Below are 57,671 nucleotides of genomic sequence, written 5' to 3' on the forward strand. Positions count from 1 at the left end.
ACCCTCCTTTGATCCGTCTGCTTGCCAGTATTTCAGTGAACGTTTTTCGTTGTTGCGGGTGCAAAAGTAGAACCTTTTTCCGCTTCTACAAGCTTTTTTAAAGACTTTTTTCAATCTTTTTTAAAACTATTTCTTAACTAACTGGTAACGGATTGTTTACGTTTTTATATTTTTTTACTTTGCGTGAGGTTTTTCTTCGCTTGATTCAATTTTCCCTGTTTTACGCGTCTTTTGGATTGCTGCTTTTGCGGAGTTTTTAATTTTTAAGCCTGTTTTCTAAACGGAATTCAAGTCCAGAAAGCATTCTTTCTGCCGTTTTTAATCCCGCAGAGGCGCAAAGATGCAAAGTTTACCCCTTTCACCTCTTCTGAAACCCCATCCACTAGCCCCGATAGAAGCGGAAATCCTTTTGTTTTGGGGTTCAAAACAAAAGATTGCAGCGGATAGCGGGAAATTGCTCCTTATTTTTATTCAAATTCCGATTTTAGAAATTCCAAATTCCAAACATCAAGGCTCCGCTGCACTCAGCATCATTCGCCTCACTTATTATATATTATATGTATACAAAAAAAACAAACCCGACAGGTTTTCAAGACCTATCGGGTTGGAAATAAAAATCACTCCTATATATAATAGAATAGAAAAGCCCTTGTTCGAAAGAAGAAGGCATTGATTAGGAATTTTATATCCCAAATAAAAAAGATAAAACTATATATAAGGGTATATCACCACCAAAAGCAAACTGTTAACAAAATAGACATCTCTAAAAATTTGATTTAATTGACATTTAGACAAATTCAAAACATTTATATCAAAAACTGAAAGGGCATTTTCGATACTCATTTTAATTTCGCTTTAAAGATATTCAGCCAAATCCGAATATCAATAAACCGATTAAACTATGAAAAAAACCTTCAATCTAATTCTCGCACTTTCATTTACTGCAACAAGCTCTTTTGCTAAAATAAAGGACGAACCCTCTCCTTTTTGGTTTAAAAAAGCAACTGAAATAATTCATTTTCAACTCAACAAAGCGGCTCAAACTTATAAACCTGGAAAAAATCCACGATCTGTTAATCCAGATGGAACAGTAAGACTTGCAGGAATAACAGACTGGACAACTGGTTTTTTTCCAGGAAGTTTATGGTACGGTTATGAACTTACAGGCGACAAAAAAATGGCAGAAGAAGCAAAGAATTTCACACTTGCATTAGATTCCATCAGAAATATAAAAAATACACACGACGTTGGTTTTATGTTGTATTGCTCTTATGGAAATGCCTATAGAATTACGGGAGACAAAATTTATCTTCCTGCTTTGGCTGATGGCGCTGCGAATCTTTATGCGCGTTTTAGTCCAACTGTTGGAACTATTCGTTCTTGGGATTTTCCTTGGCTACATTACCCAGTAATCATTGATAATATGATGAATTTGGAATATTTATATTGGGGCGCCAACCAATTTGATAGACCTGAATATGCTAAAGCTGCAAATACGCATGCTTTAACTACGATCAAAAATCATTTTAGAAAAGATTATAGTTCATATCATTTGGTTGATTATGATCCAAAAACGGGTAAAGTTTTACGTAAAAGAACCCATCAAGGCGTGACAGACGAATCTGCTTGGGCGCGCGGACAAGCTTGGGGATTGTACGGTTACACGATGTGTTATACCAACAGTAAAAATCCTAAATTTCTAGATCAAGCAGAACATATCGCTTCATTCATTATGAACCATCCTACAATGCCAAAAGATAAAGTTCCTGTTTGGGATTTTGATGTTCATAATGCCTTAGATACTGCTGAAACTGCTCCAAGAGATGCTTCTGCCGCAGCTGTAATTGCTTCTGCCCTTTTGGATTTAAGCACACAGGTTAAAGACGGAAAAAAATATTTGGATTATGCCGAAGAAATTCTAAAATCATTATCTTCTGATGCGTATTTAGCAAAAGCTGGTGAAAATCATTTCTTTTTGCTAAAACATAGCGTAGGCGCTTTTTTGTATAATTCAGAAATTGATACACCGCTTGATTACGCAGATTATTATTATCTGGAAGCATTAAAAAGATATGCTGCAATTAAAAAAATTGAAATCTAAATTAGATACAAATGCGTCTTGTTATAAAAACTTTCGTCTTTCTGTTTGTTTTACTTTTAATGCAAAAAACTATTGCACAAGAAGTTAAAATAACTAAATCTAGTTTTAATGCCATTAATCTTGATCGCAAAGGACTTGAAAAGGTAAAGAAATTAGTCGCTTCAGCGAAATATAAAGAAGCTGCAAACCAGCTCTTACATTATTATCGAAACCGAACTGATGTAAAACATTTGGATTTTAATCCTGTTGATTTAGAAAAGTTAAAAGGAAAAAAAGTTAATGAAAATACCTTAGAACTTGCTAATAATATTCTAAAACACCAATTTAAACCACACAAAGGTTATCCAGCTTATGATTACGGACAGGATATTAATTGGCAATATCGTCCCGTACAAGATCAATTGCTGACTACATTTTTGCACAGAACTGCTTTTTGGGAACCATTAGGAATTGTATACAACAGTACAGGAGATGAAAAATACGCCAAAGAATGGATTTTCGAAGTAAGAGATTGGATCAAAAAAAATAAACAAGGTTCTTATACTGATGAAAAAGATTTTGCATGGAAAGCTTTTGTCGTTTCTTTCAGGCTTAATCATTGGTCTTCTTATTTCAATATGTTTTTGAATTCGCCAAATTTTACTCCCGCTTTTTTAATGGAATTTTTGAATTCTTATAACGAACAAGCGGAATATGTTTTGCACAATTACACTGATGTTGGAAATCATAGGTTGTACGAAGCGCTTCATATGATGTATGCAGGAAGTTTTTTTCCTGAAATGAAAGAAGCGTCTGCTTGGCGCAAAAGCGGTATTGTTATTCTAAATGAAGAAATTCAGAAACAATTATTACCTGATGGAGTTCAATTTGAACTTTCGCCTTCCTATCATATCGGAACCATTAAAATATTTTTAGATGCCTTACAAATAGCGCAATTAAACGGAATAGAAAAGGAATTTCCAGAAAGCTATAGTAATCTTGTCGAAAAAATGGTGCTTGCTGTTGGTAAATACTCTTTTCCAGATTATACTTTTCCGTTGTATGGAAACTCTTTTTTAACCACTAAAAGCATTATGCTAAAGAATTATCAGATTTGGAAAAACGTTTTTCCTAAAAATGAGACTATTAAATACTTTGCATCAGATTACAAATCAGGAACGAAACCAGCTTATTTATCAAGCAGTCTGCCAAATGCTGGTTTTTACGCTTTTAGAAATGGCTGGGATACAACTGCAACAGTAATGCAAATTAAGGCTGGACCTCCAGCTGAATTTCATTCGCATCCTGACAATGGTAATTTTGTTCTTTGGATAAAAGGCCGAAACTTCACGCCAGATTCTGGTAGTTTTGTTTATGCAAACGTTGGCGATCAGGAAAACTCCAAAAGAGATTGGTATCGTTCTACGAAAGCACATCAAACTTTAACTCTTGACAATCAAAACATAACAAACAAGGCTAAAGTACTAGAATGGCAACCTGATGGAAATACTCAAATTTTGTCTTACAGCAATCCGAGTTATACAAATTTAAATCATGAAAGGACTTTTCTTTTTATTGACAATACTTTCTTCCTCATTATTGATCGAGCAATTGGAAATGCAACAGGAAATGTAGCAATTCGTTATAATTTAAAAGAAGACAGTAAAGCTACCAGTAACTCTTTAGATAATAGTGTTTCAACACATTACGAAGATGGAAATAATCTGTTGATACAAGTGGTAAATAAAGACAAAATCACTTTAAAGGAAGAATCTAGTTTTGTTTCGTATCAATATCAAAAAGAAACAAAAAGACCTGCTTTTGCCTTTGAAAAAATTAAAAGCAACGAACAAACACAAGGTTTTATTTCCTTATTACTTCCATTCGATGGACAAAAAGCGCCAGTTGTAAAAATTATAGAAAATCCAAAACATAATCTTTCTCAAGGAAAAATTGATCTGAACGTTAGTATAAACGGAAAAGAAAGACATATAAAGAAAGACCTTGTTTACTAGATATCGTTTTATTTGAGCTTTTTCAAAAATTAAAACAATACAAAGCTATCTTTGGTGCCATAATATCACCAGATAGCTTTTTAATTATAACCACAAATTATCTAACTCACTTAATTAAAAACCTAAATGAAGAATTTACAAAAAACAACCGTTTTATTCTTTCTCCTATTGACTTCTTTTTACGGTAACGCACAAGAAAAGCCAATTACAAAAGAAAGTTTTAATAGTATTAATTTAAATTACAAAGGCTTAGAAAAAGTAAACAGTCTTTTTAATGCTTCAAAATATGATGAAGCGGCAAGAGAATTGCTGACTTATTATCGCAATAGAAAAACCGTTAAACATCCAGATTTTAATATTGGTGACGAAAGTCGTTTTCGCGGAAAAGAAATTGGCAAAGCGAATCAGGAAAAAGCGGATAATGCTTTAGAACATAAATTTCAACCGCAAAAAGGTTACGGATTTTACGATTACGGAAAAGACATCAACTGGGAATTTTGGCCAGTAAAAGACAACGAAGTCCGCTGGCAATTGCATCGTGTAACTTGGTGGCTTCCAATGGGAATGGCATATCGCAGTTCTGGAGATGAAAAATATGCCAAAGAATGGATTTTCCAGTTTCGCGATTGGGAAAAAAAGAATTATTTAGGAAGTTCTAAAGAAAATGATTCTTTTGCTTGGCGTCCGTTAGAAGTATCAGATCGTGTACAGAGTTTACCTCCAACGTTCAATTTATTTGTAAATTCTCCAAACTTTACTCCTGCTTTTTTGATGGAATTTTTAAATTCTTATAACAAACAAGCTGCTTATATTCCTGAAAATTACAGCAAAGAAGGAAATCATTTATTGTTTGAAGCGCAACGTATTTTGGGAGCTGGAGCATTTTTTCCCGAATTAAAACAGGCTGAAGCTTGGCGCAAAAGCGGTATCGAAATCTTGAATCGCGAAATTAAACTTCAAGTACTTCCTGACGGCGTGCAATGGGAACTTTCTCCAATTTATCATGTTGCCTGCATCGATATTTTCCTGAAAGCTTACAATTCGGCGAAAATGGCTGGTGTAGAAAAAGAATTTCCTGATACTTACGCGCAAACCATTGAAAAAATGATTTTAGCTTCCACAAGCATGATGTTTCCTAATTATAATAATCCAATGTTTGGCGATTCTTGGCTGGTTGAAAAAGAGGCTCGATTAAAACAATTTAAAATCTGGTCTAAAGTTTTCCCAGAAAATGCCGTAATCAAATATTTTGCTACTGATGGTACAGAAGGAAATAAACCAAATTATTTATCGAATGCTTTACCAAACGGCGGATTTTACACGTTTAGAAATGGCTGGAATGAACAATCTACCGTAATGATTCTAAAAGCTGGACCTCCAGCAGAGTTTCATTCGCAACCTGACAACGGAACTTTTGAACTTTGGATGAAAGGAAGAAATTTCACGCCAGATTCAGGCTGTTATATTTACAGTGGAGACGAAGAAGTAACGAAAAAAAGAAATTGGTTTCGTCAAACAAAAGTTCACAGTACTATGACCTTGAATGATCAAAATATGGTGATTACCAAAGCAAATCAAGACAAATGGCAAACGGGCAAAAACTTAGATCTTTTAACGTACACTAATCCAAGTTATACCGATTTGAATCATCAACGAAGTGTTTTGTTTATTGATAACAAATACTTTCTTATAATTGATAAAGCAATTGGAAAAGCAACAGGGAAATTAGGCGTTCATTTTCAATTAAAAGAAGACAGCAAACCCATTTTCGACAAAGCAAACAACAGGGTTTACACCACTTATGAAGACGGAAACAATCTTTTAATTCAATCTTTAAATGCTGATAAAATTGTCTTAAATGAAGAAACTGGAAAGGTTTCTTACGCTTACGCGAAAGAACTGGAAAGACCTGCATTTGTGTTTGAAAAAGAGAAAAAAGACAATAATACAGAATCTTTTATAAGTATTCTTTATCCATTTGGAAACAAAACACCTGAAATCAAAATCCAGCCCAACAAAGACAATGATTTCGAGAAAGGAATTATCAGTTTAAACATTTTAGTTGATGGTAAAAAAAGTGAAGTTAAAACTCGTTTGAATTAATTTCTCCGATACAATTCTTTAAAGCGTCTAAAAATTACTTTTAGACGCTTTTTTTATAGTTTTTAATTTCAAAAAAAACTTATCTCAGCTTACAATTTATTAATTCTATAAGTTTAATCTGAACCTTTAAAACACGATTTGATTTTCAATCTAGATTTATGCTTTAAAGAATGATTTAAGTTAACATTTGACTTCATTTCTCTTAACTTATAATTTTTACGCAAACGTTATCGAAATCACTTGTAATTACTAGCTTTGCCACATAAACAAATTTTATAAAATGCCTCTAAAACCGAATTTACCCTTGATTTTAAAGGACTTTTAATATCGTATTAATCAAATTCAATAGTATTTTGGACGCATTCAAAACAGTCATGGAAACCCGATTTCTATATTTGTTTCAATTAAAAATCAAAAAACATGACTACTCAAAAAAAAATGACCAGGCTTTTAGAAAACTTATTCTTGTTTCCAAAACTTAAAATTCCTTTACCCTTTTTTTCAAATTAATTTATTGTTATAATTTCTTTCGCAACAAAACAAAAAGCAGATTGTGATGAATTATTAAACACGACCAAAACCAAACTTATATAACATCAACTGGAGTAAATTTTATACTTATTCCTCACTAAAGAAAAATTATGAAAAGGATTATATTTTTATTCTTACTGCTAACCACATGTAAGATGATGTATGGGCAAGATAAAATAACCGTAAAAGGAATAGTAACCGATACTCAAAATCTGCCGATGCCTGGAGCAACAGTTTCTGAAAAAGGAACTAAAAATGCGACGGTAACTTCAATGGATGGTGATTATCAAATTAAAGTAAAACCAAATGCAGTTCTTGTATTTTCTTTTATTGGAACAAAATCAAAAGAAGAACAAGTTAATAACAGAACGCAAATCAATACCAAATTGATTGATGATACGAACAATCTTGACGAAGTTGTGGTTGTGGGTTACGGAACAAAAACAAGAAAAGATTTAACCGGTGCAATTTCTTCAGTAAAAGGTCAGGAACTTGCTAAAGTTCCCGTGCAGAATGTGGCACAGGCTCTTCAAGGACGTATTGCTGGTATGCAGGTTACCATGTCAGATGGAACTCCTGGATCTGAACCTTCTTTGAGAATTAGAGGAGGAACTTCTATTACGCAAAGCAACGAACCGTTGTATTTTGTAGATGGTGTTGCTCAAACAGGCGGATTGAATTTTCTTGATCCAATGGATATTGAATCGATTGATGTTTTAAAAGATGCCGCTTCGACTTCTATTTATGGTGCTCAAGGTGCAAATGGAGTAGTTTTGGTAACAACCAAAAAAGCTAAAGGAGGAAAACTAAGTATCAACTACGACACTTATGGTGGTATAAAAATGATTGCTAAAACGCTTCCAGTATTGAATCCGTATGATTATACAAAGTTAATCTATGAATCTGCAACAGACGATGCGAGAATGCAGAAGTTTGTAGGCGCTTACGGAACTTATGATGAATTGGAAGGGCTTTATAAAAACAGAAAAGGAATCAACTGGCAGGATGAAGTTTTCGGAAATGCTGTTGTAAGTCAGTATCATAAAATAAGCATCAGCGGAGGTGAAAATGACACAAAATATAATGCTTTTTATTCTGTCAATAATGACGAAGGAATTATGCTTGGAACAGGTTCTGTAAAAAATATTGTAAAACTGAATGTAATCAATAATATCAGTAAAAAATTCACTGTCAATGCAATTGTAAATTTTTCGAATCAGAAAATCACAGGACTTTCTACTTCTGATGGTGGAAATGCGAGATTGAGCATGCTTCAGAATTTATTACAATACAGGCCAACAATAGGAAAAATTGGTTCAGACGAAGATCTTAAAACTTTGGTTGTTGATCCTTTAGACAATCAAGATTCTCCAACATTTCAAAGTCCGCTTATTACCATTGATAGTCAGAAAAGAGAAGCGATCAACAAAGCACTTAATATGAGCTTGCAGTTTCAGTACAATATCACGCCAAAATTAATTTATCGTGGCTTAGTAAGTTATACCGATAACAGCAATAAAAGTAAATATTTTAATGATTCAAGAGGAATTCAAGCTATTAGAGCTGGAGGTGCAAACGGTGGTGTAACGCATAATATTGGAACTCGTTTCAATTACAATAATGTTTTAACGTACACTAATACCTTCAACAAAAAACATAAACTGGATGCCACAATTGGACAAGAATACATTTATAATTACAACGAAGGTGTAAGTGTTTCTGCTTCGGCTTTTCCAAATGTTAACCTAAGCTGGGATAAATTACAATTGGGAACTATTCCTGGTATTCCAACCTCTTTTGCAGAAGATGACAAATTATTGTCTTTCTTCGGAAAAGCTAATTATGCTTTTAAAAACAGGTATTTATTATCTGCAAGTTTAAGAGCGGATGGTTCTTCAAAATTTGGAACTGAAAATCAATGGGGTTATTTTCCTTCTGCATCAGTTGCATGGAGAATTATCGAAGAAGATTTCATGCAAAAACTTCCTGTTTTTTCTGATCTAAAACTTCGTTTAAGTTATGGTGAAGCAGGAAACAACAGAATTGCAAATTATGCGGCTTTAGGTATTTTCAATTCAGGTTCTTATCCGTTAAACAATCAGGTGAATATCACGGCTTTCCAAAACAATCTTCCAAATCCGTTCTTGAAATGGGAAGCAACAAAATCGACAAACATTGGTTTTGATTTAGGATTCTTTAAGCAAAGAATCTCACTTACAACCGAATTGTATGATAATAAATCTAAAGATTTGCTTTATAACACAAGAGTTCCAGCAAGTTCTGGTTTCAAAAAACAATTTCAAAATATTGGAGCAACTTCTAATCGAGGTTTAGAATTTACTTTGAATACCATCAACATTAAAAATGATAATTTTGTTTGGAATACTACTTTCAATATTGCATTCAACAAAACAAAAGTATTAGCCTTAAGCGAAGGAGAAACCTCCTTAATTACGAACAGTTACACAGACAAAAACGATTACATTCTGCAAGTCGGAAAACCAGTTGGAACAATGTACGGTTATGTGAGCGATGGTTTATACCAAGTAAGTGATTTCGATTATAATCCAACTACAAAAGCGTATACTTTAAAATCAGGAGTTGTAAGTGATAATGTTGTTGTACAGCCTGGATTTATTAAATTCAAAGATATAAATGGACCAAATGGAACGCCAGATGGTGTAATTAATGATTTAGACCGAACTATTATTGGAAATGCAAATCCAAAATATACTGGAGGACTTAATAATACTTTCAGCTACAAAGGAATTGATTTAAGCGTTTTCCTTGATTTTACTGTAGGAAACGATATTTACAATGCCAACGTATTGAATAACTCCAGATTAAACCTAGATAACCTAAATACATTCGCAATCTATGCAGACCGATGGACAACCATTAATGCCGCTGGACAACGTGTTACGGATCCTGATGAATTAACCGCTTTAAATGTGGGCAAAAAATATCCTGCTTTTAATGGTAACGCAACGGGACGTTTATACAGCGATATTATTGAAGACGGTTCGTTTTTACGAATTAACAATGTAAGCTTAGGATATACTTTACCTAAAGAATGGTTGAAAAAATCTAAAATTTCAAATTTAAGAATCTATTTCACCGCTTACAATTTGTATGTATTTACTAAATATTCAGGTTACGATCCAGAAGTCAATGTGATTAATAATGCGATTACAAGAGGAGTAGATTTTAGCGCTTATCCTAGAAGTAAATCCTTTGTTACAGGATTAAATATTTCATTATAATTTAAAGTTTAAAAAAATGAAACACAATATATTTTCACGCAGAGCAATTGTTTTAGCAGGTGTTGCCTGTCTCCTATTGCCACTTAATGCTTGTGACAAAGATTTAGAAGTTACTCCGTATTCTTATTTTACCACAGCTAACTTTTTTTCTGATGTAAACGAAGCCAATATGGCCACATTAGGAGCTTACGAATCCATGTCATCTATGGACAGTTACGGCTGGAATATTTCTATGATTTTTGATGCTGATACTGATATTGAACAAATGTCTGGAACTGGTGCTGACGATTGGCGAACAATTGCACATTATCAGGGAATTTCTCAAACCAATACTTTCTACGCCGCTTGGAGCAAATTATATGAAGGAATCGACAGAGCAAATGTGGTTATAGAGAGAATTCCGAAAATGGAATTGTTTGGTAATGGAACCGAAGCTCAAAAACAACAATTAAATCGTTTTCTTGGCGAAGCTAAATTCCTGCGAGGCTTTTATTACTCTGAATTGGTTCGTTTGTGGGGAGATGTTCCTTTTAAAACCAAAAGTTCACAATCTGGAGATAAACTTAGCGGTGCTTTAGTAGATCGTCAGGAAATTTATACGCAGATTATCAAAGACATGCAGGAAGCGACTGCACTATTACCAGAATCACTTCCAACAGATGAAAGAATCAATAAATGGGGAGCAAAATCTATGTTGGCGAGAGTGGCATTATTTGCTGGAGGATATTCTTTAAACGCTGATGGAGTAATAAAACGCCCTGCTAATTATAAAGACTATTATAAAATTGCGCAAAAGGAAATCAATGATGTGATGGCGCAAAATCCGTACAAATTGAATCCGTCTTATTCTAAAGTATTTAAAAATCAATGTCAGCATGTTTTAGAACCAACAGAAAATATCTTTCAAGTGGCGTTTTACAATCCAGCAGGAAATATTGGTAACTCTTCTTGGATAGGAAATTTTAACGGACCAACAACTGCAAGTGGTGTTTATCCTTCAAACATTGCGAGATGTTTAGTTCCAAAACCATTTTACAACAGTTTTAACGCTGCAGATCAAAGAAGAGATTTCTCCATTGCAACTTATCAAATCAATAACCTTGGAAATAAATTACCGCTTTTAACTACCAATCAAGATGAAAGATGGACTGTTTCAAAATGGAGCAGAGAATTTATGACCAACGCAACTGCTGAACGTGTTTACACACATGTAAATTGGGTGATTATGCGTTATTCTGATTTGCTTTTAATGCGTGCTGAAGTTGAAAACGAATTAAATGAAGGTCCAAACGCATTGGCTTACGAAGCTATCAACCTAGTTAGAAAAAGAGCCTTTGGAGCTGATATTCAAGGAAGCAGAATTGCAATCGATTTGAAAACAAAAGGAACTGGCTACACCAATGCTGCAAATGTTGTAATACAAATTACTGGCGGCGGCGGTACAGATGCATCGGCAGCTGTAATTACGCTTGCCAGCGGAGGAGTAAATACTATCGGAATGCTTCGTTCTGGAGACGGTTACACTTCTGTTCCAACAGTAACCATTACTAGCACAGACGGAAAAGGTTCTGGTGCAACTGCAACTGCGAGATTATTACCAAAACCAACAACAGCAGAAATAAACCTGCCAACAGGTCTTGACAAAATAGCCTTTTTTAAAGCTTTACAACAAGAAAGAGCTTGGGAACTTTCTTTTGAAGGAATGCGTAGAGCCGATTTAATAAGATGGGGAATTCTTGCCGATAAATTGAATGAAACAAGTGCTGCCGTAAAACAAATACGCGCTACGTATTTTTATCCTTCTGTTGCCAATTTTATAACGGGTAAACATGAATTGTATCCTTTCCCACAAAATGAAACGGATGTCAATAAAAGCATCACACGTCAAAATCCGAAATATTAATACAATTTAATTTCTAAGTGCTTACGATCTTTAGAAATTGCTCATGGTTGGATGTTAATGCAGAGCTTAGGTTCTGCATTAGCTGTTTTAATAATTCAGAGATGATTTTAGTTAAATCTGATAGTATTTTAAACAAATTCAAAACAACAAAAGAATAACGATTCTTACTTTCGTTTTTAAATTAAAGCCTTTCAAAAACAACGGAATACGCTATTTTACAAGAGATATGAAATTTCAAAAAAACATATTCATTTTGTGCCTTTTAGGAATTCTAAATATTCCATTATTAAACTATGCGCAAAACACGGAACGCCCTAATATTCTAATCATCATGACCGATCAGCAGACTGCCGATGCGATGAGTAATGCCGGAAATCAAAATCTGCAGACTCCTGCAATGGATAAATTGGCTCAAAATGGTGTACATTTTACCAAAGCCTATTGTGCGCAACCATTATGTTCTCCTTCACGTTCGGCTATTATGAGCGGAAAAATGCCTTACGAAACCGGTTTTATTGGAAATGCTCCTGAAAAAGACGGACAATGGCCTGATGATTTATTGATGATGGGAAAAATTTTCCAAAACGGAGGTTATAAAACGGGCTACGTTGGAAAATGGCATTTGCCTGTTCCTGTTTCTAAAAAACAACAACATGGCTTTGAATATATCGAAAATACCAATTTTCAGGATTACAACGATGCTGCAACTCCATCTTTTTGTGCTAGATTTATAAAAGAAAACAAAAATACACCATTTCTATTAGTAGCTTCCTTCTTAAATCCGCATGATATTTGCGAATGGGCTCGTGGAGAAGAGCTTAAAATGGATGTTTTAGAAAGCGCTCCACCTGCAGACCAATGTCCGCCTTTGCCTGCCAATTGGAAGATTCCAGAACACGAACCTAAAATTGTGCGGGAACAGCAAAAAGTAAGTTTCAGAACCTATCCTACTGTAAATTGGACTCCAGATCAATGGCGTCAATACCGTTGGGCTTATAATCGACTAATTGAAAAAGTAGATAATTACATCGAAATGGTTTTGGCCTCACTTAAAAAATACGGCATCGAAAAAAACACCATTATCGTTTTTACTGCCGATCATGGCGACGGTTATGCAGGTCACAGCTGGAACCAAAAACAGATTTTATATGAAGAATCGGCTAAAATACCTTTTATCATTTCAAAAATTGGAGATTGGAAACCAAGAACAGACGAAATGCTGGTTTGTAACGGAACTGATATCATTCCGACCATTTGCGGTTTTACAGGCGTTCCAAAACCTACTTATTTAAAAGGAATCGATTTGAGTAAAAAAATAGAAAATCCAGCCCTAAAACTTCGTGATACCTTGGTTATAGAAACTGATTTTGCAGACAACGAAGAACTCTTAAACATAAGCGGACGTGCTGTAATTACTCAAAACTTTAAATACATTGTTTACAATAAAGGCGAGTTAAGAGAACAGCTTTTCAATTTAGCAACAGATCCCGAAGAAATTACAAATTTAGCGGTAGACAAAAAGTATAAAAAAGAGTTGCTAAATATACGTCGCTATTTAAAACAATGGTGCAAAAAGAATGGAGATTCCTTTCAATCAGGATTATAAAAAAATGATTGATTATCCGATAAAAATTAAAAAATAAAGTGTTTTCTTTTTGTTTAAATTAGAGCTTTAAGTTTACCTTAAACTAAAAAGAAGACCAAATAACAAATTATAATTCAAACCTTTATGAAGAAAACGATTGTCTTTTTTACGTTTTTCTACATAACTCTTTTCGCTGCAAAAAGTTATGCGCAAGTACAAGATCGTTATTTCCGAACGATTTCGGTTGATAAAGGCTTGTCGCAGAGTTCTGTTTTTGCTATTCGGCAAGATACTTTGGGATTTATCTGGATTGGAACACAGGACGGATTAAATCGCTATGACAGCAAAGGTTTTAAAGTTTACCGACCAATTAAAAACGTTAAAAATAGTTTGCAGTCGTATTATATTCGAAGCCTTTTTACCGATCATAAAGAACAATTATGGGTTGGAGGTAATCAAGGAATCAGCGTTTACAATTACAATACAGACAGTTTTATCAATTATTCGTTACCGCGAAATATAGGCGAATGGTACATTTCGTCTATAACTGAAGACAGTCAGCACAGAATCTGGGCTTCTTCTATTGCTGGAGATGTTTTTGTACTTTCTCCAAATGACAAAAGTTTTAAGCCAATAAAGTTTAATGCTTCTTCACACGAAATCAAGAAAATTGCTTACATCGGTCTTTGGCAACAACAGATTTTATTGGGAACGGATGTTGGTCTTTTTAAATTAAATTCCAATTCCCATCAGCTTTCCAAAATAAATCTGAGTTCAAAGAAATCATATATCAATGATGTTTTTATTGAAGGCAAAAAATTATGGGTCGCAACAGAAGGTGAAGGTGTCATTCAATACAATGCTCAAAATGGAAAACTTACTTCCCTCCTGCACAACGCTGGAAACAACAGTATTGCCGATAACAACATCAGATGCATCAACAAAGACACTGAAGGCAATTTATGGTTTGGAACTTTTAAAGGACTGAGCATTTTTAATCCTAAAAACAATACTTTTAGCAATTATTCTCACCAAATATCACAGCCTTATACAATCAGCCAGAATTCGGTACGCTGTATTTTTAAAGACAAACAAAACGGAATCTGGTTAGGAACTTATTATGGCGGTCTGAATTATTATCATAAAAATGATATTAAATTCAATCTTTTAAGTCAGAACTCCGGAAAACCATCTTTAAATGATGAAGTTATTGGCGTTATTAAGCAAGATTCAAAGGGTAATTTTTGGATTGGAAGCAACGATAAAGGCCTTAATTATTGGAATAAAAACGCTAATACGATTACTTATTTTTCTAATAATGAAAGTAATCCAAACAGTTTGAGCTCAAACAATATCAAAGCTATTGAATTTGATACAAGCGGAAATGTTTTAGTGGGCACTCACAACGGCGGATTGAATGTTTTAAATCCGAATACGGGTTTGGTACAGCGTTTTCGCCACGACGAAAACAATCCGAACAGCATTGCTGGTGATTTGGTTTACAGCATACTCAAAGATTCCAAAGGCAGGATCTGGATTGGAACAAGATCTGGATTGGATCAATTTCATCCTGAAACCAAAACCTTTACGCATATTCATTTGGACAAAGCCGGAAAAAGACCCGTTTCTGACGATATTACTTTTCTTTTTGAAGACAGTAAAAAACGAATCTGGATTGGGACTACAAATGGCGTAACACTGTTTTATCCAGAAACACAATTGTTTGGCAATATTGGCCACGAAAAAGTAAGCGACGATATTGTAAACTGCATTACCGAAGATCAAAAACACCGAATTTGGATTGGCACAAGAGAAGGTTTGCGATTGTATGATGAAGTTCAGGAATCTTTTATCAGTTTTAAAGCGAGAAAAGATTTCTTTAAAGAAACGATTTACGGCATCATTCCAGACGAGAACAATTTATGGATTTCTACCAACACGGGATTAATCAAATTTAATCCTGACAAACGTTCTGTACAGACTTTTGACGAAAGCGATGGTTTACAGAACAAACAGTTTAACGATTATTCTTTTTGCAAAGCAAAAGATGGAATGTTGCTTTTTGGCGGTATAAAAGGCGTTTCCTATTTCTATCCGTCGATGATCAAACAGAGTCCGCTTCCTTTAAAATTGAATTTCACTGCTTTAGAAGTTTTAAATAAAACTGTCGCTGTAGATGATGAAACTGACATTTTAGAACAGCATCTTGATCAAGTTAAGGAGCTGGAAATTGGTCCAGAATACAAACAATTCAGTATCTTTTTTAATACGTTTAATTATATTTCTTCCAACAGAACCTACTATTTGTACAAATTAGAAGGTATTGATAAAGAATGGCAAAGAACTGATAACTTAAAGGTAAGCTACAGTAATTTATCAGCAGGAAAATACAACTTTCAAATCAAAGCCATTGGACCAAATGGCGAGATGAGTGCCGTAAGAAGTTTAGACATTGTCATTTTACCGCCTTGGTACAAAACAATATGGTTTTCATTGTTGCTTTTTGCCATAATTGGGACGGCAGTTTACATTGGCTTTAAAATCATAAAAGAAAGAATACAAGCCGTTCAACAGTTAAAATTGGAACGAATTGAAAAAGAAAGAGTGAGTTACATCAACCAAATCAAAATGGATTTCTTTACTAATGTATCACATGAATTAAGAACTCCTTTAACCTTGATTTTAGCCCCTTTAGAAGAATTATTAAAAATGCCTTTTTCCGATAAAATCACTAAAAAGAAGCATGAATTAATGTTCATTAATGCCAAACGACTTTACAATTTGGTTGATCAATTATTTGAATTTAGAAAAACAGAAATGGGAACGCGTCCGTTAAAAGTGGGCAAAAGTGATCTGGTTCGTTTTACACAGGAAATTTTCGAATCGTTTAAACCACTTTCAGAAAAGAACAATATTCATTACACTTTTCATACAACAGAAACTGAGCTGGTATTTTATTTTGATAAAGATGCAATGGAGAAAATCTTGTTCAACTTGCTTTCTAATGCATTCAAATATACCAAAGAAGGACAAAGCATTCAGGTAGAATTATTGAGAAAAAATGATACAGTACAAATAAAAGTCGCTGACACGGGAGTTGGAATTAGCTCGGAAAATTTATCTAAAGTTTTTGATCGTTTCTATCAGGTAAATAACCGCGAAATGAATTTGGGCTCTGGTGTTGGTTTGGCTTTTACAAAACGTTTGGTCGAATTGCATCATGGTGAAATCAGCGCTGAAAGTGCGGAAGAACAAGGAAGTACTTTTACCGTTGCTATTCCGATTTTGGATCAGGTTTATAAAAACGATCAGCAGGTTGAAGAATCTTTGTATGATTTATCAATCGTTACTGATAATGAATTGGAAAGTGAAAATGAAATCGAAGAAGAAAACGAGATAATCGACAGCAATCAGCCAATGAAATTACTGATTGTAGATGACAATAAAGAAATTCTGGATTATTTGCAGGATTATTTCAGTAAAACCTACGACGTAACGGTTGCTTACAACGGACAAATGGCATTAGATTTATTAGAAATCAATCCTTTTGATTTAATTATCAGCGATGTTATGATGCCTGAGTTGGACGGTTTGCATTTTTGTAAGCGTGTGAAACAAAACATTAATACTTCGCATATTCCGTTGATGCTTTTAACGGCAAGAAATGAAACCAGCCAGCAGATTAAAGGATTGGAAATGGGTGCAGATGATTATATTACCAAACCTTTTTCGACGCCATTATTAGCGGCAAAAATTACGAATTTATTACGTTCTCGCAAACGTCTTAAAGAATATTATTCTGTTGGAAAAGAAATGGTTCCAGAGAATATTGCGTTTAATACTTTGGATGAAGAATTTTTAAAAGAAGCCATTCGCATTGTCGAAGATCATTTGGCAGATTCTGAGTTTACTGTAGATCATTTCAGCCGTGAAATCGGAATGAGCCGTTCTAATCTTTACATTAAATTAAAAGCGATAACAGGCGAATCTGCAATGGATTTTATAAAGAGAATCCGCTTTAAAAAGGCGGTCGAACTCATGCAGAGCAAGCGCTACACCATTGCACAAATTACATATATGTGCGGCTTCAACTCGCCTTCTTATTTCTCAACTGCTTTTAAACAGCATTACGGCTGTATGCCAAGCGAATATTTAGCCCGATTAGAAAACACAAAAGAATAACTAACTACAACAAAACTAACTCACTAATGCAAAATTTCATTCCTACATCTTAGCTTTTAAAAACCTGAAAAGGGTTTAAAATCATCTTTTATTATTCTAAAAAATTATATCCGAAAAATAACTTTTCTTATTCGGACAACTCAACTTATGTCTTAACTGAACTCATTATTCAAAAAATAAATCTCATGAAACTCTTACACTTCATCATTGCAATAGTTTGTATTTTGCCAACAGCAATTACAGCGCAAACCAAAGCAACCATTACCATTACAAACAATTCTACAATTGATAGAAAAGAAACTGTTACAGCCATAAAATGGGAAAACGTGCTACGCTCCTATCCTCAGATTGATACGTCCAATTTTATAGTCATCAATAGTCAGACAAAAAAACAAATTCCGTTTCAGTTAGAACATCGAGGTCAATCTGCTATTCAAAATCTTTTGGTTCAAATCGATAGTAAAGCTAAAAGTTCATTTCAGCTTTTCATACAAAAAGGAAAACCTGAAAATTTTACACCTAAGACTTTCGCACGTTTCGTTCCCGAAAGATTAGATGATTTTGCTTGGGAAAATGATAAAATTGCCTTTCGAGCCTACGGAAAAGCGTTAGAAAAAACAGAAGGCGATGCTTATGGTTTTGATGTTTGGGTAAAAAGCACTTCTCAACTTGTTTTAAATAATCGCTACAAACGCAATGATTATCACGTAGACCACGGTGATGGATTAGATTATTATCATGTTGGATATACTTTAGGCGCTGGAAATATGGCACCATTTGTAAAAGATACTATTCGTTATTCTGGGAATTATCATAACTGGAAAATACTTGATAATGGTCCGCTTCGAACTACTTTTCAATTAGTCTATGACAGTTGGAATGCTGGCGGAATCAAAGTTCAAGCAATCAAAACTATTTCTATTGATGCTGGTTCACAACTTAACCGGATTGAAAATCTTTACACCTTCAATGATAATAAACCCTTACCCGTTGTTGTGGGCATTATTCGAAGAGAAAAACCAGGCGTTATTTTGCTAAATGAACAGCAAGGCATTATGGGGTATTGGGAACCTACTTTTCAGAAAGACGGCACAACAGCTGTCGGGTCTATACTAACTACACCTGCTGAACTAATGTGGATTAATAAAGAGCAATTATTAACTAAAACTACTATAAAAAATAACGAGCCAATTGTGTATTATGCAGGTGCTGCTTGGGACAAAGCAGGAAAAATTACAAATGCGCAACAATGGTTGGATTATCTGAATCAGTTCAATGAGGAACTAAAAAATCCGCTTATTATTAGTGTAAAATAAAGCAAACAAAGACTAAGAATACTATTAACTAAAAAACAAAAAAATGTCAATTAACTTATTTGATTTAACTGGAAAAACAGCTTTAATTACGGGAGGAGTTCACGGATTAGGAATGGCAATGGCCAAAGGACTTGGACATGCGGGCGCTAAAATTGTCGTAAACGATCATTCATCGCAGGAAGCGGTAAACAATGCAATTGAAGAATATAAAGCAGAAGGAATTGAAGCTTACGGCTATTTATTTGATGTCACAGACGAAAAGGCTGTTGTTGCAGCAATTGAAAAAATTGAAGCCGAAGTGGGTCCAATTGATATTTTAATTAACAATGCTGGAATTATCAAAAGGACGCCAATTATAGAAATGGAAGTTGCGGATTTTGAAGCGGTTATAAAAGTAGATTTAACGGGACCTTTTATCGTTTCTAAAAATGTTGTAAAAGGAATGATCAACCGTGGGGGCGGAAAAATCATTAACATGTGTTCGATGATGAGCGAATTAGGAAGAGATTCTGTAAGTGCTTATGCATCGGCAAAAGGCGGCTTAAAAATGCTGACTAGAAACATGGCCACAGAATGGGCAAAATACAACATTCAAACAAACGGAATTGGTCCTGGTTATTTCGCTACAAGTCAGACAGCACCAATTCGTGTAAACGGTCATCCCTTTAATGAATTTATTATGGGAAGAACTCCAGCAGGACGCTGGGGAGATCCAGATGATTTGCAAGGTGCAGCAATCTTTTTGAGCTCTAAAGCCAGTGATTTTGTAAACGGACATGTTGTTTATGTTGATGGCGGCATTTTAGCTACCATTGGAAAACCGTCAAACGAATAATACGTTTTTTTGTATAACGGGCACATTAATTTATTACCGAATTAATGTGCCTGTTATTAAATCATTTTGAAGCTAAATATCTTTCAGCATCCAATGCGGCCATACAGCCAGTACCTGCAGCAGTAATGGCCTGACGATATACATGATCAGCAGCATCACCTGCTACAAATACACCTTCAACATTTGTTCTAGAGGTTCCTGGAGTATTTACAATGTATCCTGTTTCGTCTAATGTGATGTAATCTTTAAAAATATCTGTGTTTGGTTTATGACCAATTGCTACGAAGAAACCAGTTGCTGGAATTTCAATAACTTCTCCAGTAGTTTTGTTTAAAGCTTTAATAGCATGAACTACATTATTATCTCCAAGAACTTCAACAGTATCGTGGTTCATTAAAATCTCGATGTTTTCTGTTTTGCGAACTCTTTCTTCCATAATTTTAGAAGCTCTGAATTTCTCGCTTCTTACCAACATCGTTACTTTTTTACAAAGTTTAGATAAGTAATGCGCCTCTTCACATGCAGAATCTCCTGCTCCTACAATAACAACATTCTGATTTCTGTAGAAGAATCCGTCACAAACGGCACAAGCAGAAACTCCTCCACCCATATTCAAATAGTGTTGTTCTGATGGTAATCCTAAATATTTAGCCGAAGCACCTGTAGAAATAATTACAGTTTCACAGTACAATTCGATGGAATCATTAATCCAAACTTTATGAATATCTCCTGAAAAATCAACTTTTGTAGCCCATCCATCACGGATATCTGCACCGAAACGTTTTGCTTGTTCCTGTAACTGAATCATCATTTCTGGCCCAGTAACTCCATCAACGTATCCCGGAAAATTTTCTACTTCATTAGTTGTGGTTAACTGACCTCCTGGTTGCATACCCTGATACAAAACCGGATTCATGTTTGCTCTGGCTGCGTAAATAGCTGCTGTGTAACCTGCTGGACCAGAACCTATAATAAGGCATTTAATTTTTTCAATTGTATTTGACATAGTATTAGTTTTTTCTACTTAATAAACAATTTTAAAAGAGCTGTTGGCAGACAGCTCTTTCTTGTCTTTCAGGCTTGTAATCAATCAACTAAATTTGGAAAATAAGTTATTGAAAGACATTTTTTTAAAATGATCAACCGGAACTGCCATTCATTGAAATAGTGCTGTCTGACTATCTTCCGTTACACACAAATAACAAAATTATACTGCAACGGCCAGACAACTATCTTTTCTGCTTCCATGCTTCCCTAATCGCAATAAGATGAATTTCAGCTTCAAGACTATTTCAAAAAACTAAATTATAGAATCATCGATAGCTATTCAGTGTCTTTTGTCACAGTAGATTTTTTTTTCTGTTTTTTAAATTTTTTTTCAGCTTTAATTCTCATTCTCGTTCAGATATTATAGTCAAAATGACAGTAATATTTCAGGTCAAGCCAGTAAAGCTTTTAGCAAATACAGGTATTTCTGTTTTGAAGTCAAAAATTATAAACATAAAGGAAATCTTAACCCGAGTAGCAACGTTGTAAAATTGTAAATGTGACAAAAGACACAGAAAGGTCGTTTTAGAATCTATAATTTCGTCCTCAGAATAAGAGTTTTACTGTTGAAATTCATTGCATTATAACCTGAATTACGCAGAGTAGACGGGTGTTTAAGCATCATGCGCATTATTACTAAGCTATTACAAAAAAATGCATGAGCTTAAATGCCCGCTATTTATAAATCGCAATTTATTTGTCAAAAAGTTCTTTTTAAATCATCAAATATTTTTTTTACCCATTCTACTATATCGATTTCGTTAAATTATCAAGGCAGAAAAAAAAGAAAAAAATTATGACTAACCAAACACCAACTATCTTTACTTTCGGTAACAAACAAGCTGAAGGAAATGCCGGAATGAGAAATCTTCTCGGCGGCAAAGGAGCCAACCTTTGTGAAATGAATCTTATCGGTATTGCAGTCCCTCCTGGGTTCACCATTACTACAGAACTTTGCCAACTGTATCATAGTGGAACAAGCACCGTTTTAGATCTCATTATGAATGATCTCTTTAAAGCCATGCAATTTGTAGAAAAGCAAACTGGAACAAAATTCGCAGATGCTTCCAATCCATGTCTCGTTTCTGTACGGTCTGGTTCCAGAGCTTCTATGCCTGGTATGATGGACACTATTCTGAATCTTGGGCTCAATGAAAAATCAGTTCAGGGGCTTATTGAAAAAACTGGAAATCCTCGTTTTGCGTGGGACTCCTACAGAAGATTTATCCAAATGTATGCAGGAGTTGTTATGGGAGTTAAAGCTGTATCTGACCAAGAAGAAGATCCTTTCGAAATAGTTATACAAAAGACAAAAAAAGAAAAACAGATCACTCGCGATAGTGAATTTACAGCTGAAGATTTAAAAGAAATCGTTAGTTATTTTAAGGATATTGTAAAAAAAGAAACAGGAAGAAATTTTCCATCGGATCCTTGGGAACAGCTTGGGGGAGCTATTATTGCTGTATTTGATAGCTGGATGAATGAAAGAGCTGTATATTATCGTGAACTCAACAACATTCCGCAGCACTGGGGTACTGCGGTAACTGTTCAAGCGATGGTATTTGGCAACATGGGAGAAAGTTCAGCAACGGGTGTTGCCTTTACACGTGATGCAAGTACTGGAGAAAAACTCTTTAACGGAGAATATCTTAGTAATGCCCAGGGTGAAGATGTGGTAGCAGGAATTCGAACTCCAAGACAGATTACTCTTGAAGGCTCCAGAAGATGGGCTACTTTGTCGGGAGTATCTGAAAGTACACGAAGTAAGGAATTCCCATCTTTAGAGGAAACCATGCCGGAGATATACAGAGAACTTATCGAGGCGGCCGATATACTAGAAACTCACTTTAAAGACATGCAGGATATCGAATTTACTATTCAGGAAGGAAAACTATGGATACTTCAGACCAGAAACGGAAAACGTACTGGTGCCGCAATGGTAAAAATGGCAATGGACATGTATCATGAAAACTTGCTTAATGAAGAGACTGCACTTCTCAGAGTAGATCCAAACCGACTGGATGAACTGCTTCACCCTGTTTTTGATAAATCTGAAATTTTAAAAACAATAGTTCTTGCTCAGGGACTTCCAGCGTCACCTGGTGCGGCTACAGGACGTATCGTTTTCTCAGCAGCTGATGCCCAAAAATGGGCAGAAAACGGCGAACAAGTTATCTTGACTAGAATAGAGACATCACCAGAAGATTTAAAAGGTATGGTGGCCGCACAGGGAATACTGACTGCAAGAGGTGGTATGACATCACATGCCGCAGTGGTAGCTCGAGGTATGGGGAAATGTTGTGTGGCAGGAGCCGAAAGCATTAAAATAGATTATAAATCAAAGACTGCTCAATTTGGAAATGAAATGCTTAAAGAAGGAGACTGGATTTCTATTGATGGTTCTGCAGGCAGAATTTACAAAGGAAAAATAAAAACAGCCGAAGCAGAACTTAGCAGTGACTTTGATCAGCTAATGCATTTGGCTGATCAATATTCAACCATGCAAGTCAGAACCAATGCAGATACTCCAACAGATGTACAGACTGCAAAACGTTTCGGGGCACAAGGAATTGGTCTCTGCAGAACTGAACATATGTTTTTTGAAGACGATAAGATCATGGCAATGAGAGAAATGATTCTTTCTGACAGTGAAGAAGGCAGACGAAGTGCGCTTGCAAAATTACTGCCAATGCAACGAAAAGATTTTGAAGCAATTTTTAGAACCATGGACAGACTTCCTGTAACCATTCGTTTACTCGATCCTCCCCTGCATGAGTTTGTGCCACATGAACAAAATAGCCAGAAAGGACTTGCTAACCAAATGGGAATTTCACAGAAGGTTTTAAAAGAAAAAATAAATGATTTACATGAATTTAATCCAATGCTTGGACACCGAGGTTGCAGACTTGGAAATACATATCCCGAAATTACAGAGATGCAGACCCAAGCCATCATAGAAGCTGCCTTAAATCTTAAGAAAGAAGGAATTGAAAGCAAACCCGAAATTATGATTCCACTAACAGGTACCGTTGAAGAAATGCAGTTTCAAAAGGAAGTGGTAAATATAACTGCAGAAAAAATATTTACTGATTTTGGTGATCGCATACATTATATGGTCGGAACTATGATCGAAGTACCAAGAGCGGCGTTAACAGCAGATAAAATCGCTGAATCAGCTGAATTCTTCTCTTTTGGTACCAATGATCTTACGCAGATGACTTATGGTTACTCTCGTGATGACTCTGGAAAATTCCTACCGTTGTATTTAGAGAAAGGTATTTTAAAACACGATCCATTCCAAATTCTGGATCAGGAAGGTGTTGGGCAATTGATTACTATGGCAGTAAAAAAAGGACTTTCTTCTAGAAAAAACCTTAAAATAGGAATTTGCGGAGAACACGGAGGCGAACCTGCTTCTGTAGAATTCTGCCACAATGCGGGGATGCATTATGTAAGCTGTTCTCCTTACAGAGTTCCAATCGCAAGACTTGCTGCTGCTCACGCTGCCATAAAAGAAAATAATAATATAAAGATTCCAGTAGTAGAAACGCAACTGGAAGAAAAAACAGCGTAACGCTATAAAGAACATGATTTTAAACCAATGATCATTTTTTTTAATTTAATTGTTTCTCGATTTTCATTACAATTTCAGAATGTCTGTTAATCTGAAATTATTTGAAAATCCAATTAGAGCTGTTTTCGGACAGCTCTAATTATCTTATTCCACTGAATTATATAAAATCACAACAGAATTCTATAATCAAAAAGCTTGCTGTGTCTTCTAAATTTGAATTAAGAAAAAGTATTTACACCTTGAAACTAATTAAATTATGAGAACATCAACAACTACATATTCGCTTTCAAATTCATATCCAACTCACTTTATCGATGCTGAATTTCAATCTGAAAAAAGTACCTCACAATTAGCAGACTTGTACCAAAGACATGACGATGAACCGGACTTTGACTGTGAATTTTTAAAAGGCATTAGCCACGATCACAGCGAAAATATAATTGATTTAGAACCTGAAGAAGATCACACAGATGATTATAATGATAACCAATGGGACGCAGATATTTATGATCCTTATTTGGAGTCAACTTACTATTAAGCAACTATTCTAGAATTGTGCCGGCCTTTTCTAGAATTTAAGCAAAATACTAAAATCATACAGCACTTTTTTAAGGCTAAATGAAGATATTCTAATTCGTATATCTCTTATTAGTTTGAAATTTTGCTTGGTGAAATACCAAATTTATTTTTAAAGGCAATCGAAAAATGATTGTAATGCTTGTATCCTACATGACGTGCAACTTCAGCAACTGTCCAGTCAGATGAGTATTTCAATAAGTCGTAAGCCTCTTCCATACGTTTATTTACCACAAACTCATGTACCGTAACGCCAAAGAGTTGCTTAAAAGAACTTTGCAGTTTTGTACGATTCATAAAAGTTAATTCTGTCATTTGCTGAATTGTAAAATGTCCCTGTTTTACAGATGAAAGTAGTTCCTTTAATTGATAAAGACGTTCTTTATCTGTATTTGATATCTTGACAAGATTCTTTGTTTCTAAAGTATTAGCTGCCTTATGGATTTTGACAGCCAAAAGTTCTAAGAGTTTACTTTCAATAAAAAACTTCTTTAAATCTCCTGTGTAGGGACAATTATAAATCTGCTTAATAATCAGATAAATATCAGAACAAATAGGATATGTTCTCCCTCCTAATATTGCCGCCGTTTTAGATTTAAGTCCAAAAGCAAAATCACGAAGCAGTGTTAATTCTTCTCCAAAGTGTTTTTTCAACCATTCTTCAGACAGTTCAATTTCGACTGTCATCGCTTTCGAACATACAGGAAAAGTTAAGTATCCATCCAAATGAGGTTCGAAAAACAACATATGTTGATTTTGATAAATCGGAAGATAGGATCCTCTTTTTTCACCAGATTCATAAAGAGTTTCACCTGTAGAGAGTTCAAAATGCATTTGAATATATCCCGAATGACTTATTACTCTCAACTTTTGTTGTCGGAAAATATTTTTTTTATAGAAATGAATGCACACGCCATCAATTTTAATACTCTGTTTCTCAATATTAAATTCGTTTGACTCTATCTTAATGTTAGTTTCAATAATACTCCCCTGCTCTGCCAACAAGTGACTATTCTCTACTTCAATAACACTTTTTGGAAGAGCCAATTGGCTTTTAAACTCATTCTCCATAATAATTTCTACTAATTAGCTAGTACTGCTTTTATCGTATACAATGCTGTTAAAACCGTATATCAGTCTCTTTACTTTTGCCTTGTTTTTATTCAATCTAAATAATGCAAATTTATAAATTAAATGAAATACTTATACCAAAGCATTACACTTTTCATTCTCTTCACTTGTAGTACTACAGAAATCAAAGCTCAAAATGCCGTCAAAAGAATATACGGACAGGTTTTATTTGAAAACAAAACTCCTATTCCTTATGCCAATATTCTACTGATTGGAGCAAATCTTAAAACACAAACCGATTCAAAAGGAAAATTCACTCTAACAACAAACTCATCCAAGTCCGATACTCTTAAAGTCAGTTATATGGGGATGAAAACAGAAAATAGAATTTTACCTCTACACGAAAATAAAGATGTAGAACTTTTATTTGTTCTTTCTGATGAATCAGTTGAAATTGATGAAGTTACAGTCTACAAAACCTCTGCTAACAAAACTGCCAAAAATGAAACCATAAAAGCTGAAATCGTAGATACAAAAGCCGTTCAGGGACAAGCTGCAACTTTAGTAGAACTGATGAATCAGTCCGCGGGAGTACGCATTCGCCAAACAGGTGGCTTGGGCGCAAACACGAATATAATGCTGAATGGTTTTCAAGGAAAAGCCATTAAAATATTTAAAGACGGAATCCCTACAGATTATTTGGGTAATGCATTTAATATTTCAGCAATTCCAATTAACATGTTGGAACGTGTAGAAGTTTTTAAAGGTGTATTACCAGCAAATCTTGGAGCTGATGCACTTGGAGGTGCCGTTAATATGGTTTCCCGCGCTGACCAGCAGCGTTATTTGGCACTTTCATACGAAATAAGCTCTTTTAATACGCATAGAGTTTCTGTCAATTTATTATATAATACCAAAGATCAAAAGGCATTCTGGGGATTAAATTCTTTCTACAATTATTCCGACAACAATTACACTGTTACTGCAGGTGTACCAGATCAGGAAACTGCCAACGTAATTCCGACAAGGGTAAAACTTTTTCATAATGCCTACAAACAAATCTATGGAGAAATATTTGCGGGATTTCGTAATCTTTCATGGGCAGATGAATTTCGCGTAGGACTGACTTCCTTCTATATTAAACGCGATAATCAATTCGCTGCTTTGATGGAAAAACCATACGGAGCATCGTATAACGAACAATATACACCTGTTATTCCAACTGTACGATATAAAAAGAAATTTTTGCAGGATCGTCTGGATGTTGATCAATTTTTGGTTTACAGTAAAATCAACAGTCTTCATGATGATACTTTAGTTGGATATTATGATTGGTTTGGAAATTACCATGAACCTGTAAATGAAAATCAACGTGGAGAAAGCGGAAATGCTTCTTTATTAGATGTTTGGTTTACCAACTTCACTTCACGTACTGGTGCCAATTATACTTTTTCTGATGCACATAATATTAGTTTCAATGTTATCTATAATTCTTACACAAGAACGGGAAAAGATCCTTATGGAGCTAAATCTGCTGGTGAGAATCCTGTAGATCTGCAAAGTCTTCCGGCAGATTATAACAAAGCCGTTGCAACATTAGGCTTAAACTCTTCTTTTATGGATGAGAAACTAAAAAATATACTTCAGGTGAAATTTTATTATGCTGATATGGTTGGACAGGAAGTCAATATCAGTACAGCAATGTTAAAACCTGAAACTACCAAAACAAATGTCTCAACTTTTGGAATGGCTGAATCTTTAAAGTATGATTGGACGCGACAGACTTTTATGAGAATTTCGGGAGAATTGGCAACAAGACTTCCTGAACAAAGTGAAATTTTGGGAGATGGTTCCTTTGCGTTATCTAATTTCAGTCTAAAACCTGAACGAAGTATTAATGGAAATATTGGTTTTGGAACAGGTAAACAGAATCTGTTCAATATAGAATTAAACGCTTTTTATCGTATTACAAAAGACTTAATACACTCTGTTCCTGTTAATTTAATTTATACACAAAATGTAAACGTCGAACAAGTTAGAGGAATCGGATTAGAAACCGACCTGCATGTAACTCCTTTATCATGGCTACGTCTAAATGGAAATTTCACTTATCAGGATTTTCGTTTGTACCATGTTGAAAATCCGCTTATACAATATCTTGAAGGAGCCAGATTGCGAAATATGCCTTTTTTCTTTGCCAACTTAGGTGCTGATGTTCATTTTTCAAAAGTTTTCAATAAACAAGATCAGTTAAAAATGTACTGGAATATGGGATATGTACACCAATATTACCTGGACTATATTCCAAAAAACACAGAACCTGATGGATTCTTAGGACTTTGGGGAAAAGCAAAAGTTAACGCTCCTAATATCATTCCGACTCAAACCATACAAAGCGCAGGTATACTTTGGACTCCTTGGAACAGCCACTTATTTTCAGTCAATTTTGAGTGCAAAAACATTTTTGACAAAACCATATATGACAACTTCAGAGTACAAAACGCCGGAAGAAGTTTTCACCTTAAACTGAATTACATCCTTAAATAGTAATCTTAAAACTAAATTTAAATAACAATGAAAAAAAGATTTTTGACTTCAGTACTATTCCTTACTATGGGAAGCTTAGTACTTACCTCTTGCAGCAGTGACAATAATGACACAACTCCTACAGAACCATCCGCAACTGGAAAATATGTTCTTTTAACAGCCGAAAGTACCACAGCAAATGCAGGTTACTATGCCGCATACGACAATTTACCAACCGGAGCTGTTGATAATATTGGAGGTTATTCTTTACAGGCAAGAGCTTACGGTGGTTTTAGACATTATAAAAACTGGATTTTTAATAAAGCTACCTTGTCAGGAGAAACTGGTGTTGTACGCTTTTCTTTGAATGCATCAGGAATATTAGAACAATCTGGTTTTATAAAATGTGGGACTTCTGCCCAAAATCTGGTAGTAGATGAAACAACCGGTTTTTACTTTGATGCTGATCGTGGAAAAACTAAAATTCAAAAGTTCAATCCTACAACTATGCAAAGAACGGGGGAAATTGATTTATCTGAATTAGTAGAAAAAGGATCCGGAATCACAACGAATGTAACAACCGGAGATCAGACCATTATAGCAAAAGAAGGCAAATTATACGTAAACATAAGCTATTCACCTGAAGGTGGCAGCAGTTTTAATCAAAATATGCGCAACCTTACTTTAGCTGTTATTGATATTGCAACAGGCAAACCAGAAAAAACTATTGTTCATTCGTTTGTAAAAAATCAAGGACATGCACGTTCTGAATATCCTGCTTACACTCAAGCTCCTGACGGAACAATCTACATGGTAACAACTGGCTGGGATTACAACAGTTCAGGAGTAATGGAACCACAGCCTTCTACTATTTTCCGTATCAAAGCTGGGCAAACTGACTTCGATCAAAACTGGTCTCTTAAAGCAACAGATTTAGGAATGCCTGAAGGAGCTCAACTTTGGAGTTTAAAAGTATATAAAGGAAAATTATTTGTTGATGTTTCTGAAAAGAAAGTTGAACTTCCTTCTTATAGCAACCTTTTAGATATTATGTACCGTTTTTATGCTGTCGATATTGAAAGTAAATCTGCAGTTCATATTACTGGACTTCCTTTAACTACATTCGGATTTACGATTGGAAATTTAGAAATCATTGATGACAACCTGTTTATTAGAATTATAAATAAAACAGAAGGCTTCAACGGATATTATAAATTAAATCCAGATGGAGTTACAGCAAGTCAGGCATTCAGTATTTCACGAGGTGGAGAAGCTAAAGGTTTTGTACGCTTATCAGGTAATTAAAATTAATAAATGGCATTACAAAATAAAAAAGAGAATAAACAACAAAAGAGCAGCTGGCGAAAGATAAACAACTGGCTGCATCTTTGGCTGGGACTGATATCGGGCATTATTGTCTTCATTATTTGTCTAACAGGTGTCGCTTTTGTCTTTCATGATGAAATCAACAACTTTGTGAATAAAGAAGTTAGATATGTTGAAGTCCCAAAACATCCAGAAAAAATTGCAATAGAATCTGTTTTATCAAATGTAAAAAAACAGTATCCAGAGATCATGCTCATGCAGTACACCACTTATAAAGATTCGTCAAAATCAGTAAAAATTATGTGTTTTGATCGTTCAGCTAAGCCGCCTTTGTTAGGTTTAGGTAATATATATGTAAATCCGTATTCTGGAAAAGTTTTAAAAATGGACTTCACTTACGGCATCTTTCGATTTATTGCCGAGGTTCATGCAAATTTACTATTAGGCAAAACGGGATTGCAGATTGTACGTATTTCTACCATCATTTTCCTAATCGAACTCATATCAGGACTAATATGGTGGTGGCCCAAAAAATGGAATAAAACTAACATCAATAAAAGTTTTAAAATTAAATGGAATGCCAACTGGAAAAGAATAAATATTGACCTTCATAATGTATTAGGTTTTTATGCTTTACCGTTAGCGATGGTTTTGACTATCACAGGATTAATTATAACCTACGAGCCTGTCAAAAATGCATTCTTTACCGTTTTCAGTGGGACAACTGAAAGAGCATCAATTCGAACTGCATTGCCGCCTGCAGACAGCACCAAAACAGCAATGCCAATAGCAAAACTTATTGCTCCTTATAAAGATGTAAATAAACCACAGATGACGATCGGCATACCAAATCCGAAATCAGGAGCACTTATGATTCGTACCGAACAAGAAACAAGTATGGTTACTTATCGTGGCGATATTCAATATGTAAATATTTATTCAGGAAAAAAACTGGATTTAAGTCCTGAAATATTAACCGAAATGAACATGGAAAACATGAATTTGTCTCTCCATCTTGGAACTTGGTATGGTTTGCCTGCAAAAATTTTAACTTTTTTAATTTGCCTCATTTGTACCAGTCTTCCAATTACAGGTTTTATTATATGGTACAATCGAAAATTTAAGAAAAAGAAGAGTCCGAAAGAATTATAAAAATACTATCTCTTATTATATGAAATTATCAAAAATCTTACTCGTTTTCATGATCTTATGTGGTCTGCAAAACTGTATGGCTCATGCCCTTTGGGTCGAAACCAACAACACAGGAAAGAAGGGAGTGTCTCATTCTGTAAAAGTATATTTTGCAGAAGTTGGCGAAAGTTGGGAATCACTTTCTGGCAAAGAATGGTCTATGGTCAAAAATTTTGAACTTTGGTTGCAAAGTCCCGATGGGAAATTGAACCGACTGGAAGCAACTCCGCAAAAAGATTATTATCAGGCTGATTTCATTCCAAGTCAGAACGGAACGTATCAGATTATTGCCAAAAATACTACAATAGGACCATTGAATTTTCCAAATACACCAGCCTTTGTGCCTTATTTTTATGCGAAATCAAATGTTCAGGTTGGAAATACAAAAGCAGTTAAATCTGAATATGAAATACCATTAAATTTTACTTTAAAACAAAATGGAAATCAGAAACAACTTAATTTAACAGTACCTGAATATGTGTCGGGAAAAACTCAGGTAACTGTTTTTACTCCATCGGGAGAATTAAAAACTTTTAATGAGCTTAAAAACGGTTTGTTTGACTTTGTTTTTGCAGAAAAAGGAAATTATCAGATAGAATTACAATACAAAGATGATCGTTCAGGAAAAGATTATCAGTTTGCCATCTATACTTTAACATCAAATTTATTTATTTCAAAGTAATTTTGATTTTTATAATAATGGCCGTCATGTAAGGTGACGGCCATTATTATAATATACAAAAAGTGTAGTTTCTTAATACATTAAAAAAGAATATTACTTACTCTTTTTTTTTCTTCCAAGCCATATAATCAGACCTGTAATGGGAAGTGTAACAGCAAAAAGACAGACTAAAAATGCCAAAATCTTTGTTGGATATCCGTAAATACTCCCCGTATGAATTGGATAAATTAAACGTCTTAATTTATCACCATTACTAAAGGATTCATAAGGTCTTGTTTCTACGATTTTGCCTGTATATTTATCAAAATAAGCAAGACTGGCGATATTAGGGATTTCTTTTTCAAGATTCATTTTGATTACCAAAATACTATTTATAGTATCTGCTGGCATTCTGATTTGTGTGTCTCCTTTAAACTTATAAATACTGTCTGTTTTTGAAAATATATTTTGATAGAAAAATGACTTGTCTCCTTTTGGATCAATTTTAGTCGGGTTTTCAACTTTAGCCGACGTTTTTTTAGTTGTTCCGTCAGCCAGAAAATAAACTCCGTTCTCAAACCATTTATAAGACCACGTCAAACCTGTTAATGAAATGATTAGCAGTACCAAAAAAGTATAAAAACCAAAAGTAGAATGAAAATCCCAGTTGACTCTTTTAAATGAAGCATCCCATTTTACGGTTAATCTTTGTTTGAGGTTTTTAATTTTCTTTGGCCACCACAAAACAAGTCCTGACAAAAGCATAAATATAAAAATAAGACAGCTAATTCCGGTAATTGCTTGTCCAAAGTCACCTAAAACCAAATGGCGGTGCAAATCTAGAACGACCGAAAAAAAACGTTTCTTCGCTGGTACAGATGCCAAAACTTTACCATTATAAGGATCAATAGAAATAATTTGTTTCTTCTTGTCAGAATCGGTTGCCATAATTAATAAAGTTCTTTCTGGCTCATAAAATGAATGCAAACGATCAATTTTCTTGAGGTGAAATTCCTTTTGTACTTTAGAAGTAATAACATCTACGGGAAGCTTTTCTTTACCAACTGTTGCTACTTTATAAAATTCAGGATTAAAAAATTCATCGAGTTCGTCTTCAAAAACTAGTATACTTCCTGTAAGGGCAACCATAAAAACAATTAGCCCGGATATAAGTCCGAGCCAAAGGTGCAAAAAGCCAATATTTTTTTTAAGCGTTTTATTCATTTATTATGTCGTTTCGCAAATGGTTTTCAAATATAACCAAAGCTTTTAAAATTATTTATGCTGAGAATTTTAAAATTTATAACGTAAATTCAAACTGGTTGTCATACCACTCCCCATTACATAATCTGCATTCACAGCACGATACTGACTTAAAGTTGAATAATAGCTATTGTTTAATAAATTTTCAACTCCCAAATTTAATGACCACTTTTTATTAAATGCATAACTTCCGGCAAAATTAATCAGATTTACAGTTGAGATTGGCCCTTCACTATTATTGTATCTTCCATTAGCATTTGGCTCAAAACGATTACGACAACCTGTATTAACCCATGATAATTGTAAACTCCAATCAGAAGTTGGTTTGTAATTAATAAATCCAGTTGCTTTAGGAGGAGCGATACGTGATCCGTTTAAGTAAACAGTGCTTCCGTCATCAAATTCCGCTTTTCCTTCTACATATGAATAACTTCCTCCAACATTCAGTTTATCAGAGAATCTATAATCCAAAGTTATTTCATATCCTTTAATTTTCTCAGGTTCACGTTGTGCAACCAAACGTCCATCCACCTCAATTAAATTAGCACCTAATTTTGATGTACTAATGTAATAAGCCGCCGTAATATTAAAATTATAGAATTTACTAGAGAAACCTGCTTCGTAATTATTGGTAATAATTGGATCAGTTGCTAGATTTGCAATAGTACTTTCTTCTGCACTTCTTAAAATTCTTCCTAATTCATTAATGGCAAATGCCTGAGAAAAACTTACAAACGGATTGAAAACTTCATATTTATTAAAACGAAGACCAGCATTAAACATCGTAGCATTATATGGAATTTTACCACCTTCTACAAAAATACTTCCTTGGTTATTAGGGCCTGAAGCAATTGTATTATAATCTTTAACACGAACGGTTGCGTTTTCATAACGTAATCCTCCTTTAAAGATTAAATTTTCTAAAACATCTACTTTTAACTGTGCATAAGGCGCAATATTCAACATGTCCATTTTCGGAATATAAACACGTCCATCAACTAAATCTTGAAACGTAACATCATTTAAAAGGTCAATACCATACGTAACTTCAGAAGGCATTGAAGCTATAGTAAAAGGAGTATTCAAATTAACTCTTGTTCCGTTTTTATTAGAATTAATCATCGTTTGCCCTGGACCATACCAAGCCGTAGCCGAAGCCACATAACGATTCATAGACTGAAAAGAATTCAAATAAGCAGACACATCCAATTGTGTATTGTTAAATAAATTATTCTTAGAAAAAGTAAACATAAAGTTATGGTTGAACGGCGTTCCAGCATTTTTACCAGGTTCTGTACCTCTCACACCAATTGTAGGAGTTTGTCCATATACCCCAGCCTGGCTAATGTATTTAGCATTTTGAGTACTTCCGTAAAAATTGTAAACTACATTAAAACTAGTATGTTCGTCCATGTCATATCCTAATTTTACAAAAGCATTAGATTGTGATGAATTAGATAAACCATCCGTTTGTCCCAAAGGTTTTCCATCAGCATCTCTTTGAAGACCCGTGTAATCAAAAGCACCACCAATAACATAACTGAACTTATTCTTTCTACCATTAAAAAATTGTGAAACACGATAGCCAAAAGTTTCACTACTATGAATCGGATTAAAAGTCGCACCAACAGTAGTAATTCCTTGAAAACTATCAACTAACGGACTTTTCTTTGTAATGTAATTGATAATACCACCACCTGAACCATTTCCATAAATAGAAGTAGCTCCTTTAATAACCTCAATACGTTCAATTGCATTGGCATCGACCACACGAATATCACGAGCACCATTCATTAAAGGCGTAGATTGTGGAATTCCATCAATCAAAACTAAGACTTGGCGTCCTCTTAATGTTTGTCCCGAGTTCGTTGCTTTATTTGTCGACGTACCAAGACCAGGAATAACATTTCCTAAAATAGAAGACAAATTGGTGTTTATACTGCTTTGAGTTTGTATTTCTTTTTGACTCATGATGGTTATCGAAGAAGGAACTGTAGCAATATTTTCCTGTTTTCTACCTGCAGTAACCACAACTTCCTGTAGTTTGTTTTCACTATTCAAAACAATTGTAATGGTATTTTTTTCTTTCAAATTCGAAAAAACATACGAAAGAGGCTCATATTCCGAAGCTGTAACAGAAACTGTTTGATCTTGTATCTGACTGGTTAAAATAGAGACTTCACCAGACTTGTTTGTTGTTCCGATAATTTTATTACCTGAAGCAACAGAGGCATTTGAAATAGGATTTTTTGATTCATTTTCAACCTTTAAACGGAGTGATTGCGCATTTAATTTAACGGCTAAAAAAATTAAAAGAACTAAGAAAATAGGGCGTTTAAAATTCATTTTTAAGGTATTCGAAAAAAACATTATGGCGTTATTTTTATTTAGATTGATTCTGCGCAAAAGTAATCATTCTAAATTATTTCACAAATAGTTAAGATTTTTTAAGTCGATTTCTCTGGACTTATAAATGACTTTAACAAAGGGCAAACAGGCTCTTTCATCAGTAACCATAAGGTTTTATATATACTTTTTAATTAATTTATAATAAATAACGAAACAACTTTTAGCATTTAAAAACTAAGAAATAAATACATTTCATTTTCCATTAATATATTATTAATAAATAATTTCATACTTTCGCATTTTTATTTATTCTAAATAAGAATAATTATAATCCTAATCAAATTTCATGAAACTGAAAATAGTATTGCTCTTTGTATTCTCGACAACATTTTTAATAGCACAAAATACCCTCTCAGGTAAAGTAAATGATCAAGATGGAAACCCTTTGATAGGTGCTAACATTTTACTTTTAGGTACCAAAATTAATACCGCAACTAATTCTGGAGGATTTTATAAAGTAGAAAATCTCGACAACGGCAATTATGTAATTGAAGTGAGTTTTGCAGGCTATACTTCAAAGAGACATAACATTCTTATAGAAGATTCTTCAAACAATACAATCGATATTACTTTAGAAAAAACTAATAATACGTCAAAAGAAGCAGAAAAATTAAATGATGTAGTCGTAAAAGGTATATCTGAAAAACAAAAAAAAGAGCAGACAGCACAAGCCGTTTCAGTTATAGAAATCAAAGAAGCTAAGTTTAAAACTGCAGATTTGGGTGAAGTACTAGCACAAACGCAAGGCATAAATGTCAGACGAACCGGTGGCTTGGGATCAAGAACCAATTTTTCAATGAATGGATTGACAGGTAATCAAATCCGATTTTTCTTAGAAGGCATACCTCTGGAATATCACGGTTATACTTTTGGAATTTCAACTGTTCCAGTAAATTTAGTTGATCGTATTGAAGTTTATAAAGGAGTAGTTCCTATTGAATTTGGAGCAGATGCTCTTGGTGGAGCCATCAATTTGATCACTCCAAAAATAAAGCGTGGTTTCAGTGGATCTTTTGCTGCTCAAGCAGGATCTTTTGGAACTTACAGATCCTCCTTAATTTTAAACAACTATAACGGAAAAACTGGATTTTTTATAAAGGGAACCGGATTTTATGATACTTCACAAAACAACTATAAAGTAGATGTTGATGTACCAGATGATGCCGGTAAAATTAAAAAAGTAACAGTTCCAAGATTTCATGATGCCTACAAAGGTTATGGAGTGCAGTTGATCACTGGTTTAAAAGAGCGAACTTGGGCAAAAGAGTTAAGCATCGAAGGATTTTTTACCGATTACACAAAAGAAATTCAACATAATCAATTAATGGTTGGAGTACCTTATGGAGAAGTCATGACCTATCGAAAATCGGCTGGATCAGTTCTTACCTATCGTAATGACTTTGGTGAAAATTTTAATTTAGATTTTATTTCTGGATATAATTACAGGGAACGCCAATTTAAAGATGTTTCTGATTATGTTTATAATTGGTATGGTGAACGTATTGAAGGCTCTGCAGGAAATGTCAGCGGAGAGATCTCTGAATCTACAGGTCCGAGTGATACTTATACCTAGAATAATGATGTCTTTTCCCGTTTAAAAGCTTCATGGAAAATCAGTAATCAATATGCTGTAAGTTTTACTTCTGCTCCTACCTACTCCAAACAAACTGGAGACGACAGGCTTATTAACGGTTATGATCCAGCAACTGCTATAAGGGATTATTTTACATGGGTGAATGGAGCAGACTTTAAAGTAAATGCTCTTGATGAAAGGTTAGAAGATGTTTTTTTTATAAAAAATTATTGGCAAAAAATCAGTTCAGAGGAAAAAATACCTTCTAATAATAGCGTTATAAAAGAAGACAGAAGCGTGAATTACTTTGGTTTTGGAAATGGATTCCGTTTTAAATTCAATCCGCAATTTGCTACAAGATTAACTTATGAATATGCCACTCGTCTACCTCAGACTGACGAGCTTTTCGGGGATGGACAATTCATACAAGGAAATTTAAATTTAAAACCTGAGCGCAGTCATAACGTCAATTTTGAACTTTTTTTCACATCTAAAACAAATTTTGAAAAGAGCAGCTGGCAAGTTCAAACTAATTTCTTTTTAAGAAAAATAGACAATCAAATTTTATTTGTTCCTAGTCTGGACCGCAATAATATTTATCAAAATGTATTTGCTGCTACTTCTAAAGGAATCGAAGTTTCTGGTAGCTGGACTTCTAAAAACGACAAACTTTCCTTTCGTGCAAATAGTACTTATCAGCACTTTTATAATGACTCAGACGAAGGAATATTTGCAGCTTACAAAGGAGACAGAGTACCTAATCAACCTTACTTTTTTGCCAACGGAGGAGCTAATTACTCTTTTCATAATGTCGTAGGAAAATCAGATAAATTATCTCTGTTTCTTGATGCAAGATATGTTTATGAATTCTACAGAAGTTGGGAAAGTGCTTCTGTAAATCCATTCGTTATTCCAAGCCAGCAGACTTTTGACTTTGGAGCAACTTATCATAACAGTTTAAACGGAGTCAAATATGCTTTGACGGCGGAAATACAAAACTTAAGCAATGAAAAAAATTATGACTTTTTTGGTGTACAAAAACCAGGAAGATCTTTTAATATCAAATTAGTAACTCAATTTTAATTAATAACCAACAGATATGAAAACAATTCCATTTTTTAAAAAACATGCTGCATTAGCAATAATGTGTTCATTATTCGCATTAACATCATGTAGTTCAGATGATTCCCAAACAGATGATGGGCAAGGCGATAATCCTACAGTTATAGCAGCAGTTCGTGTAAATACTCCGTCAGGTAGAGTTTTTTATTTAGGTGCTTACGATAAATTCCCTTCCACTCTTGATTACAAAACGATGACAGAAATAGGCCCTGGAGCAACTATCTATTCTTATGGAGAACATCCATACGTTTGGAATGGTACTGCTTCAACCTTGACCAAATATAATGTAAGCAATGACATGAAAATTTCAAGTGCAGATGCTTTAAGCCTTGCAGGTACAGGTGTTAGCGGTACTTTTGGTCCTCCCGCGTTTGTGTCTGAGACAGAAGCTTATTTTTTCGCCTTAAATGATGGTAAAATCATTAAGTTCAATCCAACATCTATGACTATTACAGAAACGATAGCAGTAACTCCTCTTCCATTAAGTAATGATCCTGCTGTTAAAACATCTACTTATAGTAGTTATGTTACTTCTGCAAAAAAAATTTTACTACCGGTTGGAGCAACACCGACAGATTATAATAAGTTTCCACAATATGCGCAAATTGCAGTTTTTGACATAGCATCAAAAGCAGTTTCATATGTTAAAGATTCACGTATGTCAATGGGATATTTTACTTTTGCCAAAGGTAATGACGGGACTTTGTATTACAGATCTTCTCGCGAAACAGCTCTTTCATTAGATTATAGTACCGTAACAGGCAATCCACCAACAGGCGGATTGTTAAAGGTAAATCCTAATGGAACATTCGACCCTAACTTCTTTGTAGATTTAAAAGCAGCAATCAATGCACATTCAGTAAATGTAGTGCCTTATGTTCACGGAGACAAAGCCCTTGCTCAATATCTTGATAACACCTTTACTCCACCTGCAAAACCTGCTGATTGGTATAATGCGCCAACTAAATATGCACTTGTAGACTTAAAAACTTTAAAAGTCGAACCTTTTACTTCCTTTGAACAATATGGAACAGTATACTCGGTAGGAACAATTGATGGTGTAGAGTATTATGGAAATATCCCTACTGCTAATATTGATTTTAAATACAGACTTTTGAAACAAAAAGGAGCTGCTGACTTTGAAGCAGTTTCTGAAGCTATTGGTGGAAGTTTAATTTTTGTTGGAAAACTAAGATAAGCTTCATCTGCATACTTTATCTCTAGCAAGTACTTTAAAAGGATTTACACTTAAGTTTGAAATACTCGAAAGAAAGAATCTGCCCAAAAGCAGGTTCTTTTTTTATCTCTCAACATATGTAAAAGGTTTTCCCATCTTCCATACCTAAATTTGATTTCATATTAATCTTGAAATCTTGTCGTATGTCTTTTAAATCCCTTTATTTTTCAGGTCTTCTGTTACTCGTACTTTCAGCAAATGCACAAAACCAACCTATTACTAGTAGTTACATTGTAACAAAAACCAATGATACCTTATATGGCAAAATCAAAATGAATGCTTTTACTGGTGAAAGAAAATTGATTACTGCTGACAGTTCATACAAAATAGATCCAGAACAGTATTCTGCTTACTATGATCAGAAACACAAATCTCTTTATCGAAGTAAAATTCTTCCCAGCCTCTTAACAGAAAAATTAAAAAAGAAATTAGCAATTGTCGAAAAACCAGATTGGTTAAAGTGCATCGAAGATGGAAGAATAACATTGTATCAACAAAAAAATTATACATACAGCAATACTCCCGATAATGCACTCGGTATTGTCATTACCCTTAGTGGTATTATTGCTACAGGCGGAGTTCCAAATTCAGAATTTACCTCTTGGTATGTAGAAAAAGAAGGTATTCTTTCTGTCATTAAGCATAATAAATTTGCGAGCATTGATGGTACAACAAGAAAAGAACGCAAGGATTTACTTGAAAATCTGATAGCTGATAAAATTTCAAAAAAGAATTATGAAAACAAGGTTTTTAGCTTTGAAAATGTACAGCTACTTATTAAAGACTACAATTCAAAATAGTAGTAAAAAAATAAATTGAGGTATAATACTAATGACGTTAAACATTACATTTGTTTTTCCCTTAAAAACACAATTTGATGAGTACTACCTTCCAATACGAAATCTATTTTGATAAAAAAATGACTGATGCCGAATCGACCCTGTTTTGTAAATCAATGGAAGAAGCAACCAATAATCCTAAATTGATTATTAGTGAAGCCGTTGGCGAAGATTTTGTAAAGGGATTTGTAGAATATGGTTTGAGCGGAATGGATAAAGAAAATGCTATTAAATACTTTATCGAACAAATCAATACCTTGGATTATAAACTGGAAATAAAAAACTGCGGTTAATGTTTTTATTAAATATTATTTTCATCTTGACTTTAACTAACTCTGTAGTTTTGCAAATGAATAACATTCAAAAAAAACTCCAATATTTAAAATACTGGAGTTTTTTCATTTAAAAACTTATAATCAATTAATGTCCGGAAAAATTGTTCGTATGTGCTACAAATTTCAGATTCTTTGCACAATACAATCCGAAACACAGAATATAAACATAACAGAATACAGGAACGATAAATGATTTCTGTACGCCAAAATCAGAATCGGCAAGAACACCTTGAATCAACGGAACCAAAGCGCCACCTAAAATAGCCATTACCAAAAGTGATGAACCTTGACTTGTGTATTTTCCTAATCCAGCGATACTCAAAGTATAAATATTAGAAAACATAATCGAATTAAAAATCCCAATTCCTAATATACTGTACATTGCCATTTTTCCTGTAGTCAAAATACTCAAAAGCAACAAAACAATATTAATAGAAGCAAATATCGCCAATGTTTTGGCTGGTGCCGATTTTCCAATCATAAAAGCAAAAAAATTCAAAACCAAAAACACAAGGAAAAAGCTCATTTGACTAAAAGTTAGGTTTACAATTGAATAAATCAGTAAAAAAACAGCTCCTGCAGTGAGTATCATATATACTATTTTCTTAGAAGCGCTTATTCCCTGATTTAGCGAAATAGCGCCAAGAAAACGGCCAATCATAGCACCACCCCAATACATCGCAAGATAATTTTTACTGACCGCTTCAGTCAAACCACCAATGCTGTCTAATTCTAGAAAACTGATAATAAAACTTCCCACTGCCACTTCTCCTCCAACGTAACAGAAGATCCCTAAAATACCCAATCGCAATTGCAGGAATTCTAAAGCTCCAAGACCTCCATGTTCTGTTTCTTCTGTTTGAAAAGAAGGCAATTTTACATTATAAATCAAAACGGCGACTAAAATTAAAATTCCAGCAAAAACTAGATACGGAATACGAGTTGCTTCAGCAGTAATAGTATGATCACCACCTGAACCAAATACCAAATAACCACCAAGTATAGGTGCTATTGTCGTTCCAAACGCATTAAATGCCTGTGTCATATTTAATCGTCCAGACGCACTTTCTTCTGTTCCAAGTAATGAAACATACGCATTTGCTGTAATCTGTAAAATTGTAAATCCTAATCCGAGAACAAATAAAGCGCCAAGGAACAAGCCATAGACTGAAAAAGTAGCCGCAGGATAAAACAAAATACAGCCCAGAGCCGAAAGAAGAATTCCTGAAAGAATTCCTTTTTTGTAACCTACTTTATTAATCGGATCACCTTTATAATAAGAAAATACAAAATAAGTTAACGATCCAAGAAAATAAGCTCCGAAAAAACAGAACTGAACCAGCATCGATTCTACGAAAGTAAGGTCAAATAATTTCTTTAAATAAGGAATCAAAATATCATTCATACAGGTAATAAATCCCCACATGAAAAATAATAATGTTATTGTAATCAACGGTACGGTGTAATTAGGAACCGCTTGATTAGAGTTGTTTTGGGTATTCATAATAAAATATATAAATCGAGAAAAACCGTCTCGAAAAAATATCAAGACGGTTTCTCAGGACTAACTAACTAAAATTAAGGTTTAAGTTCAGTAAACTTTGTATCTAATGCAAAAGCTTTCTTTACTTTCTCCACTGTAATTTCTTTTGGAACTGAAAATGATCCAGTTTGTTTAATATTTAAAGAAGATGCTCCTACAAGTACTTTATAATTTCCTGCTTCAGCAACCCATGCACTTCTATTTTCTAAGAAAGAAGCCAGATCTTTTGGAGCTAAAGTCATTGTTATTACTTCACTTTCACCTGGTTTCAACTCTTTTGTTTTAGCGAAAGCTTTTAATTCTTCTTTCGGTTTATCTATTGTTTTTGAAGGTGCCGAAAGGTACAATTGAACCACTTCTTTTCCTGCTACTTTTCCAGTATTTTTAACGGTTACAGAAACTGTCAATTTATCTTTGAAAGTTGGAACACTTAACTTTATTCCAGAATATTCAAAAGAAGTATAAGAGCTTCCAAAACCAAATTCGTAAGATGGTTTAATGTTGAACGTATTGAAATAACGATATCCGACATAAACACCTTCTTCATACGTTACATCTGTTGGATTATCAATTGGGAATCCAGGGAAGTTTTTAGCTGAAGGTGTATCCGAATATTTCGCTGGGAAAGTCATTGTCAATTTTCCAGACGGATTGATTTTTCCTGAAACGACATCGGCTACAGAATGTCCTCCTTCTTGTCCTGGTTGCCAAGCTAATAAAATGGCATCTACTTTATCTTTCCAAGAAGCAGTTTCGATTACACCACCAATATTTAAAATCACAACTACTTTTTTGCCTTTTGCGTGGAAAGCTTTTGAGATTTTATCCAGCATTTCAATTTCTTCGTTTGCCATATTGAAATCGTTGTCTACTACTCTATCTCCACCTTCTCCAGAATTTCTTCCTAAAGTCACAAAAGCGATTTCAGAACTTGCTGCTTTTTTAGCAATAAAAGCATCATCCATTTTTAGTTCTGGAAGTCTTTCTGGCAAAGCCAAAACGCCTCTTGCTTTTCTTCTTTCTTTTTCTGCAACTACTTCTTTTTCTGCATGCGGCGTATACAAATCGACTAATTCTTTGTCTAATTTGTAACCAGCTGCATTTAATCCTTCTAACAGAGAAACCGTGTGTTTGTTATTTACACTTCCAGATCCTGTTCCACCTGTAATCCAAGCGTATGAAGTCACTCCGAATAAAGAAACTTCTTTTTGCTTGTCAGCGAAAGGCAAAGCATTTTTCTCGTTTTTAAGCAAAATCATTCCTTCTGCAGCTGCTTTTCTTGTTATTGCAGCATTTTGCTCTAAATTAGGTTTGTCGCTGTATTTGTATTTTGCGAAAGTAGGCGTGCGAAAAACATATTCTAAAATTCTTCTCACGTTAGTATTGGCAACTTCTTGAGATAATTTTCCAGAATTTAAAGCTTCTAACATTGCTTTTTTCTGAACTGGAATTCCTGGCATTAAAAGGTCGTTTCCAGCAATCATTTGCTGAACCACATCAGAATTTGATCCTTTTTGAATCGACTCAAAACCTGGAAAACCACCGAACCAGTCTGTCATTACAATTCCTTTGTAACCCCATTCGTTTCTTAAAACTTCTGTTAATAAATCTTTGTTTGCAGAAGTATAAATTCCGTTCAATTTATTGTAAGAAGACATAATCGTCCAAGGATCAGATTCTTTAACCGTAATTTCAAAACCTTTTAAATACAATTCTCTAATCGCTCTTTCAGAAACGTGAGCATTTATAGTCAAACGATTACTTTCTTCGTTATTTACTGCAAAGTGTTTGATAGAAGTTCCAACACCTTGAGATTGAATTCCGTTTACAATTGCGGCAGCTGTTTTTCCAGAAATCAATGGATCTTCAGAATAATATTCGAAGTTTCTTCCGTTCAATGGATTTCTGTTAATATTCAACGCTGGCGCTAATAAAACGTCAACACCATATTCTTTCACTTCATTCCCCATTGCTTTTCCAACTTCTTCCAAAAGCGCTTTATTCCAAGTCGAAGCCAAAGCCGTTCCTACTGGGAATGCTGTTGCATAATACGTTTTAGAATCATTTTCTCTTGTTGGTGCAATTCTTAAACCCGCAGGACCATCGGCTACGACTGTTGCTGGAATTCCGAATCTTTCAAAAGCGGCGGTTCCTCCCGCTGCTCCTGGAACTAAACCTTGTTTAGAATCTCCAACTGGACCTGTCAATACTTCAATTCCCGGCATTCCAGTTCCAATTAATAATTCTACTTTTTCTGCATTGGTCATTTCTTTGATAATCGCATCAATTCTCTGATTGACAGAAAGACGTGTATCTTCCCACGGATCTAATTTTCCGTTTTTATTCGAATCAACAAAACTAAATCCGTTAATGGTAATAACAGGATCTTTTTCGTTATCTGGTAACTTGTTAAAAGACAAGCTCGAAAGTACCAACGCTGTTAAAAGCGTTACTCTCACTGTTTTTGTAACTTTATGTTTCATGATATATAGTTGTTAAGTGGTTTCTTTAATTTAAAAATCCTTGCAGTTTAAGCCATTCTTCAAAGCGAGTTTCCCATGAATCGACTGGTAAATTTTGTATTCCAGTACCAAAACCATGTCCGCCTTTTGAGTACATGTGTAATTCAACACTTTGGTCGGCTTCCAGCCATTTGTTATACATTTGAATACTTCTTGGAGCCAATTTCAATTGATCGTCGCTGGCTGCGCAGATAAACATCGGAATCTTTTTTTCCGGCACTTTAATATTTAAAAGTTCCGCTCTTGGTCCACCGTAAATATTCGCGACAAAATCTGGAAGCTGTTCTATTGTATTGTCCAAAACAGTTTCCATTGCTACAGTGCTTCCGGCAGAGAAACCAATAATTCCCACTTTTTTAGTATCTATGCCGTATTTTGAAGCATTGTTGCGAACATAGTTCACGGCTGTTTTTCCGTCTTTTGCAGCCAACTGAATTGTTGCCAGCGAGTTTTTTTCAAAAGCCGCTCTATCTTTTAATTTGTCCATCATTTCCCTTGCAGGATCGTTGGTATCTGTTTTATTCAAACGATATTTTAGTACAAAAGCCGTAATTCCTTTTTTACTCAAAATAGTAGCCAGTTCTTTTCCTTCTCTGTTAATGGATAAACTTTGAAATCCTCCTCCTGGCGCGATTACAATTGCAGTTCCTGTATTTTTAACTCCTTTTGGAACTTGATACACCAATAAACTTGGATCGGTTACATTGTAAACCACATCGGTTTTAAAAAGGTCTGAATACATTTGGGCTTCTTGCTGTGTCCAGTTTTCAGATCCAGGTGCTTTTCCTTCGTATAATTTTATAGTTTCCTGCGCTTTTACAGAAATGCTAACAAGCATTGAAAGAGCTAATAGTATTTTTAATTTATTTTTCATCTTGTCGTTGTTTTATTTATTTCACGCAGATTTATTAAGATTTAAGCTGATTCCGCAGATTTTTATAGTTCTCGCAAAGTCGCTAAGACGCTAAGTTTTTTTAAAAGAATGAAGTCAAACTGTGTCGAATCCCGCGTGTGATTTCTCGTTCCTCGAAATGACAAACTAGACTTTTGTAATTCTCGCAAAGTCGCTAAGACGCCAAGTTTAAAACTTAAAAAGAGAAACTTTGCGACCTTGCGACTTTGCGAGATTAAAAATTACTGTTTCTTATAAGCCTCAGTTCTAGCATCTTTTATAACACCTTTCCAATTCAATCCAAAAGCAAAATCGTATACATTTCCTTCTATATCTTTATGCGGAATCATATCAAATGGAACGTCTTCAAATTGTTTTTCAACGGTTTCCATATTGGCTGGCATTTGCACTGGAAGTAATCCTGAAGGTTCTGTTTTTCCAGAAATAATATCTAAAACAGCTTGAGAAGAAACTCCGAAATTCAGAACAATTCCGTCTACTTCTTTTTCAAATTCATTAAAAATCATTGGCTTATTTGCCGTAACCGAAACAATAACTGGTTTTCCGTTCATCATATCTTTGGTATCGAGAATTGTTCTCAAATCCATAGTGTTGGCAGCGGTAACCGTTTTGTTTTTATAAGTTCTGTCTTTGATTGTTGGATCAATAACCTGATCGCCGGCTGCGATACTTTTAGATCTTGCTTCGGTTGCAGTGTAAGTTCCGTATTGAAGTGAAATTGGCACATAACCGTTGCTTCCGTTTGTACGGTCTTTTAAATCGTAACCTCCTTCTAAACTCTGCGGACTTGTCACAAAAACAATAGCAAAATCTGCTTTTGAAGGATCTTCCGTAACATTGTAATATTTCTTTACCAATTCTAAATTAACTGGATATTCTAATTTCGGCTGACTAGCAACTCCCCACCAATCTTTGGTTGAAGCGGTATAGATTTTCGGAATAAAAACTGTTTTCTTTTCTTTTACAGGAAGAACTGCCGATTTGTTTTTCAACAACACAACCGACTTTAATTGCGCATCATAACCTGCTTTCATAAATTCAGGATTTCCAACAACTGCTTTTGTTTCTTCCACATTCAAATACGGATTTTCAAAAAGTCCTACTCTGAAAATGTTTTTCAATAAACGCACCGCTGATCTTTCGAATCTGGCTCTCATAAAAGATGCTCCAAATTCTTTAACTCCCATTTCGTAAGCGGCTAAAACGGGCTTTTTATCATTGTTTCCACCAAACTGATCTACTCCAGCAATAATTGCTTTATAGTGTCTTTCGTCAATCGAAAGATTTTCTACTCCCCAAGGTTTTCCTGCAAAGATATTTGGTGTTTTTCCCTCCTCAGCAGTTACTAACCAATCGGTACAAACCACGCCGTCGTAACCGTATTTGTCTCTTAATAAATCAGTAATAATGTATTTGCTGTAACCGTTGGCAACATTTTCATTGTACTTTTTATCCTGATCAAAAGTGATGGTGTAATAAGGCATTACCGCCGAAGCTTTACTCGTTTTTCCTTTTAATTTGAAAGCACCATTAATAAACGGATCAATATGCTGCTGTAAATTATTTCCTGGGTAAACCGCAAATTTTCCGTAAGCCCAGTGACCATCGCGTCCGCCTTCTTCAGCACCGCCGCTTGGCCAGTGTTTTACCATTGCGTTTACACTTTTATAACCCCAGCCGTCTTTAATTTCGTCTTTTCCGTATGAAGTTTGGAAGCCGTCAATATAAGCTCTTCCCATATCTCTGGTTAAAGCAGGGCTTTCGCCGAAAGTCATCGAGATTCTATACCATCTTGGCTCAGAACCTAAATCGATTTGCGGAGATAATGCTGTTGCAATTCCCAACGCACGATATTCTTTTGCTGCAATTTGTCCGAACTGCTCCACTATTTTTGGGTCAAAAGTCGAAGCCATTCCTAAACCATCAGGCCACATCGAAATTGTTCCGCCTGCTCCCGCGTTAAACTCAGAGGTTACATTTGCGGTATGACGCGGATCTGTACTCGTATTGCTCGGAATTCCTAGTCCAATTCCTTCTACAAAAGCCTGCATTTCGTTGTTCCATAAAGCGGCAACTTCTGGAGATTGCACACTTGTAATCAGAACATGACGCAGATTATCTTCTTTTAAGAATGCTTTTTGTTGGTCTGTTAAATTATATGCTTTTGCATTGCTTTCAGGAAATACTTTTCCGTTATAAGTTCCCGCATTATATCCAGAAACTCCTGCTGGCAAAGCTTGATGACGACTGTAAAGCATCAATCCTGCAATTTGTTCCACCGACATTTTTGAAGCTAAATCTTTTGCACGTTCATCTGCCGAAAGGCGCCAATCTTCATATTTATCCAGCTTTCCGTTTTTATTTAAATCTTTGAACTTTTTCCCGTTTACAGTCAAAATTTTGATTCCAGATTCAGGAGAATATCCTAAATCTGCACCTTTATTATTTTTAACAATTGTAAAATTGGCTTGCTGTGCCTGCATGGTAACGCTTAGAAAAAAAGCGAAACCAGCAGTTATAATTATTTTTTTCATCGAAATAAAATTTTAGAATCTGAAATTAAGAGAAGCTTCTAAAGTAAATGGACGGATATAAGATCCAACCAAAAGCTGATCGTAATAAGCTGAAGCATCTGTAATTAACTCTGCTCCGTTGATGGTTCCTTTTGCTCCTGTTTGGTTTAAGAAGTTTACCGCTGTTAAACCAATATCAAAATGTTTGTTGATTTTGTAGTTTACTCCTCCAAAAGTTTCCCATCTTGGCGCAAAGTATAAGGCGTTTGTTAAGTTCGCATATTGCTTGCTGAAGTAACGGAAACTCGCCCAAACCTTGAAATCTTTATAGGTATAACTTGGATCAATTTCCATCAATACTTTTGAAATTTCTAACACATTTTTGTCGTTGTATGAATAGTTATTTCCGAAAGCAGAGAAATCGTAGTTTTTGTAAACTGGATCTTGGAAAGTGATTAAATAATGCAGATTAAATCCTTTAAACGGTGAAGCCACAATATCTGTAGTCCAGCCTAAAGTTTGAATATCATAGAAAACTGTTGCTACTTCTGACTGTGTTGCATCTGAAGGATTTACCAAGTTTAATCTCGCCAAATAGTTGTTTCTAGTTAAATAAGTTGCCTGAGAAACTACGCTGAAATTTTTATTGTTGTAATACAATCCAAACGCTGCTAACGGACTTTTTGATTTTGCATTATTTGGAATTGCCGCTCCTGAATAACTTTCTAACTGACCATTTTTTTCTGTATAAGTAAAGTCGGCAAGAATTCCAGCACTTTTTGTTACTTTATAAACCGCATTAATCGAACCTCCTAAGTGAAACCAGTTGTTGTCAAAATACGTTTTCTGACTTGGATCAAACACTAAATCTGGTGTTCTTGGTGTCAAATAATAATCTCCTTTTAATTTGTGGTATCTCAAATTCACACCATAAGCTAAACTGAAACGATCTGAAATAGTCCAGTTATCAGAGAAATAACCTGATAATTTGTTTTCAAAACCATTGTGGTATTCTCCTCCAACATTGTAATTGTAAAATCCGTCAGCGTCTGTGTTTGAAGTTCCACCTGGTGTGTTACGAACCAATTTATCTGGATTTGCACTTACCGTTTGATTAAAGAAAGAACGGCTTGATGTAAAGTCATCAACTTGATAATAGTATTCTGTTAAACCAAATCTCCATTTATGTTTTTCTACATTTTTTGTAAGTTCAAATCTAGACATCGCTGTTTTTGTCGGCGTTCCATCAGTATACAATCCTAACATCGAATTTACATTTCCAACATAAGCATTTCCAGTTGATTTGTAGGTGAAGTTATCTGATGCACTCGCTTGGAAAATCCCTAGTGGAATTGAGATTAACTGAGAAGCTTCAGCATAACGAAAACGAGTGGAGAAATTTAATTTCCAATCATTTGCCAAATCATAATTTCCAAGAATATCAAAAGTGTGTGAAGTAGTTGCCGCATCGCTTCCGCCCATATCAGCAAATTTCGTTTCACCCGTCATGATGTCTTTAAATTTCATGATTCCATCATTTACGATATACGAATCACGTCCAATTTTAAAGTCGTTGTATTCTTCTACTTTTCCGCCTTCTTTGTATCTGAAAACAGCATAATTGGTTAAAGATGCAGAATTGGCATATTTATACAAGAAACTGATTTTTCCTTTTCCATTATTGAATTTCTTTGTCAAACCTGCTCTATAAATCTGTGTTCGGTCTGAGTATTTAGCGAATTTCAAATCGAATGAATTCGGATCATAATTGGCGTAAGCTCCCAACGTGTATGACCAGCCTTTTGCTAACGGACCAGAAACATTTAAGTCTCCTTTCAACCATCCGAAACTTGAACCAGAAAGATTTCCAACGATTTCCAGTTTATCAGTTCCTAATTTTGTGTATGAGTTAACTGCAAAACCTAAATCTCCTGTTGTAATGGCAGCTTCCCCCACTTTTAATAAACCTGTTCTTTCTAAACTTGTACTTTGTCTCCAAGTACGGTTTGGAAGTTCTGGCCAGAAATAATAAACCACTGGCAAATCGTTTTCCTGAATCGTGATTCCTCCCACTGATGAAGGAAGTCCAATGTTTACTTCACGCGGTCCAGTATTGTTAGCCGCATTCAGCATTACATTTCTATTTTTTTCTTCTTTAGTGTCTGATTCTACAATTTTGGTAGTTTTTTTAATCGAATCTGTGGCTTGTTGTTGTTTTTTATCTTCTTGAGAAAAAGCTTCTGAAGCTGGATAAAATGCCAAACAAAGTGTGGCAATAATTAATTTTTTCATGAGTAGTTTAAGTTAGGTTTTTCATTATGAATTCTTCATTGCTTCATAATGAAGCAATATTAAATACTATTTTTCATATCAACAAATAATTGATGTTATAATTTTTAATATCGCATTAAAACCCAGTGATAAATTCCATAAAAACAACAAATGAGAAGATTGCTCTGAATTGTTAAATTGACACTTAAATTTTACTACCTCGTTTGCGTAAAGTGTTGTAATTATTGAAAAAAAGACACGATTAATAATTGATTTATTAAATTCGAATGAAGCATTCAAAAAATAAAATATCACCTTTTAAGTTTTTTTTGTGATGTCAATAAAATTGTCAGAAAAAATTGAAACAATTTGACTCGTACCTATTAAAAAGTTTAAATTTGAAGCTAATTGTACCCTCATGGAATTTAAAAAACTACTCGAAACACGTTCTGAAGAATCTTGGAAAAAGTATATTCCGACACTTTCTATTGACTGTGTGATCTTCAGTTTTCACGAAAATGAACTTCAGGTTTTGATCTTAAAAATGAAAGATCGCGAAGAATGGGGACTTCCTGGAGGTTATGTAGAAAAGGTTGAAAATGTCGATGATGCGGCAGTTCGAATCTTAAAAGACAGAACCGGAACAGAGAATGTTTACCTGCAGCAATTTTACACTTTTGGTAATTTAAACCGTTCTGAATTTGCTTTTGAAGATTACGATGATAGTATGTGGCACAAACAGCGTTTTGTTTCTATAGGATATTACGCCTTAGCAGAACACGGGCAAGTAAAACTAAATATTGATGAATTTTCTAGTATTGTGAAATGGCATTCTATAGAAAATCTTCCCGCATTTATGATGGATCACCGTATTATTTTTGATAAAGCTTTGCTAACACTTCGTGAACAATTGAACAATCATCCAATTGGTTATAGTCTTCTTCCTGAGAAATTTACAATGCCAGAACTTCAAAAATTATACGAAGGTATTTTAGGAAAAAAATTAAATCGAGGAAATTTTTACCGAAAGATTCTTCGCTACGATATTCTAACCAAATTAGATGAATCCAGAAAAGGCGGTGCACATAAAGCTCCAGATTTGTATAGTTTTGATTTGGAGAAATATAATGAAGCTCTTAAAGAAGGACTTAAAGGAGGCTGGTAAAATTTACTGTTTAAACTTTATATAAAAAAACTCTCAACATTGCTGAGAGTTTTTCTTTTAGATACTATTTGTTATTTTTAACAGAATCCGTTTTTACGGTTTGATTCCCTTTTTGTGTAGAGCCAGCTGTACCAGAACCAGTTGTGCCCTCGCCTGTCGCTCCTGTCGTTCCATTTTGACCATTTTGATCAGAATCTAAAATTGCAGAAGAATCTACCGCAGGTCCAATACTATCTACAGACATGTTCATCGAATCAGTTTGATTTGAATTGGGATAAGCATTGTTTTCATTCTTTTTACATGAAAATACAATAGTGGTCAATAACAGCATCATCAATATTGTTTTAAAAAAAGTCTTCATAATTCGTTATTTAAAAGTTATAGAACCCCAAATCTAAAACATTGAAAATCAAGAATTTTACATAATCACATTTCCCTATTACAGAAATCATAGTTTGAACTCTATATAAATGTAAAACCTGTAAATCAGCTACTTAATCTTATAAGTAATACTAATGGAGAATGTCCGAATTTTGTTTAAAACATTTTCTGAAATGAACACAAAGACACGATTTATATAAATATTTATAGTTAACAACTGAAATATGGAAAATATAGCAAACTACTTTGGTCAACATATCCTTCAAAAAAGAATTGTGATAACTGGTGGAACTACTGGAATAGGAAAAGCAATTGCTGATCTTTTGGTTTCACTTGGCGGTCGCGTTTTTATTTTTGGAAGAGATGAAAATGACCTTGATAATGCCCTAAATGATATTAAAGAAAAATCAAAAGCTGGTGAAATTTATGGAGTAGCGGCAGACATTACCAAAAAAGAAGACATTGAAATGATCTGGAAGAAAGTAGATAATGATCTTGAAGGAATTGATATTCTCATAAACAATGCGGCCTTACCAGCAGGAGGCATAATTGAAGGTGAATATGAAGACTGGAAATATATTTTAGAAACCAATGTTTTAGGATATATCGCTTTCGCTAAAGAAGCGGTTAACAGAATGAAAGAACAAAAATCTGGACATATCGTAAACATTGGTTCTATGAGTGCCGAAGTAAAAGAGAAAACTGGTGTCATATATGTTTCGACCAAAACAGCGATTAGAGGTTTCAGCACAGCACTTCGAAAAGAAATAAATCCGCTTGGAATAAAAGTTTCGCATGTAGAGCCAGGAGCGGTAACAAGTGATATGCAACCTACTTCTAAAGAAGTACAACAAGAGAAAATAGAAAATATGGAAATGCTTGAAGCAGAAGATATTGCCATGAGTGTTCTTTTCTGTTTATCGCAGCCAAAGAGATGTGATATTGTAAGTATGCAGATTAGACCTCATTTACAAATTATTTAAATTGAAGTAAAACAGAAATTTTGAAATGTTTTTCATCAAAATTAAAAGACAAAAGTTAAAAATTATAGTATCTTTAATGTAAGAATTACACGTCCCTCCATACACAATGATTTTAGAAAATACCAATTCAACTGAAAATATTTCTCAAAATTTTCCAATAGCAGCCATTGCAGGCACTTCGGGAGAATTAGAAGCTTTGCATAAAATAATTTCGCAAATACCAAAAGATTCTGGTATTGCTTATATTGTTTTACAGCATTTATCTTCCAACAATCCTGATAATCTTACTTCCGAATTATCGAAGTTGGCAAAGATTCCTGTTGTTGAAATTGTAAATCAAATTGATTTTCAACCTGACCACATTTATGTTGTTCCAGAAAACAATTATTTAATGGCTGAAGATGGTATTTTAAAAATGCATGACATCAAACGTATTGACAAAATCACTCAAAATATTGACATTACTTTTGAAGCTATTGCACAGATTTACAAAAGTTTTGCTATTGGTGTTGTACTTTCAGGGAGCGTATTTGACGGCACATTTGGATTAAAAAAAATCAAAGAATATGGTGGTGTTACCATTGTTCAAGATCCTGAAACGTCGCATTTTAAAACAATGGCTCAAAATGCTATCGAAGCAGACGCAGTTGACTTTGTTTTAGCACCTGAAAATATAGCCACTCAAATAGCTACTATTCGTAAAAGTTATCTCAATAATGATGCTTACAGTGAAGAGGAACATATATCTAAAAAAGAAGAAGATGTTCTGAATCAAATTTTAAATCTCATTCTACAAAAAACCGAAAATGATTTCTTTCATTACAAAAGACCAGCTATAAGAAGACGTATTACACGCAGAATGGTTATTTTGAAAAAGGAAACTTTGAGCGATTATTATACTATTCTTCGCAGCAACAAAAACGAACAAGAATTACTTTTTAATGATTTACTAATTCCGGTAACCTATTTTTTTAGAGACGAAGATTCTTTTGAAGCTCTTTCAGAAACGGTTTTACCGCAATTAATTCAAAACTGCACCAATAATACTTTACGTTTATGGTCGGCGGCGTGTTCTACAGGTGAAGAAGCATATTCTCTGGCTATTGTAGTTTGTGAATATTTGACATTACATAATATTAAAGATTTAAAAGTCCAGATTTTTGCATCGGATATTTCGGAGAAATCTATTGCAAAAGCCAGATCGGCAATTTATTCTGCACAAGATGTACAGCATATTTCTGAAACTAGATTAGAAAAATATTTTACCAAACGTGACGGCCATTATCATCTTAATAAAATAATTCGCGACATGTGTATTTTTGCGACTCACAATTTTATTAAAGATCCTCCTTTTGCTAAAATCGATTTGGTTTCCTGCAGAAATGTCCTAATTTATCTGAACTCTTTTCTGCAAGAAAAAGTACTGAGTTCATTTCATTATTCGCTGAAAGAAAAAGGTTTTTTATTTCTTGGAAAATCAGAATCGGCAAATAGTGTACAGCATTTATTTGACGCAGTTGTTAAACAAGATAAAATTTACGCTAAAAAATTTACACCTGCGCGCTACGTGCCACAGGCTTTTAAACCTGCGTACAACAACTTAGCTGTCAAAACAAAAACCTACGATAACGCCAATCAAGAAACTGATTTTAGAAAAGTAGCCGACGATATTTTATTTTCAAGATATACGCCAGCAAGCGTTATTATTAATGAACATTTAGAAATAGTTCATTTTCATGGCGATACTTCTCCGTATTTATTGCCAGCGCCTGGAAGACCCAATTTTAATGTTTTAAAAATGGCTCGCGAAGGCATTAGTTTTGAGCTTCGCAACGCTATTTTGGAAATCAATAAAAATAAAGACAATATTATTCGAGAGCATCTTTCTGTAAAAGATCAAAATTATCAGGCTTCTTTTGAAATTTTGACACTTGCCAATGATGAAGATCATCTTATGATTCTTTTTCGTAAAAATCCGCTTCCTGAAACAGATTTAGAGTCAAAAAATAGTAAAAAAAATGCCGATCAGCTTCGAATTGCAGAACTCGAAAAAGAATTATCGCACTTACGTGAAGATATAAAACGGGTTACAGAAGAAGAACAAATTGCTTTTGAGGAACTTCAAACCACAAATGAAGAATTATTAAGCAGTACAGAAGAACTTCAAGCCATGAACGAAGAATTGCAGACTTCGACCGAAGAATTGCAATCGAATAATCAGGAATTAATGTGTACCAATGATGAACTTTTGGATCGTCAGGAGCAATTACTTTCTATGCGAAATTATGCAGAATCCATTGTGCAAACCATTAGAGAACCTTTAATTATTATTGATAAGGATTATAACGTGAAAAGTGCTAATCCGTCGTTTTATAAATATTTCAATACCACAGAAAAAGATATCGAAGGCTTTTCATTTTTTGAAATCGGAAACTGTCAATGGGATATTCCTGATTTTAAAGATTTACTTTTTAAAATGGTTTTTCAAAAGCAAAATATCGAAGATTATAAATTGGAGATTAATTGTGGCGGTGATAAAAAAACACTGGTTGCCAATGCACGTTTGATTCAAAATACAAAACCAGAAGGCATGATTTTGCTGGCCTTTGAAGATATTACGGATATTCTAGCTTCAAATGAATTATTGAATAAAAGGAACTCTGAATTACAAATTTATAACGAACAGCTAGAAAATTTCACTTCTGCTGCGAGTCATGATTTGCAGGAACCTCTTAATAAAATTCACATGCTTTGCCATCGAATTTTTGAAAAAGAAAAAACTTTATCAGAAGACGGAAAACATAATTTACAGCGCGCCATGCACTCGGCTAAAAATATGAGCCAGTTAATTGCTGATTTGATTAATTATTCGAGATTAAACTTTAGCGAGAAAAAATTCAAAAAAACCGATTTTAATCTGCTTGTCAAAAAAACGTTGACTGATATAAAAGATTCAATTGAGGAAAAGAAGGCTGTTGTAACTATTGATATTGCAGAGAATTCTGTAAATGCAATTGCTTTTCAAATACAACAATTGCTTACGAACTTGATTTTAAATTCTATTAAATATTCCAAGGAAAATATTGCACCTGAAATTAAGATCGAAACCACAAAAGCTTCTGTTGAAGAAATAACAAATCTGGGAGGCAAAACAGAAACGGAATATGTCAAAATTAATGTTACTGATAATGGTATCGGTTTTAGTAAAGATTTTGAAAACCGTATTTTCGAACCTTTCTTCAGATTACACAGCAAAGACGAATATGCAGGAAGCGGACTTGGTTTGACCCTTGTGAAAAAGATAGTTTCTAACCATAACGGTTTTATTAAAGCATCCAGTAAAATTGATTTTGGAACTACAGTAAGTATATATCTTCCTCAGTAATATATACTTATAATACTGCTGGTTTATGGAAATTATGGAAGTCTTTACAGTAATTGTAAAAGATAATTCCGTATAGTAGATTTAAATTTATATGAAGAGGAAACTCTTTCTGATTTTCAAAATTTACATAATTTATCTTTTAAGTTTTGGAAATTTTATTTGTACCAAAAACATAAAATTTAAGATTGCCATAAACCCCGCAAAATGAAAACTGATGAAGCACAAATAAATCCTCAAAATATTCATTTTCAAGTTACAGCAATTGCAAGTTCTGGAGCTGAAATTGATATTTTAAAAAATATAGTTTCTGATCTTGCATTGGATTCTGGAAGAGCTTATTTAATTTTTGAAAATTTATCTTCGCCTCAAACCCTTAATCTTGCAGATGAACTAACGTTTTACACTCACATACCTGTTATTGAAATTGTTCATCACATTGATATTCAACCCAATCATATATACGTTGTTCCTGAAAATAATTTCCTGACTCATGAAGATGGAATATTAAAACTTCAATCTAAAAACAGAATCAGTAAAGCTGACAATGGTTTTGATTTGTTTTTTGAAGCAGTTGGACAAGCCTACAAAGCTTATGCAACGGGTATAATTCTAAGCTGGTTTCCACTTGATGGTTCTACGGGACTCAAAAAACTAAAAGAAGCAGGCGGTTTTACAATTGCGGCACTTTCTAAAAGAGGCCTCATTCAAAATGAAATGACCTCTGAATATATTGATTATTTTACTGCGCCAAATGAAATTGCAGATAAGCTTTTGCAAATTCATAAAAGCAATTTAGTCACGCATTCTTACGAAGAAAAAGAAGAATCTACACCAAGCGAACAAGAACTTCTTGATCAAATAATTGAAATATTGTTGCTAAAAACGGGTACAGATTTTCAGCATTATAAACATTCTACTTTACGAAGAAGAATTTCAAAAAGAATGGTTGATACGAAACAAGAAACCGTAGAAAAATATGTCGATTTTCTTCGAAGTAATAATAAAGAACAAGATATATTATTTGATAATTTTTTGATTTCGGTGAGTTACTTTTTCCGTGATCACGAAGCTTTCAATAATTTATGCAAAACTACAATTCCTTTTCTTATTGAAAATGTAACTAATAATACAATCAGAATTTGGTCGGCTGGATGCGCTACTGGAGAAGAAGCTTATTCTCTTGCGATCTGCATTCATGAATATTTGGAAGAAATCAATAGAAATGATATTAAAATACAGATAATTGCATCAGACCTTTCTGAAAAGTGCATTTCAAAAGCACGTTCGGCATCTTACACTGTACAAGATGTCAAAAATATAACTGATAAGAGACTTGCAAAATATTTTACAAAAAGAGATAACAGTTTTCATGTCAATAAAATAATTCGGGATATGTGCGTTTTTGCTGTGCATGATTTGACTAAAGATGCTC

General features: G+C 34.2%; 34 protein-coding genes (1 of these 34 running past the window's edge). 24 read left to right on the top strand and 10 right to left on the bottom strand.

Annotated elements, in window-relative coordinates; all coding sequences use genetic code 11:
* Nucleotides 1-901: 901 nt before the first annotated feature.
* The 9 genes from NQQ59_RS23245 to NQQ59_RS23285 all read left to right on the top strand — a co-directional run bounded on the left by NQQ59_RS23245 (nucleotide 902) and on the right by NQQ59_RS23285 (nucleotide 19,813).
* Nucleotides 902-2,101, top strand: coding sequence for a glycoside hydrolase family 88 protein (locus tag NQQ59_RS23245; protein WP_144212137.1), 1,200 nt, complete (start codon nucleotides 902-904; stop codon nucleotides 2,099-2,101).
* 11 nt (nucleotides 2,102-2,112) lie between these two features.
* Nucleotides 2,113-4,095, top strand: a complete 1,983-nt coding sequence (gene hepC / locus NQQ59_RS23250) for a heparin-sulfate lyase HepC (protein ID WP_144212135.1) — start codon at nucleotides 2,113-2,115, stop codon at nucleotides 4,093-4,095.
* 126 nt (nucleotides 4,096-4,221) lie between these two features.
* A complete protein-coding gene (gene hepC / locus NQQ59_RS23255) occupies nucleotides 4,222-6,198 on the top strand; it encodes a heparin-sulfate lyase HepC (RefSeq protein ID WP_144212133.1) in 1,977 nt (658 codons plus the stop codon).
* A gap of 641 nt (nucleotides 6,199-6,839) precedes the next feature.
* Nucleotides 6,840-9,992, top strand: coding sequence for a SusC/RagA family TonB-linked outer membrane protein (locus NQQ59_RS23260; RefSeq protein ID WP_186296533.1), 3,153 nt, complete (start codon nucleotides 6,840-6,842; stop codon nucleotides 9,990-9,992).
* A gap of 16 nt (nucleotides 9,993-10,008) precedes the next feature.
* Nucleotides 10,009-11,895 carry a RagB/SusD family nutrient uptake outer membrane protein gene (locus NQQ59_RS23265; RefSeq protein ID WP_144212132.1) on the top strand — a complete coding sequence of 629 codons (1,887 nt, stop codon included), beginning with the start codon at nucleotides 10,009-10,011 and terminating at the stop codon, nucleotides 11,893-11,895.
* A gap of 226 nt (nucleotides 11,896-12,121) precedes the next feature.
* The gene (locus NQQ59_RS23270) at nucleotides 12,122-13,501 is read left to right on the top strand and encodes a sulfatase family protein (protein ID WP_144212130.1); all 1,380 of its coding nucleotides are present in this window, start codon (nucleotides 12,122-12,124) and stop codon (nucleotides 13,499-13,501) included.
* A gap of 123 nt (nucleotides 13,502-13,624) precedes the next feature.
* Nucleotides 13,625-17,662 carry a hybrid sensor histidine kinase/response regulator transcription factor gene (locus tag NQQ59_RS23275; protein WP_144212128.1) on the top strand — a complete coding sequence of 1,346 codons (4,038 nt, stop codon included), beginning with the start codon at nucleotides 13,625-13,627 and terminating at the stop codon, nucleotides 17,660-17,662.
* Nucleotides 17,663-17,847: 185 nt separating this feature from the next.
* On the top strand, nucleotides 17,848-18,978 hold the full coding sequence (locus NQQ59_RS23280) for a DUF4861 family protein (RefSeq protein WP_144212126.1): 1,131 nt from the start codon (nucleotides 17,848-17,850) through the stop codon (nucleotides 18,976-18,978).
* 43 nt (nucleotides 18,979-19,021) lie between these two features.
* Complete coding sequence (locus tag NQQ59_RS23285) at nucleotides 19,022-19,813, top strand: gluconate 5-dehydrogenase (protein ID WP_144212124.1); 792 nt, start codon at nucleotides 19,022-19,024, stop codon at nucleotides 19,811-19,813.
* A gap of 61 nt (nucleotides 19,814-19,874) precedes the next feature.
* Here the strand turns inward: NQQ59_RS23285 and trxB are convergent, their stop codons facing one another.
* On the bottom strand, nucleotides 19,875-20,819 hold the full coding sequence (gene trxB, locus NQQ59_RS23290) for a thioredoxin-disulfide reductase (RefSeq protein WP_144212122.1): 945 nt from the start codon (nucleotides 20,817-20,819) through the stop codon (nucleotides 19,875-19,877).
* 837 nt (nucleotides 20,820-21,656) lie between these two features.
* Here trxB and ppdK point away from each other — a divergent pair.
* Both ppdK and NQQ59_RS23300 read left to right on the top strand, forming a co-directional pair.
* Nucleotides 21,657-24,434: a pyruvate, phosphate dikinase gene (gene ppdK / locus NQQ59_RS23295; RefSeq protein WP_144212120.1), complete on the top strand. Its 2,778-nt coding sequence runs from the start codon at nucleotides 21,657-21,659 to the stop codon at nucleotides 24,432-24,434.
* A 256-nt stretch (nucleotides 24,435-24,690) separates the two neighbouring features.
* Nucleotides 24,691-24,972, top strand: coding sequence for a hypothetical protein (locus NQQ59_RS23300; protein WP_144212118.1), 282 nt, complete (start codon nucleotides 24,691-24,693; stop codon nucleotides 24,970-24,972).
* A 110-nt stretch (nucleotides 24,973-25,082) separates the two neighbouring features.
* Here the strand turns inward: NQQ59_RS23300 and NQQ59_RS23305 are convergent, their stop codons facing one another.
* Complete coding sequence (locus tag NQQ59_RS23305) at nucleotides 25,083-26,081, bottom strand: helix-turn-helix domain-containing protein (RefSeq protein ID WP_144212116.1); 999 nt, start codon at nucleotides 26,079-26,081, stop codon at nucleotides 25,083-25,085.
* A gap of 123 nt (nucleotides 26,082-26,204) precedes the next feature.
* Between NQQ59_RS23305 and NQQ59_RS23310 the strand changes: the two genes are divergently transcribed.
* From NQQ59_RS23310 to NQQ59_RS23325, 4 genes are all read left to right on the top strand, one after another.
* Nucleotides 26,205-28,628, top strand: coding sequence for a TonB-dependent receptor (locus NQQ59_RS23310; protein WP_144212114.1), 2,424 nt, complete (start codon nucleotides 26,205-26,207; stop codon nucleotides 28,626-28,628).
* Nucleotides 28,629-28,655: 27 nt separating this feature from the next.
* Nucleotides 28,656-29,912, top strand: a complete 1,257-nt coding sequence (locus NQQ59_RS23315; protein WP_144212112.1) for a hypothetical protein — start codon at nucleotides 28,656-28,658, stop codon at nucleotides 29,910-29,912.
* Between the two features lie 9 nt (nucleotides 29,913-29,921).
* The gene (locus tag NQQ59_RS23320) at nucleotides 29,922-31,085 is read left to right on the top strand and encodes a PepSY-associated TM helix domain-containing protein (protein WP_144212110.1); all 1,164 of its coding nucleotides are present in this window, start codon (nucleotides 29,922-29,924) and stop codon (nucleotides 31,083-31,085) included.
* 76 nt (nucleotides 31,086-31,161) lie between these two features.
* Entirely contained in the window at nucleotides 31,162-31,806 is a 645-nt protein-coding gene (locus NQQ59_RS23325; RefSeq protein WP_144212108.1) for a hypothetical protein, read from the top strand.
* A 93-nt stretch (nucleotides 31,807-31,899) separates the two neighbouring features.
* Here the strand turns inward: NQQ59_RS23325 and NQQ59_RS23330 are convergent, their stop codons facing one another.
* Both NQQ59_RS23330 and NQQ59_RS23335 read right to left on the bottom strand, forming a co-directional pair.
* Nucleotides 31,900-33,009, bottom strand: coding sequence for a PepSY-associated TM helix domain-containing protein (locus tag NQQ59_RS23330; protein ID WP_144212106.1), 1,110 nt, complete (start codon nucleotides 33,007-33,009; stop codon nucleotides 31,900-31,902).
* Nucleotides 33,010-33,078: 69 nt separating this feature from the next.
* Nucleotides 33,079-35,394, bottom strand: coding sequence for a TonB-dependent receptor (locus NQQ59_RS23335; RefSeq protein ID WP_257698448.1), 2,316 nt, complete (start codon nucleotides 35,392-35,394; stop codon nucleotides 33,079-33,081).
* A 349-nt stretch (nucleotides 35,395-35,743) separates the two neighbouring features.
* Between NQQ59_RS23335 and NQQ59_RS23340 the strand changes: the two genes are divergently transcribed.
* The 5 genes from NQQ59_RS23340 to NQQ59_RS23360 all read left to right on the top strand — a co-directional run bounded on the left by NQQ59_RS23340 (nucleotide 35,744) and on the right by NQQ59_RS23360 (nucleotide 40,521).
* Nucleotides 35,744-37,030: a TonB-dependent receptor gene (locus tag NQQ59_RS23340; protein WP_257698449.1), complete on the top strand. Its 1,287-nt coding sequence runs from the start codon at nucleotides 35,744-35,746 to the stop codon at nucleotides 37,028-37,030.
* 159 nt (nucleotides 37,031-37,189) lie between these two features.
* Complete coding sequence (locus NQQ59_RS23345) at nucleotides 37,190-38,113, top strand: TonB-dependent receptor domain-containing protein (RefSeq protein ID WP_257698450.1); 924 nt, start codon at nucleotides 37,190-37,192, stop codon at nucleotides 38,111-38,113.
* Nucleotides 38,114-38,129: 16 nt separating this feature from the next.
* A complete protein-coding gene (locus tag NQQ59_RS23350) occupies nucleotides 38,130-39,350 on the top strand; it encodes a hypothetical protein (RefSeq protein ID WP_144212100.1) in 1,221 nt (406 codons plus the stop codon).
* A gap of 182 nt (nucleotides 39,351-39,532) precedes the next feature.
* Nucleotides 39,533-40,189 (top strand): hypothetical protein, encoded by a 657-nt coding sequence (locus NQQ59_RS23355; RefSeq protein ID WP_144212098.1) that lies wholly within the window; start codon nucleotides 39,533-39,535, stop codon nucleotides 40,187-40,189.
* 77 nt (nucleotides 40,190-40,266) lie between these two features.
* Nucleotides 40,267-40,521: a hypothetical protein gene (locus tag NQQ59_RS23360; RefSeq protein WP_144212096.1), complete on the top strand. Its 255-nt coding sequence runs from the start codon at nucleotides 40,267-40,269 to the stop codon at nucleotides 40,519-40,521.
* Between the two features lie 127 nt (nucleotides 40,522-40,648).
* Here NQQ59_RS23360 and NQQ59_RS23365 read toward each other — a convergent pair whose 3' ends face one another.
* The 5 genes from NQQ59_RS23365 to NQQ59_RS23385 all read right to left on the bottom strand — a co-directional run bounded on the left by NQQ59_RS23365 (nucleotide 40,649) and on the right by NQQ59_RS23385 (nucleotide 50,346).
* On the bottom strand, nucleotides 40,649-42,067 hold the full coding sequence (locus NQQ59_RS23365) for a sugar MFS transporter (RefSeq protein WP_144212094.1): 1,419 nt from the start codon (nucleotides 42,065-42,067) through the stop codon (nucleotides 40,649-40,651).
* 74 nt (nucleotides 42,068-42,141) lie between these two features.
* Nucleotides 42,142-44,589: a beta-glucosidase gene (locus NQQ59_RS23370; RefSeq protein ID WP_144212093.1), complete on the bottom strand. Its 2,448-nt coding sequence runs from the start codon at nucleotides 44,587-44,589 to the stop codon at nucleotides 42,142-42,144.
* A 25-nt stretch (nucleotides 44,590-44,614) separates the two neighbouring features.
* Nucleotides 44,615-45,502 carry an alpha/beta hydrolase gene (locus NQQ59_RS23375; RefSeq protein ID WP_144212091.1) on the bottom strand — a complete coding sequence of 296 codons (888 nt, stop codon included), beginning with the start codon at nucleotides 45,500-45,502 and terminating at the stop codon, nucleotides 44,615-44,617.
* Nucleotides 45,503-45,762: 260 nt separating this feature from the next.
* Nucleotides 45,763-48,075 carry a glycoside hydrolase family 3 protein gene (locus tag NQQ59_RS23380; protein WP_144212089.1) on the bottom strand — a complete coding sequence of 771 codons (2,313 nt, stop codon included), beginning with the start codon at nucleotides 48,073-48,075 and terminating at the stop codon, nucleotides 45,763-45,765.
* A 12-nt stretch (nucleotides 48,076-48,087) separates the two neighbouring features.
* The gene (locus NQQ59_RS23385) at nucleotides 48,088-50,346 is read right to left on the bottom strand and encodes a TonB-dependent receptor (RefSeq protein ID WP_144212087.1); all 2,259 of its coding nucleotides are present in this window, start codon (nucleotides 50,344-50,346) and stop codon (nucleotides 48,088-48,090) included.
* A gap of 397 nt (nucleotides 50,347-50,743) precedes the next feature.
* Here NQQ59_RS23385 and NQQ59_RS23390 point away from each other — a divergent pair, with 397 nt between their 5' ends.
* Nucleotides 50,744-51,490, top strand: coding sequence for an NUDIX hydrolase (locus NQQ59_RS23390; RefSeq protein WP_144212085.1), 747 nt, complete (start codon nucleotides 50,744-50,746; stop codon nucleotides 51,488-51,490).
* Between the two features lie 64 nt (nucleotides 51,491-51,554).
* On the opposite strand, the gene NQQ59_RS23395 is transcribed toward NQQ59_RS23390, so the two are convergent.
* A complete protein-coding gene (locus NQQ59_RS23395) occupies nucleotides 51,555-51,851 on the bottom strand; it encodes a hypothetical protein (protein WP_144212084.1) in 297 nt (98 codons plus the stop codon).
* 244 nt (nucleotides 51,852-52,095) lie between these two features.
* On the opposite strand from NQQ59_RS23395, the gene NQQ59_RS23400 reads away from it, so the two are divergent.
* From NQQ59_RS23400 to NQQ59_RS23410, 3 genes are all read left to right on the top strand, one after another.
* Complete coding sequence (locus tag NQQ59_RS23400; protein ID WP_144212082.1) at nucleotides 52,096-52,854, top strand: SDR family oxidoreductase; 759 nt, start codon at nucleotides 52,096-52,098, stop codon at nucleotides 52,852-52,854.
* 106 nt (nucleotides 52,855-52,960) lie between these two features.
* On the top strand, nucleotides 52,961-56,239 hold the full coding sequence (locus NQQ59_RS23405) for a CheR family methyltransferase (RefSeq protein ID WP_144212080.1): 3,279 nt from the start codon (nucleotides 52,961-52,963) through the stop codon (nucleotides 56,237-56,239).
* Nucleotides 56,240-56,443: 204 nt separating this feature from the next.
* Nucleotides 56,444-57,671: the 5' portion of a CheR family methyltransferase gene (locus NQQ59_RS23410; protein WP_144212078.1), read on the top strand. Its footprint extends 650 nt past the window's final position; 1,228 of the gene's 1,878 nt are visible here — the first part of the coding sequence; its start codon is at nucleotides 56,444-56,446; its stop codon lies off the right edge, out of view.

It is taken from the genome of Flavobacterium panacis, from assembly GCF_024649945.1.
Classification (GTDB): Bacteria; Bacteroidota; Bacteroidia; order Flavobacteriales; family Flavobacteriaceae; genus Flavobacterium; species Flavobacterium panacis.

Excerpts from the sequence above, each read along its gene's own strand:
- NQQ59_RS23280 (WP_144212126.1), top strand. The coding sequence starts at position 17,848 with ATGAAACTCTTACACTTCATCATTGCAATAGTTTGTATTTTGCCAACA.
- NQQ59_RS23315 (WP_144212112.1), top strand. The coding sequence starts at position 28,656 with ATGAAAAAAAGATTTTTGACTTCAGTACTATTCCTTACTATGGGAAGC.
- NQQ59_RS23270 (WP_144212130.1), top strand. The coding sequence starts at position 12,122 with ATGAAATTTCAAAAAAACATATTCATTTTGTGCCTTTTAGGAATTCTA.
- NQQ59_RS23370 (WP_144212093.1), bottom strand. The coding sequence starts at position 44,589 with ATGAAACATAAAGTTACAAAAACAGTGAGAGTAACGCTTTTAACAGCG.
- trxB (WP_144212122.1), bottom strand. The coding sequence starts at position 20,819 with ATGTCAAATACAATTGAAAAAATTAAATGCCTTATTATAGGTTCTGGT.
- hepC (WP_144212133.1), top strand. The coding sequence starts at position 4,222 with ATGAAGAATTTACAAAAAACAACCGTTTTATTCTTTCTCCTATTGACT.
- NQQ59_RS23305 (WP_144212116.1), bottom strand. The coding sequence starts at position 26,081 with ATGGAGAATGAGTTTAAAAGCCAATTGGCTCTTCCAAAAAGTGTTATT.
- NQQ59_RS23365 (WP_144212094.1), bottom strand. The coding sequence starts at position 42,067 with ATGAATACCCAAAACAACTCTAATCAAGCGGTTCCTAATTACACCGTA.
- NQQ59_RS23375 (WP_144212091.1), bottom strand. The coding sequence starts at position 45,502 with ATGAAAAATAAATTAAAAATACTATTAGCTCTTTCAATGCTTGTTAGC.
- ppdK (WP_144212120.1), top strand. The coding sequence starts at position 21,657 with ATGACTAACCAAACACCAACTATCTTTACTTTCGGTAACAAACAAGCT.
- NQQ59_RS23350 (WP_144212100.1), top strand. The coding sequence starts at position 38,130 with ATGAAAACAATTCCATTTTTTAAAAAACATGCTGCATTAGCAATAATG.
- NQQ59_RS23265 (WP_144212132.1), top strand. The coding sequence starts at position 10,009 with ATGAAACACAATATATTTTCACGCAGAGCAATTGTTTTAGCAGGTGTT.
- NQQ59_RS23245 (WP_144212137.1), top strand. The coding sequence starts at position 902 with ATGAAAAAAACCTTCAATCTAATTCTCGCACTTTCATTTACTGCAACA.
- NQQ59_RS23385 (WP_144212087.1), bottom strand. The coding sequence starts at position 50,346 with ATGAAAAAATTAATTATTGCCACACTTTGTTTGGCATTTTATCCAGCT.
- NQQ59_RS23300 (WP_144212118.1), top strand. The coding sequence starts at position 24,691 with ATGAGAACATCAACAACTACATATTCGCTTTCAAATTCATATCCAACT.
- NQQ59_RS23335 (WP_257698448.1), bottom strand. The coding sequence starts at position 35,394 with ATGAATTTTAAACGCCCTATTTTCTTAGTTCTTTTAATTTTTTTAGCC.
- NQQ59_RS23380 (WP_144212089.1), bottom strand. The coding sequence starts at position 48,075 with ATGAAAAAAATAATTATAACTGCTGGTTTCGCTTTTTTTCTAAGCGTT.
- NQQ59_RS23325 (WP_144212108.1), top strand. The coding sequence starts at position 31,162 with ATGGCTCATGCCCTTTGGGTCGAAACCAACAACACAGGAAAGAAGGGA.
- NQQ59_RS23260 (WP_186296533.1), top strand. The coding sequence starts at position 6,840 with ATGAAAAGGATTATATTTTTATTCTTACTGCTAACCACATGTAAGATG.
- NQQ59_RS23310 (WP_144212114.1), top strand. The coding sequence starts at position 26,205 with ATGAAATACTTATACCAAAGCATTACACTTTTCATTCTCTTCACTTGT.
- NQQ59_RS23400 (WP_144212082.1), top strand. The coding sequence starts at position 52,096 with ATGGAAAATATAGCAAACTACTTTGGTCAACATATCCTTCAAAAAAGA.
- NQQ59_RS23275 (WP_144212128.1), top strand. The coding sequence starts at position 13,625 with ATGAAGAAAACGATTGTCTTTTTTACGTTTTTCTACATAACTCTTTTC.
- NQQ59_RS23395 (WP_144212084.1), bottom strand. The coding sequence starts at position 51,851 with ATGAAGACTTTTTTTAAAACAATATTGATGATGCTGTTATTGACCACT.
- NQQ59_RS23355 (WP_144212098.1), top strand. The coding sequence starts at position 39,533 with ATGTCTTTTAAATCCCTTTATTTTTCAGGTCTTCTGTTACTCGTACTT.
- hepC (WP_144212135.1), top strand. The coding sequence starts at position 2,113 with ATGCGTCTTGTTATAAAAACTTTCGTCTTTCTGTTTGTTTTACTTTTA.
- NQQ59_RS23390 (WP_144212085.1), top strand. The coding sequence starts at position 50,744 with ATGGAATTTAAAAAACTACTCGAAACACGTTCTGAAGAATCTTGGAAA.
- NQQ59_RS23320 (WP_144212110.1), top strand. The coding sequence starts at position 29,922 with ATGGCATTACAAAATAAAAAAGAGAATAAACAACAAAAGAGCAGCTGG.
- NQQ59_RS23340 (WP_257698449.1), top strand. The coding sequence starts at position 35,744 with ATGAAACTGAAAATAGTATTGCTCTTTGTATTCTCGACAACATTTTTA.
- NQQ59_RS23285 (WP_144212124.1), top strand. The coding sequence starts at position 19,022 with ATGTCAATTAACTTATTTGATTTAACTGGAAAAACAGCTTTAATTACG.
- NQQ59_RS23360 (WP_144212096.1), top strand. The coding sequence starts at position 40,267 with ATGAGTACTACCTTCCAATACGAAATCTATTTTGATAAAAAAATGACT.
- NQQ59_RS23330 (WP_144212106.1), bottom strand. The coding sequence starts at position 33,009 with ATGAATAAAACGCTTAAAAAAAATATTGGCTTTTTGCACCTTTGGCTC.
- NQQ59_RS23405 (WP_144212080.1), top strand. The coding sequence starts at position 52,961 with ATGATTTTAGAAAATACCAATTCAACTGAAAATATTTCTCAAAATTTT.